The sequence below is a fragment of the Methylobacterium sp. FW306-05-D genome (genome assembly GCF_058782155.1).
The window spans coordinates 1-49,832 of sequence record NZ_JBYSXL010000032.1 but is presented as its reverse complement, the minus strand read 5'-3'; the positions used below and the strand labels follow the sequence as shown (position 1 = coordinate 49,832).

General features: G+C 69.4%; 42 protein-coding genes and 2 pseudogenes. 24 read left to right on the top strand and 20 right to left on the bottom strand.

The features are described from left to right. Positions 1-23: 23 nt before the first annotated feature. Positions 24-1,125: pseudogene (locus AC3WLN_RS12985) on the bottom strand (IS5 family transposase). A 378-nt stretch (positions 1,126-1,503) separates the two neighbouring features. Between AC3WLN_RS12985 and AC3WLN_RS12980 the strand changes: the two are divergent. Then, positions 1,504-2,298 carry an ABC transporter permease gene (locus tag AC3WLN_RS12980; RefSeq protein WP_492481769.1) on the top strand — a complete coding sequence of 265 codons (795 nt, stop codon included), beginning with the start codon at positions 1,504-1,506 and terminating at the stop codon, positions 2,296-2,298. A gap of 552 nt (positions 2,299-2,850) precedes the next feature. After that, a pseudogene (locus tag AC3WLN_RS12975) lies at positions 2,851-3,961 on the top strand (IS256 family transposase); the annotation flags it as partial. Here AC3WLN_RS12975 and AC3WLN_RS12970 read toward each other — a convergent pair. Beyond that, positions 3,915-7,397, bottom strand: a complete 3,483-nt coding sequence (locus AC3WLN_RS12970; RefSeq protein ID WP_492481777.1) for a rhamnosyltransferase WsaF family glycosyltransferase — start codon at positions 7,395-7,397, stop codon at positions 3,915-3,917. The pseudogene AC3WLN_RS12975 and the gene AC3WLN_RS12970 sit on opposite strands and share 47 nt — an antisense overlap. A 655-nt stretch (positions 7,398-8,052) precedes the next feature. Here AC3WLN_RS12970 and AC3WLN_RS12965 point away from each other — a divergent pair. Then, a complete protein-coding gene (locus AC3WLN_RS12965) occupies positions 8,053-9,048 on the top strand; it encodes a hypothetical protein (RefSeq protein WP_492481767.1) in 996 nt (331 codons plus the stop codon). 58 nt (positions 9,049-9,106) lie between these two features. Here the strand turns inward: AC3WLN_RS12965 and AC3WLN_RS12960 are convergent, their stop codons facing one another. Next, positions 9,107-10,012 (bottom strand): ketopantoate reductase family protein, encoded by a 906-nt coding sequence (locus tag AC3WLN_RS12960; RefSeq protein ID WP_492481765.1) that lies wholly within the window; start codon positions 10,010-10,012, stop codon positions 9,107-9,109. Between the two features lie 347 nt (positions 10,013-10,359). On the opposite strand from AC3WLN_RS12960, the gene AC3WLN_RS12955 reads away from it, so the two are divergent. From AC3WLN_RS12955 to AC3WLN_RS12920, 8 genes are all read left to right on the top strand, one after another. Further along, positions 10,360-10,884 carry an Hsp20 family protein gene (locus AC3WLN_RS12955; RefSeq protein WP_492481763.1) on the top strand — a complete coding sequence of 175 codons (525 nt, stop codon included), beginning with the start codon at positions 10,360-10,362 and terminating at the stop codon, positions 10,882-10,884. Positions 10,885-10,979: 95 nt separating this feature from the next. Beyond that, positions 10,980-11,501 (top strand): Hsp20/alpha crystallin family protein, encoded by a 522-nt coding sequence (locus AC3WLN_RS12950; protein WP_492481761.1) that lies wholly within the window; start codon positions 10,980-10,982, stop codon positions 11,499-11,501. Positions 11,502-11,604: 103 nt separating this feature from the next. Then, positions 11,605-11,994 (top strand): hypothetical protein, encoded by a 390-nt coding sequence (locus AC3WLN_RS12945; RefSeq protein ID WP_492481759.1) that lies wholly within the window; start codon positions 11,605-11,607, stop codon positions 11,992-11,994. Between the two features lie 14 nt (positions 11,995-12,008). Further along, entirely contained in the window at positions 12,009-12,383 is a 375-nt protein-coding gene (locus tag AC3WLN_RS12940) for a hypothetical protein (protein WP_492481757.1), read from the top strand. A gap of 18 nt (positions 12,384-12,401) precedes the next feature. Then, on the top strand, positions 12,402-12,791 hold the full coding sequence (locus AC3WLN_RS12935; protein ID WP_492481755.1) for a hypothetical protein: 390 nt from the start codon (positions 12,402-12,404) through the stop codon (positions 12,789-12,791). Between the two features lie 108 nt (positions 12,792-12,899). Further along, the gene (locus tag AC3WLN_RS12930; RefSeq protein ID WP_492481753.1) at positions 12,900-13,298 is read left to right on the top strand and encodes an SPW repeat domain-containing protein; all 399 of its coding nucleotides are present in this window, start codon (positions 12,900-12,902) and stop codon (positions 13,296-13,298) included. Continuing rightward, on the top strand, positions 13,292-13,564 hold the full coding sequence (locus AC3WLN_RS12925) for a hypothetical protein (protein ID WP_492481751.1): 273 nt from the start codon (positions 13,292-13,294) through the stop codon (positions 13,562-13,564). Before AC3WLN_RS12930 ends, AC3WLN_RS12925 begins: the two co-directional genes overlap by 7 nt. A 170-nt stretch (positions 13,565-13,734) precedes the next feature. Further along, positions 13,735-14,214, top strand: a complete 480-nt coding sequence (locus AC3WLN_RS12920; RefSeq protein ID WP_492481775.1) for a phosphate-starvation-inducible PsiE family protein — start codon at positions 13,735-13,737, stop codon at positions 14,212-14,214. Positions 14,215-14,253: 39 nt separating this feature from the next. Here AC3WLN_RS12920 and AC3WLN_RS12915 read toward each other — a convergent pair whose 3' ends face one another. After that, on the bottom strand, positions 14,254-14,634 hold the full coding sequence (locus AC3WLN_RS12915; RefSeq protein WP_492481749.1) for a hypothetical protein: 381 nt from the start codon (positions 14,632-14,634) through the stop codon (positions 14,254-14,256). A 120-nt stretch (positions 14,635-14,754) separates the two neighbouring features. Beyond that, positions 14,755-15,168 (bottom strand): DUF1236 domain-containing protein, encoded by a 414-nt coding sequence (locus tag AC3WLN_RS12910; protein WP_492481747.1) that lies wholly within the window; start codon positions 15,166-15,168, stop codon positions 14,755-14,757. 198 nt (positions 15,169-15,366) lie between these two features. Here AC3WLN_RS12910 and AC3WLN_RS12905 point away from each other — a divergent pair, with 198 nt between their 5' ends. Beyond that, entirely contained in the window at positions 15,367-15,987 is a 621-nt protein-coding gene (locus AC3WLN_RS12905; RefSeq protein WP_492481745.1) for a pyridoxamine 5'-phosphate oxidase family protein, read from the top strand. A 220-nt stretch (positions 15,988-16,207) separates the two neighbouring features. Beyond that, entirely contained in the window at positions 16,208-18,886 is a 2,679-nt protein-coding gene (locus AC3WLN_RS12900) for an MGH1-like glycoside hydrolase domain-containing protein (RefSeq protein WP_492481743.1), read from the top strand. Here the strand turns inward: AC3WLN_RS12900 and AC3WLN_RS12895 are convergent. The 5 genes from AC3WLN_RS12895 to AC3WLN_RS12875 all read right to left on the bottom strand — a co-directional run bounded on the left by AC3WLN_RS12895 (position 18,883) and on the right by AC3WLN_RS12875 (position 23,778). Next, positions 18,883-19,665, bottom strand: a complete 783-nt coding sequence (locus AC3WLN_RS12895) for an ABC transporter ATP-binding protein (protein ID WP_492481741.1) — start codon at positions 19,663-19,665, stop codon at positions 18,883-18,885. The two genes, AC3WLN_RS12900 and AC3WLN_RS12895, sit on opposite strands and share 4 nt — an antisense overlap. Continuing rightward, the gene (locus AC3WLN_RS12890) at positions 19,659-20,729 is read right to left on the bottom strand and encodes an ABC transporter permease (RefSeq protein WP_492481739.1); all 1,071 of its coding nucleotides are present in this window, start codon (positions 20,727-20,729) and stop codon (positions 19,659-19,661) included. The genes AC3WLN_RS12895 and AC3WLN_RS12890 overlap by 7 nt, the downstream gene beginning before the upstream one ends. Positions 20,730-20,740: 11 nt before the next feature. After that, positions 20,741-21,814 carry an ABC transporter substrate-binding protein gene (locus AC3WLN_RS12885; protein ID WP_492481738.1) on the bottom strand — a complete coding sequence of 358 codons (1,074 nt, stop codon included), beginning with the start codon at positions 21,812-21,814 and terminating at the stop codon, positions 20,741-20,743. Between the two features lie 71 nt (positions 21,815-21,885). Next, the gene (locus tag AC3WLN_RS12880) at positions 21,886-22,155 is read right to left on the bottom strand and encodes a hypothetical protein (protein WP_492481736.1); all 270 of its coding nucleotides are present in this window, start codon (positions 22,153-22,155) and stop codon (positions 21,886-21,888) included. A 237-nt stretch (positions 22,156-22,392) separates the two neighbouring features. After that, positions 22,393-23,778, bottom strand: coding sequence for an FAD/NAD(P)-binding protein (locus AC3WLN_RS12875; RefSeq protein WP_492481734.1), 1,386 nt, complete (start codon positions 23,776-23,778; stop codon positions 22,393-22,395). A gap of 336 nt (positions 23,779-24,114) precedes the next feature. Between AC3WLN_RS12875 and AC3WLN_RS12870 the strand changes: the two genes are divergently transcribed. The 5 genes from AC3WLN_RS12870 to AC3WLN_RS12850 are packed head-to-tail and all read left to right on the top strand — an operon-like array spanning position 24,115 to position 28,880. Next, complete coding sequence (locus tag AC3WLN_RS12870; protein WP_492481732.1) at positions 24,115-25,257, top strand: acyl-CoA dehydrogenase family protein; 1,143 nt, start codon at positions 24,115-24,117, stop codon at positions 25,255-25,257. A gap of 42 nt (positions 25,258-25,299) precedes the next feature. Further along, positions 25,300-26,403 carry an LLM class flavin-dependent oxidoreductase gene (locus AC3WLN_RS12865; RefSeq protein ID WP_492481730.1) on the top strand — a complete coding sequence of 368 codons (1,104 nt, stop codon included), beginning with the start codon at positions 25,300-25,302 and terminating at the stop codon, positions 26,401-26,403. Next, entirely contained in the window at positions 26,403-27,344 is a 942-nt protein-coding gene (locus AC3WLN_RS12860; RefSeq protein WP_492481728.1) for an ABC transporter substrate-binding protein, read from the top strand. Before AC3WLN_RS12865 ends, AC3WLN_RS12860 begins: the two co-directional genes overlap by 1 nt. Before the next feature lie 29 nt (positions 27,345-27,373). Continuing rightward, positions 27,374-27,898 carry a cupin domain-containing protein gene (locus AC3WLN_RS12855; RefSeq protein ID WP_492481726.1) on the top strand — a complete coding sequence of 175 codons (525 nt, stop codon included), beginning with the start codon at positions 27,374-27,376 and terminating at the stop codon, positions 27,896-27,898. Positions 27,899-27,917: 19 nt separating this feature from the next. Beyond that, positions 27,918-28,880, top strand: a complete 963-nt coding sequence (locus tag AC3WLN_RS12850) for an aliphatic sulfonate ABC transporter substrate-binding protein (protein ID WP_492481724.1) — start codon at positions 27,918-27,920, stop codon at positions 28,878-28,880. Positions 28,881-28,938: 58 nt separating this feature from the next. Here the strand turns inward: AC3WLN_RS12850 and AC3WLN_RS12845 are convergent, their stop codons facing one another. Further along, a complete protein-coding gene (locus AC3WLN_RS12845) occupies positions 28,939-29,685 on the bottom strand; it encodes a glucose 1-dehydrogenase (protein ID WP_492481722.1) in 747 nt (248 codons plus the stop codon). Between the two features lie 107 nt (positions 29,686-29,792). Here AC3WLN_RS12845 and AC3WLN_RS12840 point away from each other — a divergent pair, with 107 nt between their 5' ends. Next, complete coding sequence (locus tag AC3WLN_RS12840; RefSeq protein WP_492481720.1) at positions 29,793-30,158, top strand: ArsR/SmtB family transcription factor; 366 nt, start codon at positions 29,793-29,795, stop codon at positions 30,156-30,158. A gap of 203 nt (positions 30,159-30,361) precedes the next feature. On the opposite strand, the gene dsdA is transcribed toward AC3WLN_RS12840, so the two are convergent. Together dsdA and AC3WLN_RS12830 are read right to left on the bottom strand one after the other, a co-directional pair. Beyond that, positions 30,362-31,621 carry a D-serine ammonia-lyase gene (gene dsdA, locus AC3WLN_RS12835; RefSeq protein WP_492481718.1) on the bottom strand — a complete coding sequence of 420 codons (1,260 nt, stop codon included), beginning with the start codon at positions 31,619-31,621 and terminating at the stop codon, positions 30,362-30,364. A gap of 470 nt (positions 31,622-32,091) precedes the next feature. Beyond that, on the bottom strand, positions 32,092-32,556 hold the full coding sequence (locus tag AC3WLN_RS12830; protein WP_055953482.1) for an Lrp/AsnC family transcriptional regulator: 465 nt from the start codon (positions 32,554-32,556) through the stop codon (positions 32,092-32,094). A gap of 153 nt (positions 32,557-32,709) precedes the next feature. Here AC3WLN_RS12830 and AC3WLN_RS12825 point away from each other — a divergent pair, with 153 nt between their 5' ends. Both AC3WLN_RS12825 and AC3WLN_RS12820 read left to right on the top strand, forming a co-directional pair. Then, positions 32,710-33,720, top strand: coding sequence for a 1-aminocyclopropane-1-carboxylate deaminase (locus tag AC3WLN_RS12825; protein WP_492481716.1), 1,011 nt, complete (start codon positions 32,710-32,712; stop codon positions 33,718-33,720). A 145-nt stretch (positions 33,721-33,865) separates the two neighbouring features. Next, entirely contained in the window at positions 33,866-35,290 is a 1,425-nt protein-coding gene (locus AC3WLN_RS12820) for an FAD-binding oxidoreductase (RefSeq protein WP_492481714.1), read from the top strand. 7 nt (positions 35,291-35,297) lie between these two features. On the opposite strand, the gene AC3WLN_RS12815 is transcribed toward AC3WLN_RS12820, so the two are convergent. From AC3WLN_RS12815 to AC3WLN_RS12805, 3 genes are read right to left on the bottom strand one after another with little or no spacing between them, the layout of a single operon-like run. Further along, positions 35,298-36,347, bottom strand: coding sequence for a sensor histidine kinase (locus AC3WLN_RS12815; protein WP_492481712.1), 1,050 nt, complete (start codon positions 36,345-36,347; stop codon positions 35,298-35,300). A 13-nt stretch (positions 36,348-36,360) separates the two neighbouring features. After that, positions 36,361-36,774 (bottom strand): response regulator, encoded by a 414-nt coding sequence (locus tag AC3WLN_RS12810; protein ID WP_463780484.1) that lies wholly within the window; start codon positions 36,772-36,774, stop codon positions 36,361-36,363. A gap of 34 nt (positions 36,775-36,808) precedes the next feature. Continuing rightward, positions 36,809-38,707, bottom strand: a complete 1,899-nt coding sequence (locus AC3WLN_RS12805) for an MHYT domain-containing protein (protein WP_492481773.1) — start codon at positions 38,705-38,707, stop codon at positions 36,809-36,811. A 171-nt stretch (positions 38,708-38,878) separates the two neighbouring features. Here AC3WLN_RS12805 and AC3WLN_RS12800 point away from each other — a divergent pair, with 171 nt between their 5' ends. Then, the gene (locus AC3WLN_RS12800) at positions 38,879-40,501 is read left to right on the top strand and encodes an ABC-F family ATP-binding cassette domain-containing protein (RefSeq protein ID WP_492481710.1); all 1,623 of its coding nucleotides are present in this window, start codon (positions 38,879-38,881) and stop codon (positions 40,499-40,501) included. Between the two features lie 258 nt (positions 40,502-40,759). Further along, the gene (locus tag AC3WLN_RS12795) at positions 40,760-41,092 is read left to right on the top strand and encodes a hypothetical protein (RefSeq protein WP_492481709.1); all 333 of its coding nucleotides are present in this window, start codon (positions 40,760-40,762) and stop codon (positions 41,090-41,092) included. A gap of 231 nt (positions 41,093-41,323) precedes the next feature. On the opposite strand, the gene AC3WLN_RS12790 is transcribed toward AC3WLN_RS12795, so the two are convergent. The 3 genes from AC3WLN_RS12790 to guaA form a co-directional block, all read right to left on the bottom strand. Continuing rightward, complete coding sequence (locus AC3WLN_RS12790; RefSeq protein ID WP_492481707.1) at positions 41,324-44,491, bottom strand: efflux RND transporter permease subunit; 3,168 nt, start codon at positions 44,489-44,491, stop codon at positions 41,324-41,326. 32 nt (positions 44,492-44,523) lie between these two features. Next, on the bottom strand, positions 44,524-45,549 hold the full coding sequence (locus AC3WLN_RS12785; RefSeq protein ID WP_492481705.1) for an efflux RND transporter periplasmic adaptor subunit: 1,026 nt from the start codon (positions 45,547-45,549) through the stop codon (positions 44,524-44,526). A gap of 667 nt (positions 45,550-46,216) precedes the next feature. Continuing rightward, a complete protein-coding gene (gene guaA, locus AC3WLN_RS12780) occupies positions 46,217-47,773 on the bottom strand; it encodes a glutamine-hydrolyzing GMP synthase (RefSeq protein ID WP_492481703.1) in 1,557 nt (518 codons plus the stop codon). A gap of 164 nt (positions 47,774-47,937) precedes the next feature. Between guaA and AC3WLN_RS12775 the strand changes: the two genes are divergently transcribed. Beyond that, positions 47,938-48,165: a hypothetical protein gene (locus AC3WLN_RS12775; RefSeq protein WP_492481701.1), complete on the top strand. Its 228-nt coding sequence runs from the start codon at positions 47,938-47,940 to the stop codon at positions 48,163-48,165. A 97-nt stretch (positions 48,166-48,262) separates the two neighbouring features. Here the strand turns inward: AC3WLN_RS12775 and AC3WLN_RS12770 are convergent, their stop codons facing one another. Beyond that, the gene (locus AC3WLN_RS12770; RefSeq protein ID WP_492481771.1) at positions 48,263-49,564 is read right to left on the bottom strand and encodes an RsmB/NOP family class I SAM-dependent RNA methyltransferase; all 1,302 of its coding nucleotides are present in this window, start codon (positions 49,562-49,564) and stop codon (positions 48,263-48,265) included. Positions 49,565-49,832 lie beyond the last annotated feature (268 nt).

Below are 49,832 nucleotides of genomic sequence, written 5' to 3'. Positions count from 1 at the left end.
GTCGGGGGCGGTCTATTCCGGGATCAGGCTGCAGGCGATGCGAGCAGTCTGGGCAGGCGCACGAGGTTGTAGGCGGCGACCGCGAAGGTGAACAACGCCTCGACCTTCGAGCGTCCCCTCAGCTTGACCTTCCTCAGCCCGGCCTGTGCCTTGATCCAGCCGAAGGCTTCCTCGATCCGCTTGCGGCAGCGCAGGCTGATCGCGTAGCCGGCATGGCGCGTCGTGCGGCCGTCGAAGGCGGTCTTGCGGACCTTGCCGGTCTTCGACCCCTCCGTTGATGGCGATGTGCGGCGTCTCCCGCCGCGCCCGCAGGTCGCCGACGAAGGCTTCCACATCGAACAGCTTGTCCGCGCCCAGCGTGATCCGGTGCCGACGGGGACGGCAGTCGAGCATGAGCAGGGTCGCCTCGCGTTCGGCCGTGCCGGTGGCGTGGGTGAAGCTTGCGTCCACCACGAGGCCGTTGCGGTTCTCCATCAGCGCGTGGCCGAGGTAGCACAGCCGGCTCTCCTGGCCGTCCGCCTTGCGGTAGAGCCGCGCGTCCGGATCGGTGGTCGAGGCATGCGTCGCGTTCGAGCGCTTCTCCTTGCGGAAGTCGCGCTCGCCTTTGCGGCCCGGCCCCGGCGGCTCGCCCGAGCCGTCCTTGGGACGGAAGCTCTTCATCGAAGCCCAGGCGTCGATCATGGTGCCGTCGACCGAGAAGTGGTCGCTCGACAGGAGCCGCTTGACCGGCTTGAGCGCCAACAGCCCCGACAGGAAGGCGCGGGCCACCTCCGTCTCCAAGAGCCGGTCGCGGTTGTGGGTGAACCCCGTCGGGTGCCAGACCGGCGCATCGATCTCCAGCCCGACGAACCAGCGGAACAGCAAGTTGTAGTCGATCTGCTCCATCAGCATCCGCTCGGAGCGCACCGAGAAGAACGCCTGCAGCAGCGTCGCCCGCAGCAGCATCTCCGGCGGGATCGAGGGCCGACCCATCCCAGAGTACAGGCTCTCGAAGCGCTCGTTCAGCCCGGCCAAAACCTCGTCAGCCAGGGCCCGGATCGGTCGCAGCGGGTGGTCGGCCGGTACCCGCTCTTCCAGACGCACGTAGCTGAACAGGTTGGCCGAAGCCGCCCCACGCCCGCGCATCCTGACACTCCGCCGCTCGCTCAAGCAGAGTGAATCATCTCCAACGCCGCCCCGCTACAGACTTCTGCAGCAGCCTGCTAGATAGACGGCCTATCTGGGGCGCGCTGCCGGCATCGCCTGCTTGCCTCGGTGAGGCTGATCCCGAAGCACCCGGCGTTTTGAAGCCGCGAAAGTGTGATCGCAACGGAGTCGATGGCGTGTTTGCGCTTTTTTGGAGGATTTCGCTGCGGGCATTGGCGCTTTCCTTGCCCGAAAAGTTCTGAAGATGCCCATCTCTTTTAAGCCGCTTGGACTCCGCTCGAATCGTTTAAAAAACCGCATTTCCGTCTATTTGGCGTTCTATCATTCAAGCGAATAGCGATGACATCGGAATAAACTATGCCTCCCCTAAAAAACGCAGGGCCGACAAAACGTAGCAACATAGAGGCCTACGCCCATGTCATCAGGGCGTTGATGCTCCGTGACATGCGGACCCGCTTTGGTGGTTCGTACTGGGGCTACGTAGTTGTCGTGCTTTGGCCGGTAGTCCACATCTTCGTCATTGTCGGAGTAATGATTTTCCGTGGCATGTCCTCTCCAATGGGCAATGATCCCATTCTTTTTGTTACGACCGGCGCTGTACCTATCCTCGTATTTCAATATACTTCTCGCGAAGCAATGAAGGCGGTTGTCTTAAATCGGCCTTTGATGTATTATCCTCAAGTTAAATCGTTCGATGTGATGATTTCTCGATTTTTCGTCGAGATTGTTAAGGGTTTTCAAGGGCTGATTATTATCTTCCTGATACTGATTTGTCTTGGTGTCGATCCAACCCCGGCCGAACCTGCAATGTTGGTCGAAGCTTACTGCATGGCGCTCCTGCTCGGTTTGGGACTTGGGGCTGTTAATATTGGTATAATGTCGTTCTTTCCCGCCTGGTTATGGGGCTATATCGTCGTAACAATCTCGATATATTTGACGTCGGGTGTTTTTTTTCTGCCCCATTTGTTGCCCGAGGAGCTTTATCAGCTCATGAAGTGGAATCCGATGGTTCAGATCGTCGAGTGGTATCGACTTGCCTACAACCCTCAACTCGGAGTTAGTGTTGATTATTTCTATGTCCTTGTATGGGGATTTGGATCCCTATGCATAGGTTTGATCATGGAGCGAACTGTCGTGCGACGTTTTCTGTAATTTCATCTTCGGGCTCGGTCAGATTTCGATGGAGTTTCTGATCAAAATCGATCCTGCTGCTATCAATCGCGATGGTGCTCGTTCGACAGAAAGCTGAGCTGAGCCGGTGAGCGTTGATAGGGCAATAAGGCAACCATGCCCTTGACCCGCAGGTCGGCCCACTTCAGCGTATCGTATCCTCGCCTTCTGCCGGATCAGCCTGCCGGAAAGCGGTTGAGCGCTTCAAAACGTGTTAAGGCAGCGCCAGTCGTTGATCGTAACAAAATGAGTGCATCGGGCATATCGGTCTCAAACCGCTGACTTGTCACTATCGCTTTCGCTGCATCTAAAGGCATCACGGCTGCATCTTGCAGACCTCCCAGTTTCGCACTTAGATAAAACGTTGATTACTAGGGGCTTTCTCGAAACGTGCCCTCGAAGGTAGTACAGGCAGCCCCTCGCGCTTCTTCGCCCAGTCGTGTACCAGGCGGTGGTGTAGCTGACGGGTGGTCATCGGTGATTACCGGGGAGGGTCGGGTTGCGAGAGCCAAACCCGAACCCGAGAGCCCCCTGATGACCGATGAGATGATCGCCCTGCGAGCTGATGGAGAAGGGCGGCGACGCCGATCTGCTGCGCGAGATGATCGGCTTTGCGGCCGAGCACCTGATGGAGTTGGAGGTGGGCGGCCTGACCGGGGCCGTCCACGGTGAGAAGAGCGCCGAGTGACTGGTCCAGCGCAATGGCTACCGCGACTGGGACTGGCAGACGCGCGCTGGCACGGTCGAGCTGCATATCCCCCAAGCTGCGCAAGGGCGGCTACTTTCCGGGCTTCCTGGAGCCGCGACGCATGGCCGAGATGGCGCTGACGGCCGTGATTCAGGAGGCCTACATCCAGGGCATCTCGACCCGGTCGCTCGATGACCTCGTCCAGGCCATGGGCGGCACGGGCGTGTCACAGAGCTAGGTCTTGCGCCTGTGGCTGGAGATCGACGAGCGGATCGGCGCGTTCCTCGACCGCCCCATTGAGGGCGAGTGGCCCTATCGCTGGGTCGATGCGACCTACGTCAAAGTGCGCCAGGACGGACGCATCGTCTCGGTGGCGGTAATCGTGGCGGTGGGCGTCAACGGCGACGGCCGTCGCGAGGTGCTGGACATGGATGTCGGCCTATCGGTAGCCGAGACGCATCGGACGGACTTCCTACGCAAGCTCGCTCGCCGGGACCTGCGCGGCGTGAAGCTGGTGATCTCGGACGCGCACGAGGGCATCAAGGCGTCGGTGGCCAATGTCATGAACGCCACCTGGCAGCGTTGCCGGGTTCACTTCATGCGCAACGTCCTCGCCCATGCCGGCCGCTCGGGCCGCCGTGTCGTCTCAGCCTTCATCGCCACCGCGGTTGCTCGAGGCACGACGCGGAGGCGGCCCGTCAGCAATGGCGCATGGTCGCCGATCAACTCCGGCCAAAGGTGCCCAAGCTTGCCGCCCTGATGGACGCCGCCGAGCCCGACGTGCTGGCCTACATCGGCTTCCCGTCCGCCTACCGGGTCAAGCTCCACAGCACAAATCCCCTGGAGCGCCTCAACGGGGAGATCGAGCGCCGTACCGAGGTGGTCGGCATTTTCCCCAACGAGGCCGCCATCACCCGCCTCGTTGGCGCGATTCTGCTCGAACAAATAAACGGGTGGATGGACTGGCAAAATCTAAGCCAGCGTTGCGTCCCTCCACGGTCGCGCGATTCAGCTGGAATCGACGCTGACGGACGGATTCGGGAATCCCCGTTTGTAGAGCGAACGCCCGGTCGCGCTCGTTCATACCGCTGATCGCCGCCTCCGAGTCCGGGTGGAGCTCGATCCCGAAACGTTCGGCCCAGAACCGGCCCTCCGTGGCCGAGACAGCGTATTGCTGCGTCGCGTCGAAGGCGTGGGAGTGGTAGACCACCGCCTCGTCGACATAGGCCTTTTGGAAGCCGAGCCGCAGGGCTTCCGCCGCCCAGATCTGGTCCTCGCCCCAATCCACCTCGGGATAGGGCAGAATCTTCCAGGCTTCCCGGGACATCGCCGAGTTGTTGTCGGAGTAGAAGTGCATCGTCATCCCCCAATTCTGACTGCCGGGATAGATGAAGCTCGGCAGGCCGCCGTCGCGATCGATCACGTCGGGGAGCAGCGCGAGGCCGTCGAACATCTCCTGCATGTCGCGGCGCGTGAAGGGATCGTGTTCGGGATAAGCCTCGTGTCGTCCGATCACCCCCGCGACGCGTGGGCCGCGCGCGAATCCACCGACCAGGGCCGACAGCCAGCGCGCGTTCTTCGGACAGGCATCCTGGGTGATGATCGCGACGTAGTCGCCCTCGGAACGGGCGATCCCGAGATTGCGCGTCCGGCCATGCTGGAACTCCGACTTGTTGATCGTCTCGACCCGGAACGGGCCGCCGCGCTCCCGCACGCGCTCCGCGGTGCCGTCCGTCGAGCCGCTGTCGATGACGAGCACGTCGTAGGGGAAATCACAATTCTGCTGGGACAACGCGTCGAGGACACGGGTGAAGTCCGGGCCGGCATTGTAGGTCGGGATGAAGACCGTGGCACGTGTGCCTTTCCGCGAGGCGGGCGCGGGAAGGGTGGCGACGGAGACCGGTGTGAAGCCGGTCTCGCCGAGCCGCTCCAGGAGGGCGCCCTCCAATACGCGGGCGCTGCGTTCCCAGGAGGTTACTTGTGTGAAGGCAAAGCCCCGCGCCCGTTGCAGGGCCTGGCGATCCGGATCGGCGGCGAGGCTCTCGATCGCGTCGGCGATGGCGTAGGGCATCGGCCCCGCGAAGGTGACCTCGTCGTCCTTGAAGATCGCCCGTGTGCTCTCGGTGTCGATCTCGATGACCGGTAGGCCGCAGGCCATCATCTCCAGCGGAATGAGCGAGTAGTTCGTCGTCGAGAAAACCACGCCGAGGTCGCAAGAGCGGTAGAGTTCGCCGAGCTCCTTTGGGGTCAGGATGCCGTGCTGGACATGCGGGAACGCATCGTCGAACTGCAGATCCGCCTCGCCGAACAGCTCGGCCTGAAAGGGAAATCCGCGCTGCCGCAATAGTGCGAAGGCGGCGAAACCGAGCGTGACAGCCCGACGCGGTGTGTAGCGGCGTGCATAGAAGGCGATGCGAAGCGGCCGATCGGCGAGCGCGGGCAGAGTCTTGCCCGGAAAATACACTTCGTGGTCGGCACAGAGCTCCCAGGCCCGGGCCCAGCCGCCGCGTGCCTGCATACGCTCGAGGAGCCAGGTGCCAGCACAGAGATTGGCGAACCCGAAATCGTAGGTGGCCTCGGCGATCAGCGCGAGGTCACCGGCGGCGTGGAAATAGGGCTCGAAGTCCTGGATCAGGTAAAAGCGTTCCTTGACGTTCTGCACCTGCGCCACCGGATAGGCCGTCCAGCAATCCGTCGCGATGAGCACGTCGGCCGAGACCTGCCGCACGTCGTCCTGCAGGAAGCGGACATGGACGCGCGACCCGATCGGCCGATACCAGCGCTGGATCAGGCGCTTAGCCAGGGCCTGATCAGCGAAGTGCCCGGCATTCTGCAGCCAGAGGGTCTGGTGGTGTCCGAAGCGCTCGAGGCACTCGACGAGTCGGAAGATCGTCATGTGGCCACCGGCTCCCCCCTGCGCGAAGGCGGGCAGGACCCAGTGCACGTCGAGGGCGCCCGGGTTGTAGAGCCGGTTGATGGGCGCCACCGGGAGCGGCGGGCGCCGGGCGATCCGCGGCGTATCCCGGGGCCAGAGCGTGGCGGCCGCCGCCGTGCTGCTCTCGCGATCAGGCAGCCCCGAGACCGGGATCAGGTGCTCCCGGCGTTCGGTCATGTAGTTGCGCACCGCGTAGCCCGAGGCGCGCACGACCAGCGTCATGATCCGTTCCAAGGCGTGCGCGAGCGTTAGGTCGACCTGATCCGCCTCCTCCTCGAATCGCTCGAGAGTCGTCAGGGCGTCGGCGAGCCGCGCCAGGCTTGCGGTCCGGTACCAGGCCATCGATCCGGCCGGGTAGTCCGGCTGAATGCCGGCATCGGCCGGAAGTTCGAGGACGTCGAGGAAGTCGCCGATCGCGCGGCTGTTCTGTTCGGCATTCACGAATTCCCGGATCCGATAGAAATTGCGCGGATACAGGCAGCCGAGCTTCGGGTCCGCAGCGAAACGCTCAAGGACCCAGTCGACCAGCGCCTTCGATCCCAGGGTCTGATCGAAGAGATAGTGCCGCCACTCCGCCCCCCAGGAGACGTGGGTGCTGACCTTGGTGTGGAGATGGAGGACGATGTCGAACGCGCGCCAGATGTCCTGGCACCCGACCAGGAAGGGAGCGATGTCGCGACCCCGGTTCGGGACGACCCGGATCTCGGTGGGCTGCACCACCGAATGCCGGGCCAGGGCGCGGGCGATGAACTGCGCATCGGCCGAGGAGACGGTGGTGAGGACGAGGGTGGCGCTTGTCGGCAGGTTGCGGAAGCCCGGAATTAGCTCCTTGATCAGCTCCGGGTAGAAGCAATGCGCATGGACGCAGAGGCGCAGCGCGGGCGCGGCTGCCTGGACGGGGCGGTTCTCCAAGTCGACGGAGAGCGCCTCGGCGTTCGCCGTCTCGGGGACGGTGCGCTGGACCTGCTCGTAGTAGGTGTCGACGAGGCTCTTGCCGCGCCCCCCCTGCCGCACGACGGTCCGGTGGTAGAAGTCGGTATCGAAGCCCGAGGCTGGATCGCGGTGCTCGAACTGCCCATTATGAATAAAGTGCTGCAGCGGATCGATCTTTGCTGCGGCGACGTCCGGGTTGTGGGACACGTAGAAATTGGCATCGAAGACCGACCGGAAGGTCGCTTCGGCCGCGTCGGACGTCGTTGGCCGAGCCGCGGATCGATCGCGCCAGTGGTAGCTCCCGTAGCGTTCGACGCAATGCTCGGCCGGCGTCTTCTTCGTGACGTCGAGGGTCGGATGCGCAGCGATGAAAGCTTGGACGTCGAATTCGTCCGATGGACGACGCAATTCGGGGCCGCCGTCCAGCAGGTAATGGATCAGCGGGTTGATGCCAAAATCTCGGACGTCACGGTAGGCGCTGAGGTAGAACGACGTGTCGAAGAACGGTGAGGGCTTGAAGCCCATCTTCCAGCCAACGGTGTAGAAGTGCCGTTCCGCGCTGACGTAGCGGCCGAGACCGTAGCTCTTCTTGTAGAACTTCCTGTTGAACAGGACGGTCTTGCGAATTAAGCGGATATGTCGCTGAAAAGCTTTCCTCTTTCGCAGGAATTTCATGCCGATCCAAACCATGCCATGGGAAGCGAGACGCCGAGGCTCGGGATGTCGTCTCATCGAAAAACGCCCGGAGACCTTCCCGGCATCCGCCGGATCGGACGAAGGCTGACTGTGTTGCTCAGGGCCCTGTGCCGGGCATGGCCCTGATAGCACTCGGCCTTTGCCGGCGGCAATGCTTCGTGGACCGGGCGCCATGCCGCCAATCGGAATTCGCAGCCTGTATCCGGTTCTCGTCCGGCGGTCGACGCCATGATTTTGTGGTCTCAGGCGCTTCCGTCGTGGCGAATGTCGCACATCTTCGTTAGCTCGACCCGTGTCGGTGTGCGATGGGTTCCAGTAGATCTGCACCCCAGATCGGCCGGTTCGGTTTCGTGGTTGCCACTCCGCGATTGATGGACGTCGAATGAAAGCAATCTACACGGCGCGTGGCGATGGCCTCGGCACGCGGATGCTCTCGGCACTGTATGCCCGCATCCTGGCGCAGCAGCTCGGCCTGCCGCTCAAGGTGATCTGGTCGCCGCTGGGCGGCGCGAGCCTCTATGCCGATTACGAGCTGATGCACCCTCGGTTTCTGCTCGAGATCTTCGCCGATCGGTCGATGTTCACAGACCCCGATCCGGATTTGCGCGGAGAGATCCTGACGAGCGAGGAGGCCGCGCATGTGAGGCTTCGAAGCTTGTATCATTCCATGAACGCGCTCTCGGATCTGAGCCGGCAGGATCTGCCTGCGGCGCTCGATGAGGGCGAGGACCCGCTCTACGACTTTCCAGGGCCGCTCCTCGGCTTCATGGCCGCCGAGACCGATCTGGGCAGCGCCCTGGAAGCCGCGTGGTCGCGGGTGAACTGGAGCGCGCCCGTCCGTGACGCCGTCGCAACCGTCGGCAGGCGCATCGACCTCCCGACCTGCACCGCAGTTCACGTTCGCCGCGGCGACATTCTCGATGTCGTCAACCGCGGCGACCTGGAGCATCTCGTCAATGACGGGATGATGCAGATCCTGCAGCGCTACACGCCCCTGAGTGCCTTCTTCCGGCAGATCGACACGTCGATGCAGGGAGGCGACATCCTGGTCTGCACGGAGGACGAGGCGGTGGTGCGTCGATTCAGTGATCGGTATGGACGGGCGCGCGTCGCCTCCAGCATCGGGCTCGATCTGACTGAGAATCAGCGGGCGGCCACCGATCTCCTCCTGCTCTCGAAGGCTCGGCAGATCTTCGCGCCGGCCGTCAGCTACTTCTCGCACTGCGCCGCGGCCGTGAGCGGGGCCCGTCTCACGAACACGGCCTGGGAGCTTGGGGCCAGCCTCGACGAGATCCTGGCCTTCATCGATCGCAGCGACGCCACGCGGGTGCGGCAGGTCTCCGCCATCGCCTATGCCGCCGCGAGCCGCCTGGTCGCCGCGCAGGACCCGAGCCTCGCGGGACGCTTCCGGGCCCAGGCTCTGACCTTTGACGAGGGACTGTCCCGCCGCGTTCTGGGCGAGCACGAACCAGCGGCTTGAGCCGGTACGCCGTGCCCTCGTCCGCGCTGACGACCGGTCCGATGGGTTCCGGTGCGGCTCAAGGTCCTCCAAGCGCGCCCCGCGCCTCGGCCGCCCGAACCAGCGCGGTCAGCGTATGATTGACCGGCGTGGCGAGGCCGGCTGCCTGGCCTTTTCGCAGGATGAACCCGTTGAGATGGGCGATCTCGCTGGGCCTGCCCCGCGCCAGATCCTGGGCGGTCGAGGAGAGCTGGTCCGGCATGGTCGCCGCGAGGGCCAGGACCTGGGACAGGATGTCGGGCGGCACCGTGATGTCGGAGACCTCGGCGACGGCGACGCATTCGGCCACGAGGTCCGTCATCACGGCCTCGATGCCGGGCACGGCGAGCAGGCGGCCGTAGGGCAGCTGCGTGATCGCCGAGAGGGCGTTGTAGGCGCAGTTGACGATCAGCTTGCCCCAGAGGGCGTCGAGGGCGCGCTCGGAGACCTTCGTCGGGATGCCGGCGGCGGCGAACAGGGCGGCCACCGCCTCGCTGCGGGGAAACGGACCCATCACCAGGTCGCCGCGGCCGTAATGGCGGACATGGCCGGGTCCCGGCATCCCGGTGGCGACGTAGACGGCCACCGGAACCACTGGCCGGCCGAGCACCGCCTGCAGCCGCTCTGGATTGTCGACCCCGTTCTGGAAGCTCAGCACCGCCGCGTCCGGCGCCAGGAAGGGGGCGATCGCCCGGCCGACCGACTCGGTGTCGCCGGACTTGACGCAGACCAGCACCAGATCGGCGCCGGCCACCCCCGATGCCTCGGTCGTGGCCCGCAGGGGCACGGCTTGCCGACCGGTCGCGGTCTCCAGGAGAAGGCCGCGCGCCTGGATCGCGTCCACGTGGACCGCCCGTCCGACCAGGGTGACCGCGGCCCCGGCGCGCGCCAGCAGCCCGCCATAATAGCACCCGACCGACCCCGCCCCCATCACGGCGACCTTCATCCCGTCGTCTCCCTGCGTTCGATCCGGCAGCGAAGGCTTAAGGGAGGGCGATGCCCGCGGCCAGCGCGCCCCCCCCTGCCCGTTTCCCGCGGCCGGCGCCCGGGCGGCCGTTCTGCCCGCGCGGACATCGCCAGGACGACGGACAGAACCAGGACGACGGACGGAAGAGGTCGCACCGGGACGGGCAGCCCGACCGGAGCAGGCTCGGCCAAAAAAGTCGGTTCCGGCAGGAACCCCGCCCATGCGTCCGCGTTACGCGCGTGCGAGGCTCGAAGGCTCGCGATCAGGGCGCCGGTCCACGGGGCCGGCGTCCCTCGTCATCACGTTGCTCAACGGAGGATGTGGTCATGAGGACGTACGATGTGTCCCCCCTGTTCCGGTCCTCGGTCGGTTTCGACCGGCTGTTCGACCTGCTGACCCAGGCCGAGCGTGTGGAAGCCTCCACCGCTTGGCCGCCCTACAACATCGAGAAGGCGGCCGAGGACAGCTATCGCATCACCATGGCGGTGGCCGGCTTCACGCCGGACGAGATCGACCTCGTCCAGCACGACACCACCCTGCTGGTCACGGGCCAGAAGAAGGCCCCGGAGGGCGAGCGCCAGTACCTGCACCGGGGCATCGCCGCCCGGTCGTTCCGCCAGACCTTCAACCTGGCCGAACACGTCACCGTGCTGGGTGCCGCCCTGGAGAACGGCCTGCTCACGGTCGAGCTCAAGCGCGAGGTGCCCGAGGCCCTGAAGCCGCGCCGCATCGCGATCGGCTCGCCGCAGGGCCCGGTCGGACAGGACAATGCGCCCGCGCGAACCGTGGCGGCGCCGTCCGGCGAGTCCGAGGCCATCCGGTACGGGGCCGGGCAGTCCGAGGCCGCCTGAGCGGACGGACCGGCCCCCTTCACCCCTGAGCTCCTGCGCGGACCATCGGGTCCGCCGGGGTCGAACCAACGTCAACCATGCTGATGGAGAGAGCCATGAGTGTGAGAGATCTGCTTCCCTGGAACCGCAACGCGGGCGCCGCCGTGCCGGGCCCGATGCGCTCCGAACCGCTGAGCCCGTTCCTGACGCTCCACCGCGAGATGAACCGGCTGTTCGACGACGTCTTCACCGGCCTGAACGGCGTGCCCGCCCTCGGCCGGGCCGGCACCGGCTGGCCCAGCGTCGAGGTCGTGGAGACGGATCAGGGCCTGCGGGTGTCGGCCGAGCTGCCCGGCCTCGACGAGAGCGACGTCGAGGTGCTGATCGAGGACGGCGTCCTCACCCTGCGCGGCGAGAAGCGCTCGGAGACGAGCGACACGGCCCGCGGCTACACCGAGCGGTCCTACGGCCGCTTCGAGCGGACGATCGCGCTGCCTTTCGCCGTCGAGGAGGACAAGGCGCACGCCACCTTCCGGAACGGGCTGCTCAGCGTGACGCTGCCCCGCTCGGCCCAGGCTCCGGCCTCGGCGCGCCGCATCGCGATCAGCGGCGGCACGCCCGGCGAGACGGCCCACTGACGGGCACCCGGAACGCCTGACGCGGCGGGCGCGGACCCTGGGGGTCGCGCCCGCCGATCCAGCACGGACCGAATGATCCCTCGCTCACGAAGAGGAGGATGTGATGCACCTGTCGGACACCCCCATCGAGCGCCTCGGCCCCCTCGCCTCGGCCACTCTCCGGGCGACGGCCGTCGAGCCTTTCGAAGCCTTCGTCGCGCCGGGCGACGTCTTCCGGCATCCGCGCGAGGTGCTGGCCTATCCCGGCCTGTCGCTCGCCGAGAAGCGGGCCATCCTGGCCTCCTGGGCCTCGGATTCCCGCGCCGTCGAATCCTGCCCGGCCCTGCGCTGCCTCGAGGGTTGCCGGGCCGAGCCGGTTCCCCTCGACGCGGTGCTGGCCGCGCTCCAGGCCCTGGACGCGGTGCCGGCGATCCCCTCCGTCCCGCCCGTGATCCTGGCGGATCGGGCGGCGCGGTCCCCCGGCGACCCGCCGCCGCCGGACGGCCTCAACTGAGCGGGAGGCGCGGCATGCCGAACCTCGCGCGCAGACCATGGCCTCTCCGGCTCGGGTCCCCTCGACCGGACGGGCGCCGGGGGAAGACCGGGGCGCCGGCCGCGGCCGACGCCGCGCGGCTCGGCGACGGCCTCCTCACGACGGGCCTCTGCGTCGGGCTCGCCGCACGCCTGCCGGCCGCACTGACGGGGCCGGTCCTGGCGGCCCTGCTCGGCGCCGCCGGCGGGCTCTGGCTCGCCGTGGCCCTCACGGGCGACGAGGCGCGCTGCGATTCGCGTCGCGCCACGGCCTCGGCGGCGGCCACCCGGGCGGTGACGGCCTGGGACATGGCCCTGGTCTTCCTCGCCGCCGGCGCCGCCGTGCGGACGGCCGCCCTCCCCTGGCCCTGACGGCGGCGGGAGACGGCCATGATCACGGTCGTGAGCAACCTCGAACGCGTGGTGCGGTACCGAACGCCCCGGCTTGCCGTCGTCGCCGGCCCCGGGCGCCGCGATCCGGACTGGGAGCGGGCGCTCCTCAACCCGGCCGCGGTGTTCGGCACCGTGCGGGCGGTCCTCGATCACCCGCGCATGACGCGCGGCGTCAAGCGGGAGATCCTGCGGCGCTGGGCCTGGGACGAGTACCTCAAGGAGCTGGCCGCCTCCGAGGGCATGGCGGAGGGGGAGCCCTCGCGCCTCGACGAGGTCCGGGCCGCGCTGCTCGGGCTCGATGCGGTCCGGCCGCCGCGGCCGTCGGCCCCCGCGGCGGCGATCCCGTGCCCGCTCCCGCGCGCGGCGGAGGAAAGCCTCGCCGCCTGACGTCACCGGCGCAGCCGGACCGCCTCGGACAGGTGCCGCTCGGGCCTGTCCGCCCGGCTCGCCGAACCAACGGGACGACCTTTGCTTCTCGGAAGGAGGGTCACGACGATGAGAGGCACCCCACACGACAATCCGACCCGGTTCGGCCTTCTCTGCGCGGGGCTCGGCGCCCTGCTCCTGCTCTCGCCCGCGATCCTGGGGGCGCACGCCCTTCCGGAGGCCGGCCGAGACCCGCCGGGGCTGTGGAGCGCCGCGTTCGCCGGCGCCCTGCTGGTCCGGCTCGGCCTCTCGGCCGCCCTGCGGTTCCGCCCCTGGAAGGCCCGGGCCATGATCGCGGTGGGCGCCTGGCTCGTGGGTGCTCCCTGGCTGCCGCCCTTCGGGCAGGCGGCCGGCCCGACGCTCCTGCACGCGGCACTGGGTCTCGCCGTGCTGGTCCTCGGTGTCGCCAGCCTCCGACCCCGGGCCGGCGGCGGCTGGCCCTGGCAGCGGAGGACGGAGCCATGCTGACGGCCTTCGTCCTCGCCGCCACGGCCTCGGGCGGCCTCACCGTGCTGTCGGCGCCTCTGCCGTTCCGGGCACTGAGCGCGTGCCGCTATCCACCCCCGCGCGAGCGGCCCCGGGGCTCCGTCGCCCGCGCGGGCGCCGCGCCGATCGAGGGCGTCCGCCCCGGCATCACCGGGCCGGTACCGAACCCGAATGCGTCCGCCGGGATTTCGGCGGCGCTGCGCCCGGGGGATCGGGTCCCGCGCGGCTGCACCGGCCGGGCTGCATGATGGGCGCAGAAAAATCCCCGGAAGGAAAATCCGCAGCAGAGACATCCCCAGCAGAGACATCCCCAGACAGTCCAGCCGGGAGTTCGACCGTGGACCCATCCGCATCGGAAGCCGGCGGCGCGCCGGAGCGCCGGCCCCTCGGGCGCCACATCTCGGCCGCCTTCGACACGCTGCGGGAGACGCGCCGGGCCTGGCCGGGCCTCAGCCTCTACGAGCGCTTCGAGGAGGTCGTCGTAGTCGGGCTCACCGCCCTGATCGCGCTGATCATCGTCGCGGCGATGGTCAATCTCTGCTTCCGGGTGATTCTACTGCTGGTGTTCGGCCTGCTCGACCCGGCCGAGCACAGCGTGTTCCAGGCCGTGTTCGGCATGATCTTCACGGTGCTGATCGCCCTCGAGTTCAACCACTCGATCCTGAGCGTGCTACATCGTCAGGAGAGCATCATCCAGCTCCGCACGGTCATCCTGATCGCGCTGCTGGCGCTCGCCCGCAAGTTCATCATCCTGGACGCCAGCAAGACGGAGCCCCTGACCGTGCTCGGCCTCGCCGCCGCCGTCCTCGCCCTCGGGGCCGTGCACTGGCTCGTGCGCGACCAGGACCGCAAGGACGGCCGGACCGCCCTTCGGGCGACGAAGCCCGGCGAGGTTTGAGCCGCCGGCCCGCGTCATCGGGGCCGGCGGCGCGGCGCGTCAATCGTAGGGGTCGTAGGCCGGTCCGTCGCCGTAGCCCACCGGGCGCGGGCCGAAGCGGCGGAGGCCGTAGACGCCCTCGCGCTCCACCACCACGTCGCGGATCACGGGCCGGGGCCGGTACACCACCGGCGGCTCCTCGATCACCTCGCGCACGAACCGGCGCGGCGGCACCACGGGACGCTCGACGATGACCTCGCGGACGATGTCGCGGGGCGGGACGACGACGCGCCGCTCCACCACCGTGCGGCGGGTCACCACCGTCTCGGGTTCGTCGTAGGCGTCGTAGCCGTAATCGGCCGCCCGGGCGGAAGAGGGCCCCAGGAACGCGCCGGAGATCAGTCCGGCAGCGGCGAGCCCGGCCAATGCGATCTGTCTCATGCTCTCGAATCCTCATCGTCGTCGAACAGGGCCGCGCAGGGCAACCATGCCCGACAACGCCGAGGGGCGGCGTTTGGTCGATTCTCCGCCCGATCGCGGCGCCGATCGGTCGACCACCTCTCAGTCGATCACCTCGACCACCCGCCGGGTGCCCGGCTCGACCAGCACCGGGTGGTCGTTGACGATGGTGTAGTTGTAGCCCTTGAGGGCGAATTCCGAGGGGACGTCGTAATAGACCACGCCGTCCTCGGGCAGCACCGCGCCGACCCGGACGGTGCCCTGATAGGCGTAGGACGGGCGCCGCTCGGCGCTGGCATAGATCCGGAAGCGCTCGCGCCGGTCGACGCCGAGGATGCCGTTGGCCGTGCCGACGGCGGCGCCGATCGCGCCGCCCACCACCGCGCCCAGGGGCCCGGCCGCCAGCTCGCCCCGGGCAGCCCCTTCCTGCGCGCCCTGGACGAGGCCCTGCGCCTGGGCGGCGCCGAGACCGGCCAGGACGAGGGCCGAGGCGGCGGCGAGAATCTTGAGGGTCATGGGGACGGCTCTCCGGTCGGACTGAAGCGTGGCTGTGAGGGGGCAACGCGGATCGTCGCCACTAGTGCCGCCGCGCGGCCGACGATGGCCGCCCGTGGCGCGGCGGACACAGCGGCGTCACGGGGCTCGGTCATGGCTTGGCCGAAGCGGGAACGGGTTCGGTTCCTGCCGGGACCCATCAGGCTGGGAGGAGAACCGATGGCGGCCGTCGAGACGATCGAGGCGCTGGAGCGCATCTACGGAGATGTCGGCGCCGTCGGCGAGTCCGCGACGGCCAAGGTCGCCGACCACGTCACCCCGGATTACGCGCGCTTCATCGCGGCGGCCCCCTTCCTCGCCCTCGCGACCGTCGGCCCGGAGGGGCTGGACTGCTCGCCGCGCGGCGACGTCCCGGGCTTCGTGCGGGTCGCCGACCCGCGCACGCTCGTCCTGCCGGACCGGCGCGGCAACAACCGGATCGACAGCCTGCGTAACGTGGTGCGCGACCCGCGGGTCGGGCTGATGTTCCTCATCCCAGGCATCGGCAACGCGCTGCGCGTCAACGGCCGGGCGGTGATCGAGGACGACCCGGCCCTGCTCGCCGGCCTGTCCGTCGACGGCAAGGCGCCGCGCACCGCCCTGGTGGTCCGCGTGGGCGAGGTCTATTTCCAGTGCGCCCGCGCGCTGATCCGGTCCGGCCTGTGGCGCCCGGAGAGCCGGGTCGATCCCCGATTCCTGCCGAGCCCCGGCCGAATCCTGGCTGGGCTGAGCGAGGGCCGCCTCGGCGGCGAGGCCTACGACGCGGCCTGGGCCGAGCGGGCCCGCCAGACGATGTGGTGAGCGCCCCGGCGCGGTCCGCATCCGGCACGGATGCGAATTCGCACCGCCCCCTGGCCGGCTTGGCGCTGATGATGCATCTGAGCCGCCTTTCGTCCCGCAGGCCCCCGGACCCGATGACCGCCTTCCCACCTCGTCCCCGCGCCGTTTCGGCCGCCCGCCCTGCCCCGTTCCGGACCGGGACGGCGCCGGCGCGGCGAACCCGCGGCGTCGGGAGGCCGGCATGAGCGAGCTCGACGGCTGGGCGGAGCGGCGCCGCATCGCCGAACAGGGGCGCGGCGAGCGGCCCTGGTCCCTCTGGGGGCCGTATCTGAGCGAGCGCCAGTGGGGCACGGTGCGGGAGGATTACAGCCGCGACGGCAATGCCTGGCGCTCGCTGCCCCACGACGAGGCGCGCTCGCGGGCCTATCGCTGGGGCGAGGACGGGCTCGCCGGCCTCTGCGACGAGCGCGGGCAGATGTGCCTCGCCCTCGCCCTCTGGAACGGGCGCGACCACATCCTGAAGGAGCGGCTGTTCGGCCTCGCCAACGAGGAGGGCAACCACGGCGAGGACGTCAAGGAGGTCTACCACTACCTCGACGCGGTCCCGAGCCACTCCTACCTCAAGTTCCTCTACCGCTATCCCCAGGGGGCCTATCCCTACGACGACCTCGTGCGCGAGGGCCTGCGGCGCGGCCGCGACCAGCCGGAATACGAGATCGAGGACACGGGGCTGTTCGCCGAGAACCGCTTCTTCGACGTCACCGTGGAATACGCCAAGGAGGACGTGGAGGACATCCACGTGGTGATCACGGCGGTGAACCGCGGCCCCGAGACCGCCGACCTGCACATCGTCCCGCAGCTCTGGTTCCGCAACACCTGGTCGTGGCGCGAGGAGGGCGCACAGAGCCGCCCGAGCCTCACCCTGCGCCACGACGGCGGCATCGCCTGCGACCATCCCCGCCTCGGGCCCTACCGGCTCAGCTTCGACGGCTATCCCGATCCGCTCTTCTGCGAGAACGACACCAACCTGCGCCTGCACGGCTGGGAGCCCGACGCCCCCGGCCCGTTCAAGGACGGCCTGCACGCGGCGATCGTCGACGGCGACGACGGCGCCGTGCGGCGCGATGCCGGCACCAAGGTCGGGCTGCACTACTTCCGCCAGCTCGAGCCGGGGGAGACCACCCGGGTCACCCTGCGCCTCTCGGCCGGCGCGCGCCTGCGCCCGGTGGACCGCGAGGGCACCATCGTCCACCGCCGCATCGCCGAGGCGGACGCCTTCTACGAGGCCCTGCAGGACGGCATCGGGGACGCCGATTCCCGCGCCATCTACCGGCAGGCCGCCGCCGGCCTGATCTGGTCGAAGCAGCTCTACGCCTACGACGTCCGGCTCTGGCTCAAGGGCGACCCGCTCCAGCCTGTCCCGCCGAGGGAGCGCGACGGCGGCCGCAACGCGCATTGGCGCCACTTCGCGGCGGCCGACGTGCTCTCGATGCCGGACACCTGGGAATATCCCTGGTTCGCCGCCTGGGACCTCGCCTTCCACTGCCTGCCGCTCGCGCTGCTCGACCCGGACTTCGCCAAGAAGCAGCTCCTGCTCCTCACCCGCGAATGGTACATGCACCCCAACGGCCAGCTGCCGGCCTACGAGTGGGAGTTCGGCGACGCCAACCCGCCGGTCCATGCCTGGGCCACCTACCGGGTCTTCGAGATCGACCGCGACCGGCGCGGCGGGCGCGGCGACCTCGCCTTCCTGGAGGGCGTGTTCCACAAGCTCCTGATCAACTTCACCTGGTGGGTGAACCGCAAGGACGCGGAGGGCCGCAACGTCTTCCAGGGCGGCTTCCTCGGCCTCGACAATGTCGGGGTGTTCGACCGCTCGCGCCCGCCGCCGGGCTTCGGCCGCATCCACCAGGCCGACGGCACCGCCTGGATGGCGATGTACGCCCTCAACATGATGCGCATCGCCCTCGAGCTGGCGCTGCACAACGACGTCTACGAGAGCACCGCCTCGAAGTTCTTCGAGCACTTCCTCCTCATCGCCGAGGCGATGACCGACATGGGCGGCGAGGGCTTCGGCCTCTGGGACGAGGAGGACGAGTTCTACTACGACGAGGTCGACATCCCGGGCGGCGGCATGCTGCCCCTGCGGGTCCGCTCGGTGGTGGGGCTGGTGCCGCTCTTCGCCGTCGAGGTGATCGAGCCCTGGGTGCTCCAGCGCCTGCCCGATTTCGCCCGGCGCCTGAACTGGCTCCTGGAGAACCGCCCCCACCTCGCCTGCCTGGTCTCGCGCTGGGACGAGGGCGGCGTGCAGGACCGCAAGCTCCTGTCGCTGCTGCGCGGCCACCGGATGAAGGCGCTCCTGCGCCGGATGCTCGACGAGGCCGAGTTCCTCTCGGCCCACGGCATCCGCTCCCTGTCGAAGGCGCACCGGGACCAGCCCTATGCGCTCAACGAGTTCGGGGCCTCCTTCACGGTCCGCTACGACCCGGCCGATTCCACCTCGAACATGTTCGGCGGCAACTCGAACTGGCGCGGGCCGGTCTGGATGCCGATGAACTACCTCATCATCGAGGCCCTGCGCCGCTTCCACACCTATTACGGCGACGACTTCCTGGTGGAGTACCCCACCGGCTCGGGCGACCACCTCACCCTCGCGGCCATCGCGGACGCCCTGGAGGACCGGCTGATCGCCCTCTTCGCCAAGGACGCGGAGGGCCGCCGCCCGATCTTCGGCGACCGCCCGCCGATCCCGCCGGCCCCCGGCGCCGAGGAGGCGCTGCTGTTCCACGAGTTTTTCGACGGCGACACCGGCCGCGGCCTCGGCGCCTCGCACCAGACGGGCTGGACCGCGCTGATCCTGAACCTGCTGCACACCCGCGCCCGGCGGTCCCCCGCCCCGCCCTCCGGAGACCCGTCCTAGGCGTCGTGCCCGAGGATCGCCAGGATCTCCCGGCGCCGGCGGATCAGGTCGGGATCGTCCCGGTGACGCGGATAGGGCGCGTCGTTGGCGATGTCGGCGCGGATGCGCGCCGGCCGGTCGCTGAGGACGACGACCCGCTGGGCGAGCACCAGCGCCTCCTCCACGTCGTGGGTGACGAGGATGGCGGTCAGCCCGGTCTCCTGCCAGAGGCGGACGAGCTCGCCCTGCAGGGTCAGGCGGGTCAGGGCGTCGAGCTTGCCCAGGGGCTCGTCGAGGAGGAGCAGGCGCGGATCGTTGACCAGCGCCCGGGCCAGGGCCGTGCGCTGGGCCATGCCGCCGGAGAGCTGGTGCGGATAGGCCTCGGCGAAGCCCGAAAGGCCGACGCGGGCCAGCGCGGCGTCGACCCGGTGGCGGTTGTGGCGCAGCAGGCCGCGGGCCTCGAGGCCGAGCGACACGTTCCCCCGCACGGTCCGCCAGGGATAGAGCGTCGGGTCCTGGAAGACGAGGAGCCGGCTCGGATCGGGTCCGGTGATGGCCGCGCCGTCGAGGTCGAGGCGCCCGGCATCGGGCGGTTCGAGGCCGGCCGCGAGGCGCAGCAGGGTCGACTTCCCGCAGCCCGAGGGGCCCAGCAGCGCGACGAAGGCGCCGGGCTCGATCGTGAGGTCGATCCGGTCGAGGACGGGCAGCGGCGCGTCCTTGATCCGGAAGGCGTGGGAGACGCCGCGGATGTCGAGCGCCGCGCCGCGGGGCGTCGCGTGCGCAAGCGGGGCGGCTACCATTGGACGAGGCCTTTCTGCCACGACAGCACCCGGTCGCGCAGGCGGAACAGCAGGGTGATGAGGCTGGAGCACATCAGCGCCATGGCGATGAGCGCGGCGTACATGTTGGCGTAGGCCGCCCAGCCCTGCGCCCATTGCAGGTACCAGCCGAGGCCGGACTTCACGCCGAGCATCTCGGCCACGACCAGCACGGCGAAGGAGGCCCCGAGCCCCATGAACAGCCCGACGAAGACGTGCGGCAGGGCCGCCGGGATCGCCACCTTGCGGATCAGGAAGCTCTGCGACGCGCCGAGGGTGCGGGCGACGTCGTAATAGGATCTGTTGGCCGCCGCGATCCCCGACCAGGTCAGGACCGTGACCGGGAAGCCCGTGGCCAGGGCCACCAGGAAGGTCGAGGCCGACCAGGACGAGGGGAATACGAAGAAGGCCAGGGGCAGCCAGGCGGTGGCCGGCAGCGGGCCGACGAAGCGCAGGATGGGATGCACCCAGTAGCCGGCTCTGCGCGACCAGCCCACCGCGACGCCGAGGGCGAAGCCCGCCAGCGCCCCGAGCAGGTAGCCCCCCGCCAGGAGCTTCAGCGAGGCCAGGATGCTGCCGCCGAGCTTCGGCCAGTCCTCCAGGAAGACTTCGAGGATCGCCTGGGGCGGTGGAAAGAACGGCATCGGCAGGAGCGCGTACTTCGCCGTGACGAGCTCCCAGGCGATCAGGCCGAGGCCGAGCACCAGGAGCCACGGCCCCCAATGCCCGAGGCGTGCGCCGGGGCGCCCGAGCCGGGTCCGGACGAGACCGGCCAGGATCAGGACGCCGCCGAGGGCGGCGGCGCCCTGGGCGAAGACCGCCGTGTAGGGGAAGTCCCCGTCCTCGGGCAGGCCGACGCTGACCGCCGCGACGCTGAGCCAGGCGGCTCCGGCGGCGACCAGACCCCACCCGATCGCGCCGCTGCGGCGCAGGCCCGCGGCCGCATCGCCGATGCGCGGCCGGGCCGGGTTCTTCGCGGCACGAGGGGCGGCGGCCGGCCCGGCGGGGTCGCGGCGCGGGAGGGCGTTCGAGAGGGCGCTCGTCATGCTCGCGCCCCTCAGCTCAGCACGTCGGCATAGACGCGCTCGGCGAACTTCGCCGTGTCGGTGCTCCGGCGCAGGACGTTCACGCGCTTCAGTTCGTCGCCGTAGAGGGCGATCTCCTGCTTCAGCGTGGCGCCCACCGGGGCATGGCCGTGGGTGTGGCTGCGCAGCATCGCCGCCAGGTCCGCCACGGAGCCCTTGCCGCCATAGTTCGAGAAAACGCGGGCGGCCTCCTCCGGATCGGCATGGACCCGATGGCCGCCGGCCAGCACCGCGCGGGTGAGCGCGGTGGCGACGGCCCGGTCGTTGCGGATCAGGCTGCCGCGCAGGGCCACGACGCAGCAGGAGCGGTTGGCGTAGATCCCGGTCAGGTTGGTGGCGACCTCCGTGAGGCGGGAATCCTTGAGCCAGATCCAGGTGCGCGGATCGGAATCGGCGAGCGCCTGGGCCTCACCCTTCTCCACCGCGAGGTTGAGGAGATCGGAGGGGTAGGGCCGCCACTCGACCTCGCGCTCCGGATCGATCCCGGCATCGGCGAGCAGCAGCGCGAAGAAGTTCTTGGCCGGGCTCGCGTGATCGCTGATCGCGATGGTCTTGCCCTTCAGGGAGGCGATGTCGCTGATGCCGGCGGACTTGGCGCCGAGCAGGCGCAGGCAGCCGCCGTGCAGGCCGGCGGTGATCTTTACGTCGAAGCCCTGCTCCAGGGGTTTCAGCCAGCGCAGGGCCATGCCGATGCCGGCATCGGCCTTCCCCGTGGCGATGGCCTCCAGCAGCGCCTCGGTCGAGCCGCCGAAATTGATGAATTCCACGTCGAGGCCGTGGGCGGCGAAGATCCCGCTCTCCTTGGCGACCGGCGCGGAGGCCGTGCAGATCGCGTTGGCGTTCCAGACCAGCTTGATCGGCCGCAGCGGGCCGGTCGCGGCGCTGGTCTCGGCCGCGGCCCGGCAGAGCGGCCCCGGATCGAAGGGCAGGCCGGGGCCGGGTCCCCAGGCTCGCCCCGCGCCGGAGGCGAGGCCCAAGGGCAGGGCCGCCGCGACCGAAGCGCCGGCGCGCAGCAGGCGGCGCCGGGACAGGAGGGCATGCGTCATCGTCGTCTCCGAGGCTCGCGGGAGCCCGATCCGTCAGGTTGGTCGGCAGGTCGGTCCGGGGGTGTGGGGCGTCAGCCGATGGGCTGGCTCAGGTAGGCCACCATCATCTCGGCCACGGCCCGGTCGGCATAATCCGACACGCTCTCGCGCCAGCCGACGGGGAAGGCCTCGACGACCCTGCGGCCGGCCAGGATCTCGGAGAGTTCGTCGGGCAGGAGCCCGTTCTCGATCGCCGCGGCGACGGCGGCCCGGCCGTAGCTGCGCCGGGCCTTGCGCGACCCGAGGAGGAGCGCGGGGCTCGCCGCCCCGGCCGGCTCAAAGGCTGTGGTGTGAAAGCTCATGGTCCTCGTCCCTGCCGAAAGATCTGCCTGTCTGCGTCGCGTCGCGTACGAGGCTCGGGCAACAGAGGGCGGGGCGGAGGGAGAGCTGCATCGGCTGGATCATCGGATCGTCTCCGGTCGGCGGCGTGCGGGGGCTGCCGATCATCTTGAGATTAGCCACATCGCACGGAAATGTGCTTCCAAAGATCAGTCGAAGGGGAGAGCGGCGTCGCGCCGAAGGGCGATTCGACGAAAGGCTCAAGCGGCGAGCCGGTCGCCCAGGTGGTCGGCCACCGCCCGGGCGAGGGGGCGGGCCGCGTCGCGGATGTCGGGCACCGCGATGCATTCCCAGACCACGCCGCGCAGCATCGGCCCGAAGGCCCAGATCGGCGATTCGCGCGGCGGGCCGGCGACCTGGCCGCCGGGGCTCGCCGCGATCCCGAGGCCGAACGGGCCGGGCCGGACGAGACCGCGGGCCAGCAGGTTGCGGATCAGCGGGTCGTCGGTCTCGGCGAGCCGGCTGAAGCCGGTGGCGTCGAGGATGCCCTGGGCGTCGATCCGCTCGCGCCCGCCGGTGCCGCGCGGGCGGAGCGTCACCACCGCCCCGTCCGGCCCGTCGTCGATGGCGAGGAGGCGCGCCGCCCGCACGACGAGGCCGCCGGCGCGGATCTCCGCCGCGACGGCCTCCGCCGCCGGGGGCGCCGTGCGGTGGCGATGCACGTCCCAGTAGGGGCGGACGTGGCGCAGGAGGCGCGCCTGCTCGGCCCGCGGCAGGCCGGTCCAGAGCGCATCGGTGATCGGCCGCAGGGCGTCGATGACCCCGCGCCAGTCCGCGCCGGCCGCGGCGGCCGCGGCCATCTCGCCCCGCACGGCGGCGACGAGCCTGCGCGCCGAGGCCCGGATCTCGGGGGTGAGGTCGGGGCGCCGGCCCGGCGGCACCGCCGCGTGGGGCTTCGGCAGCAGCCCCCGGCGGGACACGGCGATGATGCGCCCGGGAAAGCCCTGGCGGCGCAGGGCCGCCACCGAATCCATCATGGTCAGGCCGGTGCCGATCACCAGCACGTCGCGTCCCGGATCGAGGGCGCCGAAGGCCTCCGGGCGCCAGGGATCGAGCCGGTACCGGCTCGGCGCGACCGCCGGCCCCGGGAGGTTGCCCATTGCCAGGACGAGGCCCGCCACGAGCCGGGGCGGCACGCCGTCGCCGTGCAGCCGGAAGCCCTCCGGCACCGGCTCGACATCGACGATCCCGGTCCTGTCCGCGATGAGCCGGTCGCCGGCCTCGGCGCTGAGGCGCGCCCAGCGCTCAGCGAGGTAGCGGCCGTACAGCCCCCGCGAGGCGAAGGTGCCGGCCTCGGTCTCGCGCAGGCCGGTCCGCTCCACGGGGTCGAGGTCGGCCCGGGCCAGCCAGTCCGAGAACGCCTCCGGGCGTTCGGGGTCGGCGCTCATCTGGGCGGCGCGCAGGTTGAGGAGGTGGTCGGGGTTGCGGGTGGAATAGGCCAGCCCGAGGCCGAAGGCGTGGTCCCGCTCGTAGAGCGCGACCGGGCGCTCCGGCGGCAGGGCGCGCAGCAGCTGCTCCGCCGCCATCATGCCGCTGAAGCCGCCGCCGATGACCGCGATGGGCAGGGGCCGGGAGATCGTGGTCATGGGTCGGGGCTCCGGCGGGCGGGTCGGCCCGGCTCTTACGGATGTTCTTTATAGAGAACAAGACCGCGCAGATTTTCGAAACGGCGAGAGATGATGCCGGGCCGATCCGCAGATGTCGGTGCGTGTTTGGGCTTCTTGGAAGATCCCAGCGCAAGATCTTCTCGCATGTCCTGCATTCGGGAAAGGGTCTTCTGCGAGGGCGTGTTCTTAAAAACGAACGTTCTCGTTGACTCACGGCGGCGGGAGCCGGACGATGGTCGGGTGCGGCGGCCCCTGGCCGGGCCGCCCGAATCCCGCGCTCGCGCGCCCCGAACATCGCGAGTCCAGCCCCGCCCGATGCCATCCGCTTCCCCCACGCGTGACCCCGTTGCCGCCCTCGCCGCGCGCTTTGCCGAGCGGGCGGCGGAGTCCGACCGCACCGGGCAGTTCGCGCACGGCAACATCGCCGCATTGCGGAGCGCGGGGCTCCTGGGCCTGACCGTGCCGGAGCGGCTGGGCGGTGCCGGGGCCGGCCTCGGTCAGGCCGCTTCGACGGTTGGCGCCCTGGCGCAGGGCGACCCGTCGACGGCCCTGGTCCTGGCGATGCACCTCATCCAGCAGGCGCTGATCGCCCGGCCCGGATCGTGGCCCGCCGGCCTCGCGGACCGGGTCGGGCGGGCCGCCGTGGCGGACGGCGCCCTGATCAACGCCCTGCGGGTCGAGCCGGATCTCGGGACGCCGGCGCGCGGCGGCATCCCCGCGACGGTGGCGCGGGCGACCGCCGACGGGTGGCGTGTCAGCGGCCGCAAGATCTTCTCCACCGGCAGCCCCGCCCTCGCCTACGGCCTCGTCTTCGCCCGCACCGACGAGGCCGCGCCGCGCATCGGCAACCTCCTGGTGCCGATGGATGCGCCGGGCGTCCGCGTGGTCGAGAGCTGGGACCATCTGGGCCTGCGCGCCAGCGGCAGCCACGACGTGACCTTCGACGACGTGTGGGTGCCGCACGACCACGCGGTGGATCTGCGCGCCCCGGAGGGCTGGCGGGTGCCCGATCCGGACCAGCAGGCCTGGAACGGCGTGCTGATCGCCGCCCTCTACGACGGCGTCGCCCGGGCGGCCCAGGCCTGGCTCGTCGCCTTCGCCCAGGGTCGTCGTCCGGCGAGCCTCGGCGACAGCCTCGCCACCCTGCCCCGCTTCCAGGAGGCGGTCGGCGAGAACGCGCGGCTCCTGGCCCTCGACGCCCGCCTGATCCGCGCGCTCGCCGCGGAGACGGACCGGGGCGCCGCCCCCTCCCCCGAGGAATCCGGCTTCCTCAAGCTCACCGTGACCGAGAACGCGGTCGCGGTGGTGCAGCGGGCGGTGGAGCTGTCCGGCAATCCCGGCCTGTCCCGCGCCAACCCGCTGGAGCGGCACCTGCGCGACGTCCTGTGCGGGCGCATCCACTGGCCCCAGGGCGATGCCGTGCGAACGGCCGCCGGCCGGGCCGCGCTCTCCCTCTGACTCCGGCCTTCACGCCTCCGCCCCACGCCGCAAGGAGACCCCATGAGCTTCCTCAGCCCCGACGCCGTCGAGTTCATCGGCTTCGCCGCCCCGCGCCACCAGTCCGAGATCCACGCGCCCACCGGCCCGGCCATCGACCGGGACTATCTGCGCCTGCTCGCCCAGGCGCATGAATGGGGCGGGTTCGACCGCATCCTGGTGGCGTTCTACGCCACCGCGCCCGACGCGCTCCTGCTCTCGGCGCAGATCGCGGCGGTGACCGACCGCATCGGCCTGATGATCGCCCACCGCACCGGCTTCACTGCCCCGACGGTGGCCGCGCGCCAGTTCGCGACCCTCGACCAGCTCACCGGGGGGCGCGTCGCCATCCACGCCATCAGCGGCGGCGACGACCGCGAGCTCGCCCAGGACGGCGATCACCTGACCAAGGACGCGCGCTACGCCCGCACCGACGAGTTCCTGACGATCGCCCGGCAGGTCTGGACCGCCGCGAGCCCCTTCGACTTCGCCGGCGCGCATTACCGGGTCGACCGTGGCTTCTCCGAGGTGAAGCCGGTCGATCCGCGCGGCATCCCGGTCTATTTCGGCGGCGCTTCGCCGGCCGCCATCGCGGTGGCGGGCCGCCACGCCGACACCTACGCCCTCTGGGGCGAGAGCCTCGACCAGGTCCGCGAGGCGATTCGGCAGGTCCGTGCGGCGGCGGCCCCGCACGGGCGCGACCCGCGCTTCAGCCTGTCGTTCCGGCCGATCCTGGCCGAGACCGAGGAGGCCGCCTGGGCGCGGGCGGAGGACATCCTGGCCCGGACCCGCGCCACCCGGGCCGCGCAGGGGCTCGGGCCCGCGGCCACCCCGCAGAACGAGGGCTCGCGAAGGCTGCTGGCGGCGGCCGCGCAGGGCAACCGCCTCGACACCCGGCTCTACACCGCCATCGCGCGGGAGACCGGGGCGTCGGGCAACTCCACCGCGCTGGTCGGCACGCCCGAGCAGGTCGCCGAGGCCTTGCTCGCCTATCACGACCTCGGGGTGCGCACCTTCCTGATCCGCGGCTTCGACCCGCTGGAGGACGCTCTCGCGTATGGCCGCACCCTGATCCCGGCCTTCCACCGGCTCCTGGCCCGGCGCGGCACCCGGGCGGAGGCGGCGTGATGCGGTTCCCCCTCGCGGCCCTCGCGCTCCTCGCCCTCGCTGGGTTCGCCCGCGCCGACGAGACGGTTCTGCGCGTCGGCGACCAGCGCGGCAACGCCCGCGCGCTGATGGAGGCGGCCGGGGTGCTCTCCGACCTGCCCTACCGCCTCGACTGGAGCGAGTTCCCCGCCGCCGCTCCGCTGCTGGAGGCGCTCAATGCCGGGGCGATCGACGCCGGCGGGGTCGGCGACGCGCCCTTCACCTTCGCGGCCGCCGCCGGGGTGCCGGTCAAGGCGTTCCTGGCCTTCCGCAACCGGCAGGACGGCCTCGCCATCCTGGTCGCGCAGGACTCGCCGATCCGGTCCGTCGCGGACCTGAAGGGGAAGAGCATCGCCACCAACCGCGGCTCCATCGGCCACCAGGTCGTGCTGGCGGCGCTGGAGGAGGCGGGCCTGCCGGCCAGCGCCGTCACCCTGCGCTTCCTGCCGCCGGCGGACGCCAAGATCGCTCTCGCCAGCGGCAGCGTCGACGCCTGGGCGACCTGGGAGCCCTACACCTCCACCGCCGAGCTCGCCGGCCTCGCCCGGGTGGTCCGGGACGGCAACGGCATCACGCCGGGCCTCAGCTTCGCGGTGGCGAGCGAGGCGGCGCTGAAGACCAAGCGGGCGCAGCTCGCCGATTTCGGCCGGCGCCTCGTGGCTGCGCGGGACTGGGCCCTGAAGGACCCCGCCCCCTACGCCGCAATCTGGTCGAAGCTGATCGGCCTGCCCGAGGCGGTGCCCCTGCGCTGGTTCGCCCGGGCCCAGTACCGGGCCGTGCCGATCGACGACGCTGTGATCGCCGACGAGCAGCGCAACATCGACCTCTACGTGCGCGCCGGGCTGATCCCGCCGGCCCGCGCGCCGAAGGCCGAGGCGATCCTCGATCGCAGCTTCGAACCCGGCGCCGCCGCGGTACGATAGGCCGCGACCCAAAGCGCGAGAGGCGATCCATGCACGGCGACCACGATCATCCCCACGACCATGACCACAACGACCACGGACACGCCCACGAGGCGGCCGAGCGCTGGAAGCACGACGGCGTGCGGGTGATCCCCGGCGACAGGCTCGACGCCAACACGGCCCAGACGCCGGGCATGTTCCGGCAGGCGGCGATCAACCATGCCCGGGTCGGCGCCCAGAAGATCTGGGCCGGCACCGTGGCGATCGCCCCCGACGCCAAGACCGGCGTCCATCACCACGGCGCCCTGGAGAGCGTGATCTACGTGGTCTCGGGCCGCGCCCGGATGCGCTGGGGCGACCGGCTCGAATACGTGGCCGAGGCCGGCCCCGGCGACTTCATCTTCGTGCCGCCCTACGTGCCGCACCAGGAGATCAACGCCGACCCGGACCAGCCCCTGAACTGCGTCCTGGTGCGCTCCGACAACGAGGCGGTGGTGGTCAACATCACCGACGTCGAGCCCGTCGAGCGGCCCGAGACCGTCCACTGGGTCGACCCGATCCACAAGCATCCCTGACGAGACGAGACCCCGATCCATGATCCATCGCCGCCACGCCCTGCGCGCCGCCGCCGGCTTGAGCCTCCTCGCCCTCGCCCCCGGCGCCGGCCGGGCGGCCGAGGGGGCCAGGCTCCGCATCGGCTTCCAGAAATCCTCGACGCTGATCGCCCTCCTCAAGGAGGACGCCGCCCTGGAGAAGGCCCTGGCGCCGCTCGCCGTCACCGTCTCGTGGCACGAGTTCACCAGCGGCCTGCCGATCATGGAGGCGCTCAATGCCGGGCAGATCGACGTCTCGGCGGATGTCGCCGACACCGTGCCGATCTTCGCCCAGGCCGCCCAGGCGCGGATCGCCTACATCGCCGAGGAGGCCCCCTCGCCGACCGCGCAGGCGATCCTGGTCGCCGCCGATTCGCCGATCCGGTCGGTGGCCGACCTCAAGGGCCGCAAGGTCGCGGTGACCAAGGGGGCCGGCAGCCACTACCTGCTGCTGGCCGCCCTGGCGGCGGAGAAGCTCCCCTTCAAGGCGATCAACCCGGCCTACCTGACGCCGGCGGACGGGCGCGCGGCTCTGGCCAGCGGCAGCGCCGAGGCCTGGGTCGCCTGGGACCCGTTCCTGTCGGCGGCCGAACAGCAGACCGGCGCCCGTATCCTCCGGGACGGCACCGGCCTGTCCCAGTACAAGCGCTACTACCTCGCCGGCGCCGACTACGCGACGCAGCGCGCCGACGTGCTCGCGCTCCTGTTCGGCAAGCTGCGCGAGACCGGGACCTGGGTGAAGGCAAACCCGGAGGCCGCCGCCGCCCGCCTTGGCGCCCTCTGGAAGCTCGACCCCGCCATCGTCGCCCAAGCGAACGCCCGGCGCAGCTACCGGGTCGAGGCGGTGACCCGCGCGGGGCTGTCCGAGCAGCAGACCATCGCGGACGCCTTCCGCGCCGAGGGCCTGCTCCCGCGCGCCGTCGACGCCGGGGCCCTGCCGATCTGGGTGCCGCCGGGCCTCTGACCGGGCCGGCTCCGGCCTCGGACACCCCGTCGGGGCATCCGGGGTCGGACCGGGCGGCTCAGCGGAGGCCGCCGCTGGCGGTGATGTTCTCGCCGGTGAGCCAGCGCGCGTCGTCCGAGGCCAGGAAGGCGACCACGTCGGCGATGTCGCCCGGGTGTCCGGCGCGCCCGAGCGGCGTCTGGGCGATGAGCCCGGTCTCCATCTCCGAGCCGGCCACGCCGGCGCTGTGCGTGCCCTCGGTCGTCACGTAGCCCGGGCTGACCGTGTTGACGCGGATGCGGCGCGGGGCGAGCTCGTTGGCCAGTACCCCGGAGATCGCGTTCACGGCGCCCTTGGTCCCGCTATAGACCGCGGCGGCCGGCGTGCTGACATGGGTGATGGCCGAGGAGATGTTGACGATGCTCCCGCCCTCCCCGAGGTGCTTGGCCGCCGCCTGGGAGGCGAGCAGGACGCCGAGCACGTTGACGTCGAAGAGCCGGCGGTAATGCGCCTCCGTGATCTCCTCGATCGCGGCGAATTCGTAGACGCCGGAATTGTTGACCAGCACGTCGAGCCGGCCGAACCGCGAGACCGCCGCCTCGATCAGGGCCTGCGCCTCCGCGGCCTTGGAGACGTCCGCCCGGACCGCGATCGCCCGGCCCCCTTCGGCGGTGATCGCCGAGACCACCGCGTCCGCCCCCGCCTGGCTCGAGGCGTAGTTGACCACCACCGCCGCGCCGTCCCGCGCCAGCGCCCGGGCGATGCCCGCGCCGATGCCCTTCGATGCGCCCGTGACGACGGCGACCTTGCCCTGTAGCTTCGACATCTGTGCAGCCTTTCGGTATGGGCCGGCGCCGCAGCGGCACCTCGGCTCCCATAGTTCTGAAGTTCGGAACTTCCGAAGTGCGGATCAAGGCCCCATATGTCGAAAACATGAGACCGCTGTTCCATCCGGCCCCCGAGGACCTGCAGACGCGTGCGATCCTGCACGCGCTGGCCGACCCGGATCGGGCCGCGATCTTCGCCAACATCATGCGCGCGGGCTGCGTCGAGGCCTGCTCCGCGCTCTCGGCGGTGGGCGACCGGGTGATCCCGAAATCCTCCCTCTCCAACCACTTCAAGGTGCTGCGCGAGGCCGGGCTGATCCGCAGCGAGCGCCACGGCGTCGAGATGCGCAATCACTCGCGCTGGGACGAGGTGGAAGCCCGCTTCCCGGGCCTGCTGCCGTCGATCCTGAACGCCTACGCGGCCGAGTGTCCGCGGGCGGAGCCGCCCCTGCCTGCCTCCGATCTCGACTAGCTGCAGGCGTTCCGATCGCCGACAGATCCGCACCGACATTCCGGGGCCCCGAAGACGAGCCCGGACCCGCAGGGGCGCGCCAGCGGCGTGCCATCCGGAAACGCCGACGGCGTCAGGTTCGGTACACCCTGCGGCCCCGGGATGACGGGGTGCTGTAGGCGGAGGGCACGGGGGTGATGGACCTGCCCCCCGGCCGCCCCCCCTCACGCCGCCGCGAGCGCCTTCTGGAACTCCGCCTCGGGCAGCAAGGCCCCGCCGGTGGTCCACACCACCTGGGTGGCGCCGCGCCAGTCCGGCCGGGCCGCCAGGGTCGGAGCGACCGCCGCGAAGGCCGCCGCCGCCGAGGGTTCGAGGCGCAGGGCCGCCCGTTGCCAGAGGTCGCGCACCCCGGCGAAGAGCGCGGAATCCGCCACCGTGACGACGGCCTCGACGAGGGGCCCGACGGTGCCGGCGACGAGGAGCGAGGCGCTCGACACCGCGAGGCCGTCGGCGGCGGTGCGGTTGTCGAGGCCGATGTCGTAGACGCTGACCGGCCGGTCGAGCCCGGCGGCGAGCTGCACCAGCATGCAGGGCGCGGCGACCGGCTCGACGAAGACGCAGTGCACCGCATCGCCGAACAGGAGCTTCAGCCCCAGGGTGACGCCCCCCGGCGCGCCGCCGACCCCGCAGGGCAGGTAGACCACCAGGGGCTGCCCGGCATCGACCCGGATGCCGGCCGCCGCCAGCTGGCGCTGCAGGTCGAAGGCCGCGGCGGCGTAGCCGAGGAAGAGGTCCACCGAGCTCTCGTCGTCGACGAAATGCGCATCCGCCCGGCCCGCGAAGGCGTCCCGGGCCGCCGCGACCGCGCTGCCGTAATCGCCGGCATGCTCCACCACCCGGGCGCCGATGTCGCGCAGCCGCTGCTTCTTCCAGGCCTTGGCGTCGTGGGACATGTGGACCTCGACCCGAAAGCCGAGGGCGCGCGCCATCACGCCGACGCTGAAGCCGAGATTGCCGGTGCTGCCCACCGCCACGGTGAAGGCGCCGAAGGCGGCCCGGATCTCCGGCTCGGCCAGGCGCGCATAGGACTCGCCCGCCTGCAGCCAGCCCTGGGCCAGGGCGAGCCGCTCGGCGGTGACCAGCACCTCGTAGACGCCGCCGCGCGCCTTGATGCAGCCCGTCACCGGCAAGTCGTGGTCGGCTTTGACGCGGACCGCCGGCCCGGCGCCGCCGCAGACATGGGCGGCGACGTCCGGCGCCAGCGCCAGCAGGGGCGAATCGATCCGCCCGGTCTCGAGTTCGGGAAACAGGGCCTTCAGCAGCGGATCGAACCGGCGCCAGCGGGCCTCCGCCGCGCGGATTTCGGCGAGGCCGAAGGCAAGGCCGGGCAGGATCTCGGCGGCCGGGCGGCTCCCGGGGTTGCGCCACACCGTCGGACGCCCCGCGCGCACGGCCTCCGGAATTCCCTGCGGCTGATCGGACATGGGCGTGACCCTTTATTCCTCGGCTGATCGGGCGGATGTCCCGCGTCTGCGGGACCGCCCTCTTCGCATATCTCGCGGACCGCGCGAGTCCCCTCTCCGTCCGGGTGAGAAAGCCGTGTCGGGTCTCGCGCGGGTGGCCTCGTCGGACCGGAGATAGGCTGGCCGGCGCCGCCGCGCCGGGATGACGCGGTGGTGCAAGTCGCGGGCGCGGGGCCGGCGGAGCCGCCCCCGCCTCTCACCCCTCCCGAAAACTCCACCCCGTCATTCCGGGGCGCCGCAGGCGAGCCCGGATCCGAAGGGGCGCGCCAGCGACGTGCAATCCAGAGCCGCCGACCGCGTAAGGGCTTGCCCGGCCTGCGGACCTGGAAGCCGGGCTCCGCTGCGCGGCCCCGGGATGACGGGGAGCTCCGGGCGGAGGGCGGGAGAGTCCGTTCCCCCGGGGCACGGGAGCGCCGGATCGACCATCCCTCTCAGATGTCCAGCGGCGCATTGTCCACCACCTCCTTCATCACGAAGAAGGTCCGGGTCTGGCGGACCCCCGGCAGGGCGATCAGCGTCGCGCTGTGGAGGCGGTTGAAATCCGCCATGTCGGAGACGCGGATCTTGAGGAAGTAGTCGAAATCGCCGGCCACGAGATGGCAGTCGAGCACCATCGGCATGGCGCGCGCGGCGGCCTCGAAGGCGGCGAAGCTCTCCGGCGTCGAGCGGTCGAGCACCACCCCGACCATCACCAGCGAGCCGCGCCCGACCTTCTCGGGCGCGATCTGCGCCCGCACGCCCCGGACGTAGCCCTCGTCGAACAGGCGCTGGATGCGCCGGTGGCAGGTGGCCGCGCTGGTGTTCACCCGCTTGGCGATCTCAGCATTGCCCATGCGCCCGTCCGCCTGGAGCAGGCGCAGGATCTTGAGATCCATGCGGTCCAGCCCAGCGTCCATGAAAGATCCTTTCGTTTGGGGTGGTAAAAACGCAACGACGATGCGCCGGAGGCAGCTTCGGGGCCGACATCGCAAAATTCGAGCCTCGATTTCGAGAGCACCTTTCGCGAAGCGTTTGCTAGTTTTTCGGGACGACCACGAAGGACCCCGCCCATGCTGTCGAAATTCGAGCGCTATCCCCTCACCTTCGGCCCGACCCCGATCGAGCACCTGCCCCGCCTGACCGCGCATCTGGGCGGCGACGTGCTGATCTACGCCAAGCGCGAGGACTGCAATTCCGGCCTGGCCTATGGCGGCAACAAGCTGCGCAAGCTCGAATACATCGTGCCCGACGCCATCGCGAGCGGGGCCGACACCCTGGTGACCATCGGCGGCGTCCAGTCCAACCACACCCGCATGGTGGCGGCGGTGGCGGCCAAGATCGGCATGAAGTGCCGGCTGATCCAGGAGGCCTGGGTGCCGCATGAGGACGCCGTCTACGACCGCGTCGGCAACATCATGCTGTCCCGCATCATGGGCGCCGAGACCCAGCTCGTGGACGACGGCTTCGACATCGGCATCCGCGAGAGCTGGACCAAGGCCATCGCGGACGTGAAGGCCCGGGGCGGTAAGCCCTACGCGATCCCGGCCGGCGCCTCGGTGCACAAGTTCGGCGGCCTCGGCTTCGTGGGCTTCGCGGAAGAAGTCCGCGCCCAGGAGGCCGAGATGGGCCTGCACTTCGACTACATCGTGGTCTGCACCGTGACCGGCTCGACCCATGCGGGCATGGTGGTGGGCTTCGCCGCCGACGGGCGCGCCCGCAACGTCATCGGCATTGACGCCTCCTGCACCCCGGCCCAGACCAAGGCGCAGGTGCTGGAGATCGCCCGCAACACCGCCGCGCTCATCGGCGCCCCGGCCATCACCGCCGACGACATCGTGCTCAACGAGGACTACGCCTACCCGGTCTACGGCATGCCCTCGAAGGAGACCGTCGAGGCCATCCGCCTCTCGGCCCGCCTGGAGGGCATGATCACCGACCCCGTTTACGAGGGGAAGTCGATGCAGGGCATGATCGACCTCGTGCAGAAGGGCTTCTTCCCCAAGGGCTCGAAGGTGCTCTACGCCCATCTCGGCGGCGCCCCGGCGCTCAACGGCTACAGCTATACCTTCCGCAACGGCTGAGTTGCCGGGCTCGTCCGGGGGCTGACACGTCTCCTCCCGTTGAAAGGCGAGCGCTTTCCTTCGGGGCGGCCGCGCGACATGGTTCGACCCCGAAGGCCGAACCTGTGCGCGGCCAGCCACGAAGCGCCCTGCCGGAAGAGCCCCCATGCCGGAATCCCTCTCGGACCGCGACGCCCTCGCCCCGTTCGAGGCCCTGCTCGGCCCCGGCGGGGTCCTCGCCGACCCCGCCCTGACGGGGCGCTACACCCGGGACCAGCGCGACCTGATGCAGGGCGAGACCCCCGCCGTGCTGCGCCCGCGCAGCGTCGCGGAGGTCCAGGGCCTCGTCGGGCTCGCCCGGACCCACGGCTTCGGCCTCGTGCCCCAGGGCGGCAACACGGGCTATGTCGGCGGGGCGACGCCGGAGCCCGGCCGGCGCCAGCTCGTGGTCAGCCTGGAGCGGATGACCCGCATCCGCGCCGTCGACCCCCTGAACTTCACCCTCTCCTGCGATGCCGGGACCATCCTGGCCGACGCCCAGGCGGCGGCCGAGGCGGACGGGCTGTTCCTGCCGCTGAGCCTCGGCTCCGAAGGCAGCTGCCGCCTCGGCGGCAACCTCGGCACCAATGCGGGCGGCCTCCAGGTGCTGCGCTACGGCATGGCCCGCGACCTCGTCCTCGGCCTGGAGGTGGTGCTGCCGGACGGGTCGCTGTTCTCCGACATGCGGACCCTGCGCAAGAACAACATCGGCTACGACCTGAAGCAGCTCTTCATCGGCGCCGAGGGCACGCTCGGCATCATCACCGGGGTGGTGCTCAAGCTCTGGCCGGCCCAGGGCCAGCGGGCGACCGCCTGGCTCGAACTCGCCGAAGGAGCGCCGATCCCCGAGATGGCCGCGCTGGTGCGCCGGGAGACCTCCGACCTCGCCTCGACCTTCGAGCTGATCTCGGCCTCCTCCCTCGGCCTCGTCACCGCGATGCGCGGCGCCGAGACCGGGCTGAAGGCAGGCCCCGGCGGGGCGGTGCTCCTCGAACTCACCGCCTCCTCCGACCGCATCCCCCTCGACGACGTCCTGCTGGGCTGCCTCGAAGCCCTGATGGAACGGGGCTGGGTCGTCGACGCGGTGCTCGCCCAGTCCGAGACCCAGCGCCGCGCCTTCTGGGCGGTGCGCGAAACGATTCCCGAGGGGGAGAAGCATGCCGGCGGATCGGTCAAGCACGATATCGCCGTGCCGATCTCCCGCCTGACCGATTTCCTCGACCGCGGCGCCGCCCTGCTGGCCGAGCGCCTGCCGGACGTCCGCCTCTCGGTCTACGGCCATGTCGGCGACGGCAACCTGCACTACAATCTCGTCGTCCCGCCGGGGCGCGACCGGCTGGCCTTCACGCGCGAGATCGAGGCGGGTTTCGCGCACGACCTCTACGCGATCGCGCTGGAATACGGGGGCGGATACAGCGCGGAATACGGCATCGGCCGCTTCAAGCGCGACCTGCTCGAACGCTACGCCGATCCGGCCCGCCTGCGCCTGATCGAGGCCGTCAAGCGCAGCCTCGACCCCGACGGGATCATGAATGCCGGCGCACTGGTCTGAGGAAATCTCAGTCCTGGAAGGAGAGCGTCGCCCGGGTCCCGACCGGACCGCCGTCGTAGATCAGGGCCGAGCGCAGGTTCGCCGCCATCGCCCGGATGATGCGCGAGCCGAGGCCGGTGCCCCGCGGCTCGCCCTCGCCGGTCCAGCCGATGCCGTCATCCTCCACCGTCAGGGTCAGGCCATCGGCGCCGCAGCGGGCGACGGAGACCCGGATTTCCCCAGGTATCTCAGGGGGATAGGCGTATTTGTAGGCGTTGGTCACGAGCTCGGTGACGACCACGCCGACCGAGACCGCCTTGTCGGTGGCGAGCCGGACCGGCGCCGCGTCGAGGCGGATGGCGTGGTCGCGCCCGGCCGCCTTCATGGCCGCCTGGAGCTCCTCCACGAGGCTCGCCAGGTAGGCGTCGAGGTCCACCGCCTCGACGTCGTCGGAGGTGTAGAGCCGGCGGTGGATGCCCGCGATCGCCGAGATCCGCGCCTGCATCTCCCGGAGCGCGGCCTTCGCGGCCGGGTCCGCGACCGCGTTGGTCTGCATGTGCGCCAGCGCCGCCACCAGCGCCAGCGAATTGGCGACGCGGTGATTCACCTCCCGCAGCATGATCTCCGCCCGGTCGCGCGCCTCCCGTACCGCCTGCTCGGCCCGCTCCTTGTCCCGCCGCAATGCCTCCTGCCGCAGGGCGGTATCGACGGCCTCCCCGAGGAGCTCGCGGAACTGGCCCTGGAGGTCCTTCCAGACGTAGTCCACGGCCCCCGCCTTGAGCGCCGCCACCGCCACGCGGCTGTCCTCCGAGCCGGTGACGTAGACCACCGGGGGTGCCTCCGGCAGCGCGCGGATGGCGGGCAGGATGTCGAGGCCGGTCTGACCCGGCATGTGATGATCGAGGGCCACGACGTCGATGCCGCCCTGCCCCAGGCGCACGAGTCCGGCATCGCCGTCGAGGGCGAGTTCCACGACGTAGCCGCGCGCCGCGAGGGCGCGCTGCACGAGCCGCCCCAGGCCGGGGTCGTCGTCGATGTAGAGGACGCGACCGCGGCCTGGAGGCTCGGGTCCGGTCATGAGCGTGCGGGCTTCATGGGTTTTCCGGCACCTGCATGACCGAGAAGAACAGCCCGAGCTGGCGGATCGCGTTGGCGAACCCCTCATAATTCACGGGCTTGGTGATGTAGACGTTCGCGCCGAGATCGTAGCAGCGCTGGATCTCGCGCTGGTCGTCCGTGGTGGTGAGGACCACGACCGGCGAGCGCTTGGTGTGGGGGTTCGCCTTCACCTTCTCGAGAATGTCGATGCCGGTCATGTCCGGCAGGTTGAGGTCGAGGAGGATGAGCAGATGCCGCTTGGCGCTGGCCTCGCCGGTTCCATCGGCGCCGAGGAGGTATTCAAGGGCCGACGTCCCGTCCCGGAAGGGCAGGATGACGTTGTTCACGCCCGCACGGCGGATGTTGCGCTCGATCAGGCGGGCATGGCCCTCATCGTCCTCGATCATGACGATTTCGACGGCGTTCACGCTGGCCGGAACCTTATTCTGCGGCGAGCCGCACCGGCGGCCCGTCCTGTCCAAGACTGGACGACGCAAGACCTGTAGCGGTCTCGCGCGGCAGCGTCACGCCGAAGGTTGTCCCGACCCCCAGTTCCGATGCGACGTCGATCCGGCCACCGAGGGAGCGCACCAGCGCCTTGACGTGGGCGAGCCCGATTCCCTCGCCCGGTTTGTCCTGGGCGCCCGAACGGCGGAAGAGTTCGAAGACCCGGGCATGGTCGCGTGGGGCGATGCCGCGCCCGTTGTCGGCGACGCTGAAGCGGACCCGGCGCCCGCCGACGGCGTCGGCGCGGATTTCGATCCGGCCGGGGCGGGCGGGGTCGAGGTACTTCACCGCGTTGTCGATCAGGTTCCCGAAGATCTGCTCGAGGGCGAGCCGATCCGCCTTGATCGTCGGAAGGCCGGGCGCGACGAGCACCTGGGCGCCCGCCTGCTCGGTCTGGTGGCGCTGGGCGTCGGCGATCCGGTTCAGGAGCGCCGTCATATCGATCGGCTCTGGCGAGAAGGTGCGCCGCCCCTCCCGCGACAGCTTCAGGATGGCGGCGATCAGGCTCTCCATCCGGGTCACGGCCGCCTTGATGAAGCCGAGAGCCTCGCCGAGATCGGCGTCGATCCGTTCGGCCTGCGGATGCTGACCGAGAGCCGCGCGGACGTCCTCGCGGGTCGCCTCCAACTCGCTGGTGAAGCCCATGACATTCACCAGCGGCGCGCGCAGGTCGTGGCTGACGATATAGGCGTAGCGCTGGATCTCCTCGTTGGATTCGCGCAGCTCGGCCTCCGCGAGGCGCTGCTCGGTGATGTCGGTGTGCACGCCCACCCATTCCTGGATCACGCCGAGGGCATCCATCACCGGCACCGCCCGGATCGCATAGTGGCGCCAGCTTCCGTCCGCCGAGCGCACCCGGTGTTCGTGGACGAAAGTCCGGCGCTCCCGCACCGTCTCGTTCCAGGCCTCGATGCTCGCCTGCTTGTCATCCGGGTGTACGGCCTCGGCCCAGCCGTAGCCCTCGTAGGCGGCGCGGGCCTGGCCCGTGATCGCGGACCAGCCGGGCTGCTCGCCGAGCATTCGTCCTTCGGCATCGTTCGTCCAGAGCACCCCGCGCACGGCCTGGATCGCGGCGCGGAAGCGCGCCTCGCTGGCGCGCAGGTCGGTCTGGACCCGCTGCTGGTCGAAAGAAGACGCCAGCATCGCCAGGAAAAGGATCAGGAAGGTCGCCCCCGAGACTGCGAGCGCGAGGTTCTGCTGAGCGTGGCTGAGAACCGCCACATGGGCCGCCTGGGCCACCGCCTCTTCGGCCGTGAAGGTCGCGGCCGCCATGCCGGTGTAGTGCATGCCCGCCACCGCGATGCCCATGACGACGGCCGCGATGAGCTTTTGCCAGACGCTGTTCTGCCGGAAGGTAAGCCAGAGTGCGGTGGTCGCGGCGGTGACGGCGATCAGGATGGAGAGCGCTACCACCGGCCAGTGATAGGCGAGGTTGCCCGGCACCCGCATGGCCGCCATCCCGGTATAGTGCATCGCTGCGACACCGAGCCCCATCACGGGACCGGCCACCAGAAGGTCGCGCTTCGTCGCGCTTCGATGGCGGATCCAGGCGAAGGCCGCGCCCGTGAAGATGACCGCGAGGGCCAGAGACAGCAGGGTGGTGGGCAGGTCGTAGGAAGCCGGCATCCCCATCTCGAAGGCCAGCATACCCACGAAGTGCATCGACCAGATGCCCCCACCCATCGCGACCGCCGCGCCCGCGATCCAGCCCCAGCCCCGCCTCGACCCCGTACCGCCGACGCGGCCTCCGAGGTCCAGGGCTGTGTAGGACGCGAACACCGCGATGGAGATGGACAGGGCGACGAGCGCTGGATTGTAGCCGGTGTGGACCATCGTCGGGTGCGGGGGACCGTTCTGCAAAGGAAGACGCGACCCTAGCCGGTCCCTCTACGGAGAGCCATCGGCGGCCAGAGCCCGAAGGCACCCGTCCGGTGCCGCGCTGCACTACCGCCGGGCGCCTGCATGCCGTAAGGCCGCTGCACCCGCCCCATTTCGCGTGACCCCATGATCCGCCTCGAAAAAATCGGCAAGCAGAACGGTCGCCAGATCGTCTTCATCGAGGCCTCCGCCGCCCTGCAACGGGGCGAGAAGGTCGGCCTGGTCGGCCCGAATGGCGCCGGCAAGACCACGCTGTTCCGGATGATCACCGGCGAGGAGCAGCCGGATGAAGGCCAGGTCGCCGCCGATCGCGGCATCACCATCGGGTATTTCAGTCAGGATGTCGGCGAGATGTCCGGCCGGACCGTCGTTTCCGAGGTCATGAACGGTGCCGGCCCGGTCAGCGAGATTGGGGCGGAACTCAAGGAGGTCGAGCAGGCCTTGGCCGATCCCGACCGGGCCGATGAGATGGAAGCGCTGATCGAGCGCTACGGCGAGGTCCAGGCCCGCTTCGAGGAACTCGACGGGTATGCCCTCGAAGGCCGTGCCTACGAAGTGCTGGCCGGTCTCAGCTTTTCGCAGGAGATGATGGACGGCGACGTCGGCAAGCTCTCGGGCGGCTGGAAGATGCGCGTGGCGCTCGCCCGCATCCTCCTGATGAACCCCGACGTCATGCTCCTCGACGAGCCGAGCAACCACCTCGATCTGGAGAGCCTGATCTGGCTTGAGGCCTTCCTGAAGGGGTACGAAGGCGCGCTGCTGATGACTTCGCACGACCGCGAGTTCATGAACCGCATCGTCACGAAGATCGTCGAGATCGACGGCGGGCAGCTCACCACCTACTCGGGCGACTACGCGTTCTACGAGCAGCAGCGCGCGCTGAACGAGACGCAGCAGCAGGCCCAATTCGAGCGCCAGCAGGCGATGCTCGCCAAGGAGATCAAGTTCATTGAGCGCTTCAAGGCACGGGCTTCCCATGCCGCCCAGGTGCAGAGTCGGGTGAAGAAGCTCGACAAGATCGAGCGGGTCGAGCCACCCAAGCGCCGCCAGAGCGTCGCCTTCGAGTTCCTACCGGCGCCACGCTCGGGCGACGACGTCGTGATGCTCAAGAACGTACACAAGCGCTACGGCAGCCGCACGATCTACGAGGGCCTCGACTTCTCGATCCGCCGGCGCGAGCGCTGGTGCGTGATGGGCATCAACGGTGCCGGCAAGTCGACCCTGCTGAAGCTCGTGACCGGAACCGCTGAACCCGACGACGGCAGCGTGGCGGTGGGGGGCAGTGTGAAGCTCGGCTACTTCGCGCAGCACGCCATGGATGTGCTGGACGGCGACCGCACGGTCTTCGGCTTCCTGGAGGATTCTTTCCCACAGGCCGGCCAGGGCTCGCTCCGGGCGCTGGCGGGCTGCTTCGGTTTCTCAGGCGATGATGTCGAGAAGCGCTGCCGCGTGCTGTCGGGCGGCGAGAAGGCCCGCCTCGTCATGGCGCGGATGCTCTACGACCCGCCGAATTTCCTCGTCCTCGACGAGCCCACCAACCACCTTGACATGGGCACCAAGGAAATGCTCATCGCGGCCCTGGCCAACTACGAGGGGACGATGCTCTTCGTGAGCCACGACAGGCATTTCCTCGCCGCCCTGTCGAACCGGGTCCTCGAACTCACCCCGGACGGCATCCACCAGTATGGCGGCGGCTACACCGAATATGTCGCGCGCACAGGCCAGGAAGCGCCGGGGCTGCGGAGCTGATCGCCGGCAGAACCCACCGGCAGGCCTGGACGGGGATCGAGCGCTCCGGCCGCCGCCCTCCATCTCGATGCTGCCCAGAGCGAGAGAGGAGAAACCGTCGCGCGAGAGGGCCTCAGGAGTGCCATCGGACACAGGTTGAGCGATCGACGAGACGCTCATTCCCACCCTGAACTTGAAATGAACAAAAAGTCAGATTAACTGAATATGAATGATCAGCCTTCCACACTCGGCTGCCACTCACCAACCAGGAGTACGGATATGTCCAGCGGACTGTTCCAGAACCTGCCGGGCGCTCACGAAATGGGAGGGCTTCAGGCACTCCCCAGCGAGCCGTGGCTTCTCCCGATCTCGGACCGGATGACCTCCGCGGAGATGGACGCGGATCGACTCGAGGCGGCGGTTCGGCTCTCCGTTCGTCCATTCCAGCGGGCCGCGAACGCCCTGATGGCGGCGCTTCTGCTGATGCTGTCCGTTCAGATCGGCGCCGACTGGATGACCGCCCGGACCCCGCATCCGGCGACAGGCCAGATCGCGGATGCGACGCCCCCGGAGATGCCGGTGACCAAGGCCACGCTGACCGTCAACAACTGAGCAGTTTCGGCTCGGTTCTCATGCGCGGCCCGCTTTCGAGCGGGCCATGCCCTGCGCATGAACGCAGATCGCTGCACCCCTGAAGGGTCGTACCCCGGAAAACGATCGTTTCGATCGCATGGTGAGGCTCTGCCATCGCGAGGTGCGACTTGGGCGGCCCCATCGACGCCTTACCCGAACCTCCACCTCCTCGGGCCCTGCGCAGGCACCTTCGACACCCAATTCCAGGCGTCAGGCCGTCACGGATGCCGGACGTGAAGCCGTCGTCGGCTCGATTTCGTCCTCGGCCGGTCCGGGTTTCCGCCGCGACAGCGCGAGAATCAGCACCGGCAGGATCAGCAGGATGAGGAGCGGTGCCAGGCTCATGCCGCCGACGACGACCAGCGCCAGGGGTTTCTGAACCTGCGAGCCAACACCGTTGGAGAAGGCGGCCGGCAAGAGACCGACGCCGGCGACGACGCACGTCATCACCACGGGACGGAGCTGCGTGTGGCAGGTGCGCAGCATCGCCCGCACCCGCTCCTCACCCTCGGCGATCAGCCCGTTGAAGTGCGACAGCACGATGATGCCGTCCATCACGGCGATGCCGAGGAGCGCGATGAACCCGATCGCCGCGGAAACGCTGAAGGGTGTGTCCGTGATCACCAGGGCCAGAACGCCGCCGGCCGCAGCCATCGGGATGACGCTGAGGGCCAGCAGCATGTCGATGACCGATCCGAAGTTCATGAACAGTAGGATCGCGATCAGGCCGATGGCGATCGGCACCGTCACCGACAGGCGCGCCAACGCACCCTGCATGTTGTTGAACTCGCCCACGAGTTCCAAGCGGTAGCCGCGCGGCAAGCTGACCTCGGTGTTGACGCGCTCGCGCGCTTCCAGGATCGCACTGCCGAGATCGCGATCGCGCACGCTGAACTTCACGGGCAGGTAACGCTCCTGGCCTTCCCGATAGATGTAGGCCGGGCCCGAGACGAGGGCGACCTGGGCGACCTCGCTGAGGGGTACCTGCATCAGCGTGCCGTTCGGCCCCTGCCCCGAGATGCGCAGGTTGCGGATGGAGGCGACGCTTTGGCGGAACTGTTCGGCAAGGCGGATGACGATCGGGTAGTGTCGGTCCGACCCGCTGTCGTAGAGATCACCGGCGCTGTCGCCACCGATGGCGGTGCGCACCGTGGCGTTGATGTCGCCGGGGGTGAGGCCGTAGCGCGCCGCACGGACGCGATCGACGTCGATTTGCACCGTCGGCTGCCCCAGCGAGGTGAACACGCCGAGATCGGTGACGCCCGGCACCCTGCGCAGCACGGCCTCGACGCGGTTGGCGACCTCGGTCAGAGTTTCGAGATCGGACCCGAAAACCTTGAAGGAGTTTTCGCCCTTGATGCCGGAGACCGCCTCCGCCACGTTGTCCTGCAGGTATTGCGAGACGTTGAATTCGACGCCGGGGAAGTCGGTGCGCAGCCGGTCGAGCAGATCCCCGACCATCCGATCCTTGGACATGCCGGGGCGCCACTTCTCCGCCGGTTTGAGGGGCGCGAAGAATTCCCCGTTGAAGAAGCCTGCGGCGTCCGTGCCGTCATCCGGCCGGCCGTGCTGGGAGACCACGCTCTCGACCTCGGGCACCGCGGCGATGATGCGCCGGATGCGGTTGACGTAGAGGTTGCCCTCCTCGAGCGAGATCGTGGCCGGCATGGTGGCGCGGAGCCAGAGATTGCCCTCTTCGAGTTTGGGCAAGAACTCGAGGCCGAGTTGGCGCCCCGCCACGCCGACTCCGGCAGTGAGCAGCAATGCGAGACCGAGGGTGAGGATGCGGTTGCCCAACGCGGCGCGGATGGCGGGCCGGTAGAGACGGTCGAGCGTGCGCACGAGGATCGTCTCGACCTCCTCGACATGGGCCGGCAGCAGGTAGGCGGAAAGGACCGGCGTCACCGTGAAGGTGGCGATGAGGCCGCCGAGAAGCGCATAGGCGTAGGTCTGCGCCATCGGCCCGAAGATGTGCCCTTCCACGCCCGTGAGGGTGAAGAGGGGCAGGAAGCCGGTCACGATGATGATCGCCGCGAAGACGATCGAGCGGCTGACGTCGCCCGAGGCTTGGCGGATGCGCAGAAGCTTGCCGGCGAGGCCCGGCCTCACGATCTCCCCGGTCGGCGCGCCGTGGCCGGAGAGCCGTCGGAAGATCGCCTCGACCATGATCACCGTCCCGTCGACGATCAGCCCAAAATCGAGAGCGCCGACGGACAGAAGGTTCGCCGACTCGCCACGCACCACTAGGATGATGACGGCGAAGAACAGCGCGAAGGGGATCGTCGCCACCACGATGAGAGCACTGCGCAGGTTACCGAGAAACAGCCATTGCACGATCAGGATCAGCACGATGCCGACGAGCATGTTGTGCAGAACCGTATGGGTCGTGACCGCGATGAGATCGGCGCGGTCGTAGATCCGTTCGATCTTCACGCCGGGCGGTAGCAGCCCCATGGCCTCGATGCGGCCCACCTCCGCCTGCACGGCCTCGATTGTCGGTGTGCTTTCCTCGCCGCGACGCATCAGCACGATGCCCTGCACGATGTCGTCGTCGTCGTTCATACCGGCGATGCCGAGGCGTGGCTGATGCCCGATGGTGACGGTGGCGACATCCTTGACCAGCACCGGGGCGCCGCCCGACTGCGTCAGCACGGTGTCGCCGATGTCGTCGGTCGAACGGATCAGGCCGACGCCGCGCACCACCGCGGATTGGGTGCCGAGATTGATCCGGTTGCCGCCGACATTGAGATTGCTGTCGTTGAGTGTCTTCACGACGCCGGACAGGGTCAGTCCGTAGGCCGTGAGCCGATCGAGGTCGACGGCGATGTCGAAGGTCTTGGTCTTGCCGCCCCAACCGATCACATCGATCACGCCCGGCACGGCCCGGAAGCGGCGGCGCAGCACCCAGTCCTGAAGGGACTTGAGATCGAGGACGCTGTAGCCCGCGGGCGCAGTGAGCTTGTAGCGGAATATCTCGCCGATCGGACTCACTGGAGAGATGGTGGGCTTGGCGCCATTCGGCAGAGCGTCGAGCTGGGCCAGCCGATTCAGCACCTGCTGCTCCGCCTCGCGGTAGCTGAATTCGAAGCCGAACTGCAGCTTTACGTCCGACAGGCCGTAGAGCGAGACCGAACGGACCTGCTTCAGGTTCGGCAGGCCTGAAGTGATCACTTCGATCGGCACCGTGACGTAGCGTTCGATCTCCTCGCCCGACAGGCCAGGCGCCTGCGTGATCACGTCGATCATCGGCGGCGTGGGGTCGGGATAGGCCTCGATGTTGAGGGTCCGGAACGCCACGAGCCCGCAGGCCAGCAACAGAACGAACGCGAGCACCACCAGGGCACGCTGGCGCAGCGCGAGATGGACAAGGCCGGTCATGGGTGGGTTTCCTGCTGCCGGAGGCCGACGGATCAGCCCCGGGTCACCATCCGGTCGATGAACAGGGAGCCGCGCGAGATCACGCGCTCGCCCGTCGCGAGCCCTTCGAGGATCTCGATCTTGGCTCCGTCGATGATCCCGGGCTTGACGCGACGGTTCTCGACCGAATTGTCGGCCTTGAGCACCCAGACGCTGGCCTTGCTGCCTTCCAGAACCACCGCGGCGCGCGGGACTGACTGAGACAGGGTCTCGCGCTCGTTGATGATGCGCACTGTGGCGTACATCTCGGGCTTCAGCAGATTCTGGCTGTTGTCGATGTCGGCCCGGACCGTGATGCGCCGGGTCGTGGGATCGACCGAGGACCCGATGAAGTTGATCCGACCCTCGAAGACCTTGTCGGGGTAGGCCAGGACACGGAACTTGAGGCGGTCGCCGAGATCGACCTTGGCGGCATCCGGCTCGCGCAGCTGCGCGATCAACCAGACCTTGGACAGGTCGCCGATGATGTAGGAAGGATCGCCGCCGCCGGTACCGACATATTGACCCGGCCCGATCTTACGCTGGATGATGGTTCCCTTGAGCGGCGCGTTAATCGCCGTCTCGGGATTGATCGAACCCTTCTGCAGGTTGGCGACCTCGTCGTCGCGCAGTCCGAGAATGCGCAGCCGGTTGCGCACCGCTTCGAGGCCGACCTCGGCCGTGCGAGCGTCGTTGGTCGCGGTATTCAGGTCGTTTTGCGCCGATTGGAGTTCACGCAGGGTGGTGACCCGCGAATCGTAGAGGTCGTGCAGACGCTTCTCGGCGGCCTGGGCGTAGCCGAGCTGCGAACGGGCCTTCGCGAGTACGTTGAGCGCGGCAAGATAGTCGTTCTGAGCCTGCACCATCTCGTTCGCCTGGATCGAGAACAGGCGCTCGCCCTTCTGCACCTGCTCGCCGGTGCGCGCGAAGATCGCGATGACGCGGCCGGGATAGGGCGAGAACACGGGCGTCGCCTGATACTCGTCGACGCCGATCTTACCCTCGGTGGTGATCTCCTCGTAGAAGAGGCGCTGTTCCACCGTCTCGATTTCGATGGCCGCGAGTTGGTCGGCGCTGAGGACGAATTCGCCCGGACCTGACGGCGCAACCGTGACCGCAGCCGGCGTCGGCGAGGTCGCGGCACCCGCGAACGTGCCGGGGAGCCACAGAAATCCAGCAACGCAAAGGATTGAGGCGGCTAACAGAATTGAGATCTGCGTGCGATGCTTCAGGCCGGCGAGTGGAGCGAACGAACCCTGAGGGTCAGTCATCGAATGAATCTCGCGCGTCTTCGCGTGTGTGCACTAATCCGATCCGACCGGATAGCGCGTCGGTCTGTAGAGGGGCCCCGCCCGAGATACAAGCGTGGCCGATTCAGTTTCAGTCGCATCACAAATCCCGGAGCGGACACGACCTCCCTGCCGATGAAGCGGGAGCCCCGGTGACGGGAAATCCGACGGAGGCTTTCTCGTGCTCGTCCTGAAATCCGATATCTGGTCACGCAGAAGATCGAGACGACAAAACCCCGCAGACCCTAGGGTTTGCGGGGTTAAAGTTGCGTCACATGAATCCCTGGGAGGGACCTTTGGTATACTACATGCCAAATGGCCCGCAGCAAGGGTCTTCACGCTCGAAAGGCGTTTTATTTTGCCGGTGGCGATAGGCGTGACTGCGAAATCTTTCGAGCGAGCGCCTACGAGCCAAAATTCATTCCCACTCGATCGTGCCCGGGGGCTTCGAGGTAATGTCGTAGGTCACGCGGTTGATTCCCTTGACCTCGTTGATGATCCGGGTTGCGACGCGGCCCAGGAACGTCATGTCGAAAGGGAAGAAATCGGCTGTCATGCCATCGACCGAGGTCACAGCGCGGAGGGCGCAGACATGGTCGTATGTGCGGCCGTCGCCCATCACGCCGACGGTCTTCACGGGTAGGATCACCGCGAAGGCCTGCCAGATCGTGTCGTAGAGTCCGGCCTTGCGGATCTCTTCGAGGTAGATGGCATCCGCCTTGCGCAACGCTTCCAGCTTTTCCGGGGTGATCGTGCCCGGGCAGCGGATAGCGAGGCCCGGCCCCGGGAAGGGGTGGCGACCGACGAAGGCCTCCGGAAGCCCGAGTTCCTTACCGAGCACCCGAACCTCGTCCTTGAACAATTCCCGCAGGGGCTCGACGAGCTGCATGTTCATGCGCTCGGGCAGGCCGCCGACATTATGGTGGGATTTGATCGTGACGGAGGGGCCGCCCGTGAAGGAGACGCTCTCGATCACATCCGGATAGAGGGTGCCCTGGGCGAGGAAGGCCGCGCCACCGATCTTCTTCGACTCTGCCTCGAACACGTCGATGAACAGGCGCCCGATCGTCTTGCGCTTCTGCTCTGGGTCGCTGACGCCGGTCAGTTCGCCGAGGAACAGGTCCTGCGCTTCGACGTGAACGAGTGGGATGTTATAGTGGTCGCGGAAGAGGCGAACGACCTCTTCGGCCTCACCCATGCGCAGGAGGCCGTGATCCACGAAGACGCAGGTGAGCTGCTCGCCGATCGCCTCATGTATCAGGACCGCCGCCACAGCGGAGTCGACGCCGCCGGACAGGCCGCAGATCACCCGTTCCTTGCCGACCTGCGCGCGAATTTTCTCGATCGCCTCTTCGCGGTAGGCACCCATGGTCCAATCGCCGGAACAGCCGGCGATGTCGCGAACGAAATTGCGGATCAGCAGGGCGCCGTGCGGCGTATGCGCCACCTCTGGGTGGAACTGTACGGCGTAGTAGCTGCGCGCCTCGTCCGCCACGGCCGCAAACGGAGCGTTCTTCGACATCGCCACGGTGGTGAAGCCATCCGGTAGTTTGGTGACGCGGTCGCCGTGGCTCATCCAGACGGGATAGTGCTCGCCCACATGCCAGACACCCTTGAACAGGGGGCATTCCGACAGGATCTCGATCTCGGCCCGGCCGAACTCGGCATGGTGTCCACCCTCGACCTCGCCGCCGAGCTGAGCGGCCATGGTCTGCTGCCCGTAGCAGATGCCGAAGACCGGCACGCCGGAATCGAAGACGATTTGCGGCGTCCGGGGGGAGGCCTCGGTGGTGACCGATTCGGGGCCACCCGAGAGGATCACGCCCTTGGGCTTCGTCTCCGCGAACGCCTCGGCCGCCTTGGTGAAGGGGACGATCTCGCAATAGACCCCCTCCTCGCGCACGCGGCGCGCGATGAGCTGCGTCACCTGGCTGCCGAAATCCACGATGAGGATCTTGTCGTGTTCTGTCGTCATGAAACCGGAGTTAGACGAGGCCTCGATCCGGTGCAACGGAGGGGCTCGCACAGCCGCCTTGCAGCGGCGATCCGGCTGGGGATGTGGCACCGGTTTTCGTTAACCGGTTGTTCACGGCGGACCGTCGACACCGTGCGCCCCAGCAACGAATAGGAGCCTCAGCCATGAGAGCCACCATCTTCGGGATTGCCACCCTCGCCCTCGCAGGCTTCGGCGCTACCTCCGCCTCCGCACTGCCGGTTCCGGCCGGTGTCGCACCGACGAGCGGCATCGAGCAGGTTCGCATCGTCGAGCGCCGGGTGATCCGCGGCCCCCGTTGCAAGACCGTGGTCACCAAGCGCCGCGGGCCCCTGGGCCGGGTGGTCGTGGTACGCAAGCGCCGCTGCTTCTAGGAGGTGAATCGCGCTGCTTTCGAGCGGGCGCGCTGCGGTTTCTCGCCAGAGACCGTTGGGACTTCCGGAATGGCCCTTCGCAGGGCCATTTCTCGTTTCAGCCCCTACGTTCCAGAGTGGCGACGTAGAAGCCGTCGCTCCCCGTACGGGCGGGACTCATCTGGAGCCCGTGCCGGGTGAGCCGAACGGCGGGTGCGACGCTGGGCGTGCAGGCGGCAATGACCTCCGAGGCCGCGACCACCGAAAAATCGCCGGGACAACGCGCGAGCAGGGCCGCGATGGCCGCATCGTTCTCCTCGGGCAGAAGCGAGCAGGTGACGTAGGTGATGCGCCCACCGGGGCGCACCAGCCGCGCCGCCCGATCGAGCACCGTAGCCTGGTCGGCGATGCGCGTGGTCAGCGCGTTCGGGCGCATCCGCCACTTCGCGTCGGGATTGCGTCGCCAGGTGCCGGAGCCGGTGCAGGGCGCATCGACGAGGACGCGATCCGCGCTGCCGTCGAGGTCCCCGAGGACGTCGGTGCGGGCCTTACCGGCACGGGGTGTTCGGATCTCCGCGACGGCGCCCGCGCGGCGCAGCCGCTCATGGATCGGAACCAGTCGGCGCGGATCATCGTCGCTGGCCACCAGCTTTCCGGAATTTTCCATCATCGCGGCCAGACTCAGGGTCTTCCCGCCGCCGCCGGCGCAGAGGTCGATCACGGTCTCGCCGGGCCGCGCGCCGCTCAGCAGGCTCGCAAGCTGCGAGCCCTCGTCCTGGATCTCGTACCAGCCGTCGATGAATTCCGGCTCGACATGCAGGGCGGGGCCGCGCCCATCCTCGCCGATGGGGATGCGCAGGCCGTTCGGCGCGTACGGAGTCGGCTCCGGCGCGAGATGAGCAAGGCCGGCCAGCGCCTCCGCCCGGCTGCGCTTCAGGGTATTGACCCGGATATCCAGCGGGGCGCGGCGGCCGAGGGCGCGCAGCTCGTCCAGGATCTCGGCGCCGAAGGCGGCTTCGAGGGATGGTAGGACCCATTCGGGCACATCCCCGGCGACGTGCAACGGCGCGCCGACCAGGGTCCCCTCGGCCAGGCGAACACGCTCGTCCGTCGTCAGGGGCGCCGGGGCGAAGCGCTCCCCGCTGAACATCTGCGCGACGGTGGGAGCGGCGAGGCCGTACTGAAGCCGCAGCGTGCCGATGACGAGGCTCCGCGGGCTCTCGTCGGCCATGATCCAGGCGGCGGAGGCGCGACGACGCAGGGCGTCGTAGACGAGGCTGGCGATGGCGGCCCGGTCGCCCGATCCGGCGAAGCGGTGGGAGAGGCCCCAGTCCTTCAGGGCATCGGCGGCGGGGCGGCGGCGCGCGGCGATATCGGCGAGGACCTCGATGGCGGCGGAAAGGCGGGCGGGGGGTGTCAGGGTAAGATCCTCGGGTTCTTCAACAATTTCGTCGGCAATCTCGGTCCGGTGCCGCGATACGGCCACGCTTCAGGCGACGACCGAACACAATACGGTCGAGCTTCCGGCGGGTTTACGGCTCAGCTTGTGCCCTGGTGCCGCGCGGAGCGGATGCCCGGAGCTTTAGAGAACCTCATGACCCCCGTCATCCATCTCAGCCTCGCTGGCCTCGTCATGCTGGCGGTCGCCGCCTGTTCCACGGCCCCCGCCGCCCCCGACCTGTCGGCAC

Excerpts from the sequence above, each read along its gene's own strand:
- AC3WLN_RS12805 (WP_492481773.1), bottom strand. The coding sequence starts at position 38,707 with ATGGTCCACACCGGCTACAATCCAGCGCTCGTCGCCCTGTCCATCTCC.
- dsdA (WP_492481718.1), bottom strand. The coding sequence starts at position 31,621 with ATGTCCGATCAGCCGCAGGGAATTCCGGAGGCCGTGCGCGCGGGGCGT.
- AC3WLN_RS12870 (WP_492481732.1), top strand. The coding sequence starts at position 24,115 with ATGCCATCCGCTTCCCCCACGCGTGACCCCGTTGCCGCCCTCGCCGCG.
- AC3WLN_RS12885 (WP_492481738.1), bottom strand. The coding sequence starts at position 21,814 with ATGACGCATGCCCTCCTGTCCCGGCGCCGCCTGCTGCGCGCCGGCGCT.
- AC3WLN_RS12895 (WP_492481741.1), bottom strand. The coding sequence starts at position 19,665 with ATGGTAGCCGCCCCGCTTGCGCACGCGACGCCCCGCGGCGCGGCGCTC.
- AC3WLN_RS12935 (WP_492481755.1), top strand. The coding sequence starts at position 12,402 with ATGATCACGGTCGTGAGCAACCTCGAACGCGTGGTGCGGTACCGAACG.
- AC3WLN_RS12955 (WP_492481763.1), top strand. The coding sequence starts at position 10,360 with ATGAGGACGTACGATGTGTCCCCCCTGTTCCGGTCCTCGGTCGGTTTC.
- AC3WLN_RS12855 (WP_492481726.1), top strand. The coding sequence starts at position 27,374 with ATGCACGGCGACCACGATCATCCCCACGACCATGACCACAACGACCAC.
- AC3WLN_RS12865 (WP_492481730.1), top strand. The coding sequence starts at position 25,300 with ATGAGCTTCCTCAGCCCCGACGCCGTCGAGTTCATCGGCTTCGCCGCC.
- AC3WLN_RS12905 (WP_492481745.1), top strand. The coding sequence starts at position 15,367 with ATGGCGGCCGTCGAGACGATCGAGGCGCTGGAGCGCATCTACGGAGAT.
- AC3WLN_RS12950 (WP_492481761.1), top strand. The coding sequence starts at position 10,980 with ATGAGTGTGAGAGATCTGCTTCCCTGGAACCGCAACGCGGGCGCCGCC.
- AC3WLN_RS12795 (WP_492481709.1), top strand. The coding sequence starts at position 40,760 with ATGTCCAGCGGACTGTTCCAGAACCTGCCGGGCGCTCACGAAATGGGA.
- AC3WLN_RS12900 (WP_492481743.1), top strand. The coding sequence starts at position 16,208 with ATGAGCGAGCTCGACGGCTGGGCGGAGCGGCGCCGCATCGCCGAACAG.
- AC3WLN_RS12850 (WP_492481724.1), top strand. The coding sequence starts at position 27,918 with ATGATCCATCGCCGCCACGCCCTGCGCGCCGCCGCCGGCTTGAGCCTC.
- AC3WLN_RS12815 (WP_492481712.1), bottom strand. The coding sequence starts at position 36,347 with ATGACCGGACCCGAGCCTCCAGGCCGCGGTCGCGTCCTCTACATCGAC.
- AC3WLN_RS12860 (WP_492481728.1), top strand. The coding sequence starts at position 26,403 with ATGCGGTTCCCCCTCGCGGCCCTCGCGCTCCTCGCCCTCGCTGGGTTC.
- AC3WLN_RS12880 (WP_492481736.1), bottom strand. The coding sequence starts at position 22,155 with ATGAGCTTTCACACCACAGCCTTTGAGCCGGCCGGGGCGGCGAGCCCC.
- AC3WLN_RS12940 (WP_492481757.1), top strand. The coding sequence starts at position 12,009 with ATGCCGAACCTCGCGCGCAGACCATGGCCTCTCCGGCTCGGGTCCCCT.
- AC3WLN_RS12775 (WP_492481701.1), top strand. The coding sequence starts at position 47,938 with ATGAGAGCCACCATCTTCGGGATTGCCACCCTCGCCCTCGCAGGCTTC.
- AC3WLN_RS12790 (WP_492481707.1), bottom strand. The coding sequence starts at position 44,491 with ATGACCGGCCTTGTCCATCTCGCGCTGCGCCAGCGTGCCCTGGTGGTG.
- AC3WLN_RS12825 (WP_492481716.1), top strand. The coding sequence starts at position 32,710 with ATGCTGTCGAAATTCGAGCGCTATCCCCTCACCTTCGGCCCGACCCCG.
- AC3WLN_RS12930 (WP_492481753.1), top strand. The coding sequence starts at position 12,900 with ATGAGAGGCACCCCACACGACAATCCGACCCGGTTCGGCCTTCTCTGC.
- AC3WLN_RS12800 (WP_492481710.1), top strand. The coding sequence starts at position 38,879 with ATGATCCGCCTCGAAAAAATCGGCAAGCAGAACGGTCGCCAGATCGTC.
- AC3WLN_RS12820 (WP_492481714.1), top strand. The coding sequence starts at position 33,866 with ATGCCGGAATCCCTCTCGGACCGCGACGCCCTCGCCCCGTTCGAGGCC.
- AC3WLN_RS12910 (WP_492481747.1), bottom strand. The coding sequence starts at position 15,168 with ATGACCCTCAAGATTCTCGCCGCCGCCTCGGCCCTCGTCCTGGCCGGT.
- AC3WLN_RS12845 (WP_492481722.1), bottom strand. The coding sequence starts at position 29,685 with ATGTCGAAGCTACAGGGCAAGGTCGCCGTCGTCACGGGCGCATCGAAG.
- AC3WLN_RS12925 (WP_492481751.1), top strand. The coding sequence starts at position 13,292 with ATGCTGACGGCCTTCGTCCTCGCCGCCACGGCCTCGGGCGGCCTCACC.
- AC3WLN_RS12915 (WP_492481749.1), bottom strand. The coding sequence starts at position 14,634 with ATGAGACAGATCGCATTGGCCGGGCTCGCCGCTGCCGGACTGATCTCC.
- AC3WLN_RS12945 (WP_492481759.1), top strand. The coding sequence starts at position 11,605 with ATGCACCTGTCGGACACCCCCATCGAGCGCCTCGGCCCCCTCGCCTCG.
- AC3WLN_RS12970 (WP_492481777.1), bottom strand. The coding sequence starts at position 7,397 with ATGGGCTTCAAGCCCTCACCGTTCTTCGACACGTCGTTCTACCTCAGC.
- AC3WLN_RS12890 (WP_492481739.1), bottom strand. The coding sequence starts at position 20,729 with ATGACGAGCGCCCTCTCGAACGCCCTCCCGCGCCGCGACCCCGCCGGG.
- AC3WLN_RS12810 (WP_463780484.1), bottom strand. The coding sequence starts at position 36,774 with ATGATCGAGGACGATGAGGGCCATGCCCGCCTGATCGAGCGCAACATC.
- AC3WLN_RS12875 (WP_492481734.1), bottom strand. The coding sequence starts at position 23,778 with ATGACCACGATCTCCCGGCCCCTGCCCATCGCGGTCATCGGCGGCGGC.
- AC3WLN_RS12980 (WP_492481769.1), top strand. The coding sequence starts at position 1,504 with ATGCCTCCCCTAAAAAACGCAGGGCCGACAAAACGTAGCAACATAGAG.
- guaA (WP_492481703.1), bottom strand. The coding sequence starts at position 47,773 with ATGACGACAGAACACGACAAGATCCTCATCGTGGATTTCGGCAGCCAG.
- AC3WLN_RS12840 (WP_492481720.1), top strand. The coding sequence starts at position 29,793 with ATGAGACCGCTGTTCCATCCGGCCCCCGAGGACCTGCAGACGCGTGCG.
- AC3WLN_RS12960 (WP_492481765.1), bottom strand. The coding sequence starts at position 10,012 with ATGAAGGTCGCCGTGATGGGGGCGGGGTCGGTCGGGTGCTATTATGGC.
- AC3WLN_RS12830 (WP_055953482.1), bottom strand. The coding sequence starts at position 32,556 with ATGGACGCTGGGCTGGACCGCATGGATCTCAAGATCCTGCGCCTGCTC.